The organism is Pseudoalteromonas sp. BZA4 (assembly GCF_040104395.1).
GTDB lineage: Bacteria > Pseudomonadota > Gammaproteobacteria > Enterobacterales > Alteromonadaceae > Pseudoalteromonas.
The window spans coordinates 1-56,493 of the sequence record NZ_JBECOT010000015.1; the positions used below are offsets into that span (position 1 = coordinate 1).

The window sequence follows — 56,493 nt, forward strand, 5'->3', positions numbered from 1 at the left end:
AGAATCGATAAATGATGAAATATTGGCGAAGCTATGACTAAGGGGCATAAAAAAAATCCGATGACCTGTGATCATCGGATTTTGATCCTATTATGCCAAATGTCAATTGCTTAACTGATCGGCATTAGAGCTAATTCGCTCTCCTTTTTTATTGTTCGTCTTGTTTGCTAGCAAGTTGCTGCTCGAGTAATGCAACTTTCTCTTCAAGCTCAGTGAGTTTTTCACGAGTACGAATAAGTACTTGGCTTTGAATATCAAACTCATCACGGCTTACAAAGTCCATCTCAGCAAGTTTGTTTTGAATAGCTTGCTTTGTTTTGCCTTCAACTGTTTCGGCAAGGTTTTTCACGCCTTGCGGCATGTTGTCAGTAATTTGCTTAGCGATTTCTTCAAGTTTTGCTGGGTTGATCATCTTCGTCCCTTGAGTCACGTAAAAAAACAATCTTACCTTATTGGCTAGGCGTAGTGTAGTGATTACGGTAAAATTGCCCGTCCTGTCTTTGGATAATTTCTTTAGGGGCTTATGAAACTCAACCCAAAACAAGATGAAGCGGTAAAGTATATCAGTGGACCGTGTCTGGTATTAGCCGGTGCGGGATCTGGTAAAACGCGTGTTATTACTAATAAAATCGCTTACTTGGTGCAAAAGTGTGAGTATCAAGCGCGCAATATTGCGGCGGTAACCTTTACCAATAAAGCGGCAAAAGAAATGCGCGAGCGTGTAACGCAAACACTGGGTAAACAAGAGTCGAAAGGCTTATGGGTTTCAACGTTTCACACCCTTGGGCTTGAGATCATCAAAAAAGAGTTAACGACGTTAGGTTTTAAACCTGGTTTTTCGTTGTTTGATGATCAAGATACCAACCAGTTACTAGCTGAGCTGACCGAAGAAGAACTTAAAAAAGATAAAGATCTACTCAACCTACTAAAAATGCAAATAGGTAGCTGGAAGAACGAATTGATTCTGCCAGAGCGTGCTGTTCGCGAAGCCCGTGAGCCGCAAAAAGCCTTATTTGCTCAGCTGTATGCGCGTTATCAAAATCAACTACGTGCTTATAATGCCCTTGATTTTGATGATCTGATCATGATCCCTACTTTGTTACTAAGCCAAAATGCCACAGCGCGTGAGCGTTGGCAACAGCGTTTTCGTTACCTGCTGGTGGATGAGTATCAAGATACCAACACCAGTCAGTACCAGCTGGTTAAGCTATTAGTGGGTGAACGAGCTCGTTTTACCGTGGTAGGCGATGATGACCAATCTATTTACTCTTGGCGCGGTGCTAAGCCACAAAACCTTGTGCTATTGAGTAAAGATTTTCCGGGCCTACGTTTAATTAAGCTTGAACAAAACTACCGAAGCGCAGGGCGAATTCTAAAAGCGGCGAATATTTTGATTGCCAATAACCCTCACGAGTTTGATAAAAAGCTATTCAGTGAGCTTGGCTATGGTGAGCCTATCAAAGTGATTGGTTGTCGTGATGAAGAGCATGAATCAGAGCGAGTAGTGGCAGAGATCATTTCTCATAAATTCATGAAGCGCACCAGCTATAAAGATTACGCGATTTTATATCGTGGTAACCACCAAGCGCGCGTGTTTGAAAAAGCACTTATGAGCAACCGTATTCCCTATAAAATCAGCGGCGGCATGTCATTTTTCTCACGTTCAGAAATTAAAGATATCATGGCGTATTTACGCCTATTGGTGAACCAAGATGACGACAATGCCTTTTTACGTATTGTTAATACGCCACGCCGTGAGATTGGTACGGTCACACTTGAAAAGCTCGGCACCCTTGCTAATGAAAAGCATATCAGCTTATTTGCTGCCTGTTTTGAGCCTGAGCTTGCGCACAGATTAAAGGGCCGTGGTTTTAATGCTTTAGCTGGTTTTGCCCGCTGGGTGGTTGAGCTTTCTGATAATGCGGTACGGGGCGATACCCTTGAAGCTGTGAAAGAGTTAGTTAGGCAAATTAACTACGAAGCATACCTTTATGAGTCATCACCGAGTGCAAAAGCCGCTGAAATGCGCATGAAAAACGTTTCAGAGCTTTATCGTTGGATCACCGACATGCTAACAGGTGACGCAGACAACCCGCCGCTGAACCTTGCTGAGGTGGTTAGTAAATTGACCTTGCGCGATATGCTTGAGCGTAACGAAGAAGAAGACGAATCTGACGCGGTACAATTATTGACACTGCATGCTTCAAAAGGTTTGGAGTATCCGTATGTGTTCATGGTTGGCATGGAAGAGGGTTTATTACCACACCAAGTAAGTATCGATGAAGATAACGTTGAAGAAGAACGTCGTCTTGCTTATGTAGGTATTACGCGTGCACAGCAAGAGCTGGTAATGACTTATGCTAAGTTACGTCGTCAATTTGGTGAAACGTCAGATACTGAGCTCAGTCGCTTTGTGCAAGAGTTACCACAAGATGATTTAGCCTTCGAAGCGAAAAAGCCACCCTCTTCACAGGCTGAGCGCATGGAAAAAGGCCAAGCTCGAGTAGCTAATCTAAGAGCAATGCTTAAGAAGTAATAAATTGTGCGCTCGGTGCTTCGTGTTCGAAGGGCGCCAGCGCATGTTGCTTACCAATAAACAATGACAATCCGTGCTTATCGAGTAAGGTGCGGTAGTTAAAAATTGACGGGCCTTTCGCGATTACTTGGATATTTTGCAGCTTAGTAATCGCCAGCACACCTTGCAGTTGTAGGTGATAGTTTTCTTGCTGTAGTACACGTTTACTGAATGTTGAACTTAATAACAAGTAATCGAATTGAAACTCAGTCAGTAAGTTTAATTCACAGCGATCTTTAGCAAATTCATTCAAACCAATCGAAAATCCTTGTGTGACCAAGTTTTTTAAATTTTCAATTTGTACTGCTGATGCATAACGAATTTCTTGTTCATTGAATAATAAACACATTCTATTTGCATCGTGGGCTTTTAATAGCTTACACAGTGCTTGAAAATTAATACGTTCAAGAACTAAACCAGAGCAAGGGAACAGTACTTTTTCTAGATTACTGTCACTTACTAAGCTGAAGGCTTGTTTGAGTAAATTAAGTTCAACCTCAAAGTGCTGAACTCTATCGGTTGCAAACTTCTTAAGTACTTCAAAGCTGGTGCTACCAAGTACTGGGTGTTCACCAAATGCTTCGAGTAAAGACTCTGCACGAGTTTGCTCATCCAAGGTAATGATTTCGGCACTTCTAAAGTGCATAGGCAAATCATCTAAGTGATGCATATTGTCAGCATCATGCTGTACATTGCTGGCATTAAGCAGCGGATGGAAACATTCAAAGCGATTACGGCCTGCATTTTTCGCGTAATACATGGCTGCATCCGCATCACGTATAATTTCATCGGTGTGCTTGTAGCTTGGTTTTGAGTAGGTAATACCAATACTTGCACCACTTTGAATGCACTGACCCTTCATACAGAAAGGTTTTCTCATAATTTCGATAATACGTTTGGCAACATCTTGGGCTTGCTGTTGCTCTGTTAAGTGAGTGAGCAATATCACAAACTCATCACCACCTAAACGTGCAAGCAAATCATGCTCACGAATACAATGCGAGAAAGACTCGGCAACACCAATTAAAAATTGATCGCCTGCTTGGTGACCAAGGTGATCGTTGATGTCTTTAAACTTATCAAGGTCAATAAATAGCACTGCAAACTGCTGCTCTGGGTAGCGCTGGTAGTGCTGCAATGTTTTTTCGAGTTGAGTTAAGAATAAACTGCGATTCGGTAAACTGGTTAGTGAATCATGGTGTGCATCGTGGTACAGCTGTTGTTCTATTTTTTTACGCTCTTCAATTTGCATTTGCAGGTGCATATTGGCTTGGCGAAGTTCTTTGGTTTTTTCAGTGACCCGGTGCTCAAGCTTTTGGTGACTAAGCTTTAACTCTTGGTTTGCTAGGTGAGTTTGAATAACATTAGCAATTTGATGCGATACAAAGGTGATTAGCTCACAATCATCCTGACTAAATTCATGTTTATTGTTATAAGCTTGGCAAACAATGAGGCCTATAACGCCTTGCGAGGTTTTCAGCGGAGCACCTAACCAACTCGTCGCGGTGCGCTCTGGTGGTACATTAACGGGTCTTTCTACTACGCCTAGCTTGATAAGCTCCTTTGCTCTTTCACTGTCTATGACTTGGCACTTTTCAGTGCTGAGCACCAGTTCACTGTAGCCTTTAGCAAATGGCCTTGGTTTACCATTATCGTTAAATTCATCGACGCAGTAAGGAAAACTCAACCAATGTGACTGTTGGTCATACAATGCGATGTATAAGTTATCTGCGTAGGTAATATTTTTTATAATGTTATGAACATGCTGATATACATCGTCGAGGTTTTTACTTTGCGTTGCCAGCTCTGATATTTTAAATAAGATCTGTTGGCGTTCTAGCGCACTTTTACGTTGTTGAATTTCGTCGTTAAGTGCTTGGTTACTTTGTGTCAGTGCACGGGTGCGAATTTTTACTTCAGATTCGAGCAGCTCACGTTTTTTAACTCGCTCAATCGCTGTCGCTAAATACAATGACATCGCTTCGAGCAACTCTATTTGCTGCTCCGAATAGCCTTGCTTATTGTCATAGCTTTGCGCGACCATGACGCCAATAATGACTTTATCGCGATAGACGGGCACCCCAACCCAATGCTCAGCTGGCGTACCAAAGCATTTAAGTAAGCCTTGTTCAACCGCTTGCTCTGTTTGTTGTTTGGTAAAGTAACAGGTTTTACCTTGTTTAAATACGTAACCCGTGAGGCCTTCTTTAAAGTACTGCTCATATTTTAACGGTACTGAAAGACCATCTTTTTCATCGGCAAAATAAGATAGCTCAAGGTTATCGTAAACCGGGTTATGCAACACAACGAAGAAGTTTTTACTTGGGATATAGTCTTGTAGAATGTTGTGGATAGCAGGGTAGAGCAGGGTTAATTCGGCAACAGTACTTGCTTGCTCTGATAATTGTAAAAGAGCATGTTGCAAGTGATGTGATTGCTTATACTTTTGTAAAAGCGATTTTAAGCGAGCATTTTTACGGCCTAGCTTATCAATGTGTGTTGCTGAATCTTCCAATGATTTAGAACCAGATCTTATTGTTGTTTAAATTTCGTCCTTTATAGTTCCACTTTTTTATTAGATCGTCAAGTAACAGGTGTTAACAAAATAGTAATTTATGATGGGGCGTATTTGGCTACAGCATTAGTCTAGCGGCTAAAAGCAGGCACAAAAAAGGGCTTAATAAAATTAAGCCCTTAGTATTAGTTTTAAACTGTTACTTGCTAGTCATGAAATCGATAGCAGCGCTGATCTCTTCATCAGAACAGTCCATACACGTACCTTTAGGAGGCATCGCGTTGAAACCGTTGATTGCATGGTTAAGTAATGTATCCATGCCTTTAGCAATACGAGGAGCCCAATCATCAGCTGATTTAGGTGCACCTAGTGCGCCAGTGCCATGACAAGCAAAACATGCTGCTTGGTAAACTTGTTCACCAGAACGAGGACCTGTAGGTTCAGCAGCGACCGCAGCTTTATCACCTTCTAGATATACAGAACCAATTGGCGCTAGACGCTTTTTAATTGCATCTTCAGTCAAAGAGTTGTCATACGCTTGTGCATATGCCGTTGTTGCTAGCAGTAATAATGCAGCTGATAGTTTTTTCATTTTGCCTTGCTCACTTCGATTTGAACGTGATCAATCACGATATCTGACGGAAATTAGAACGATTATAACGCTAAGCCACAATTTATAAAATGATCTAAAAGGCTTTTTCTTGAGAAAAACCGTCATTTTTTTGCGTTAGCGCAAGAAAAGCCAGCATTAAATACTGGCTCTTAGCTTGATGTTTAAGCAAGCTCTAATACTTTGTTAACCAATTTTTCGATACCCGCATCAGCATCTAAAATGCTTTGGGCCAACATATAGGCTGGGGTTGTGACCACTTTATGCTGAGAATCGACAACGATATCATTAACAGCACAGCTTTGGTGCGCTCCGCCAAGTTGCTCGATAGCGGCAGCGGTGTCTGCATCGTTACCAATGGTTGTTTTTACACCTTTGCCATAAATAAGCGGCAGCATGGCAGGAGCAATACACATATAACCAGCTGCTTTGTTGGCATCGACAAAGGCCTTTGCAGTTGTTAGTACATCACCTTGAACTTGGGCATCTGCGCCTTTTACTGCAAAGTCAGATAGGTTTTTCGCGGCACCAAAACCACCTGGTACGATCAAGGCATCGAATTCATCTACATTTAGCTCAGTGAGCGCTTTAATTTCACCACGGGCAATACGTGCGGCTTCAACTAGCACATTACGATTAGGTGTCATTTCTTCACCGGTTAGGTGATTAATGGTGTGCATTTGTTCGATATCGGGTGCGAAGCATTGATAGCTCGCGCCTGCTTTTGCGATATGTAATAAGGTTAATACGGCTTCATTGATTTCTGCGCCGTCGTAAACACCGCAACCAGCTAAAATTACAGCAACTTTTTTCATTTTTGAACTCTCCTTAATGCGACTAGCTTTAGTTTAACAAGGATACGAGCATGGCGACAAAATAAAAAATTTTCGTCGCTTGATAACTCGCAAAGCGTGATGAATAGCTGTTTATGCCTTTTTATAAATTACTAACGAAAAAAAAAGTATAAAGGATCGCTATGATCTTTGATCCATTATGCTAGAATACTCCTCCGGTTATGAAAAGGGATGTTAATTCGGTATCGAATAAGCAAAAGGTTATCGCTACTAAAACCGTTTTCCACATCGGACAAAAATAATAAAAAAAGAACGCCGTAATATCTTTTTAAATCAAAACATGAACTTATAAGATTTTCCTAAATGTTTTTTTATTTCGGGAGAATTAGCTCTGTCTGTTATCTACAAAGTTATCCACAGCTTGCTCTGTCATAAACCTTTATTGGTTAATAATTCACAGTCGTTTTCTTCATGGCCTTATGGCATGCTTACAAACAATTTAATGTTATTCAATTAGGATCCAATTTCACCATGGCTCAGATCCCTGAAAATCCACTTATTCTTGTAGATGGTTCTTCTTATTTATTCCGTGCATACCATTCGCCACCGCACCTTACTAATTCAAAAGGTGAAGCGACAGGCGCAATCTATGGCGTAGTTAATATGCTTAAGAGTTTGATCAAGCAATATGATCCGTCGCACATGGTGGTGGTATTTGATGCCAAGGGTAAAACCTTCAGAAATGACATGTACAGTGAATACAAAGTGAATCGTCCGCCAATGCCGGATGACTTACGCACACAGATCGCACCACTACATAACATTATTAAAGCAATGGGTTTCCCGCTGATTAGTATTGAAGGTGTTGAGGCTGACGATGTTATTGGTACCTTTGCGCGTATAGCGTCAGAGCAGCAGCGTCATGTACTGATCTCAACTGGCGATAAAGATATGGCGCAGCTTGTTAATGAACATGTCACGCTGATCAATACCATGACAGATAGCATTTCAGATCCAGAAACCGTGGTTGAGAAGTTTGGCGTTGGTCCTGAGTTGATCATTGATTACCTTGCTTTAATGGGTGACAAGGTCGATAACATCCCAGGTGTTGATGGCTGTGGTCCAAAAACAGCAGTGAAATGGTTACAAAAATATGGATCATTGCAAGGTGTCATTGATCATGCAGGTGAAATTAAAGGCAAGATTGGTGAAAAACTTGCTGCTGCACTTGATCATCTGCCACTTAGCTATGAATTAGCAACAATTAAGTGTGATGTTGAGGTTGAGTCAGATCTTGAAACCTTTAAGCTGCAAGAGCCTAATCGTGACGAACTGATTGCACTTTATGGTGAGTGTGAGTTCCGCCGTTGGTTAGCTGAACTACTTGATAACCCTAAAGACGCTGATACGCATTTAGATTTGCCAACTGAAGCTAACGAACTACCAAAAGTTGCTGATGCACACTACGAAACTATTTTAACTGAAGAGCAGCTAGATACCTTAGTGGCGCAGTTAAATGACGCTGAATTGTTTGCTTTTGATACTGAAACAACCAGCCTTGATTATATGCAAGCGCAATTGGTTGGTATGAGCTTTGCGGTTAAAGCCGGTGAAGCGGCTTATCTTCCAGTTGCTCACGATTACCCTGATGCGCCAAAACAATTAAGCTTAGAAACCGTAATGGCAAAAATTGGCCCAATCTTAGCTGACGAAAACAAAGCGAAAGTGGGACAAAACCTTAAGTACGATAAAAGCGTGTTAGCAAATGCGGGCTTCGAGTTAAAGGGTATCAAATACGACACTATGTTGGAGTCGTATGTATTTAATAGTGTAGGTAGCCGTCATGATATGGACTCGTTGGCACTGAAATACCTAGGCCACAAAAATATCAGCTTTGAAGATATTGCCGGTAAAGGTAAAAAGCAGTTAACGTTTAACCAAATTGAGCTAGAAAAAGCGGCGCCTTATGCTGCTGAAGATGCCGATATAACGCTACGTCTTCACCAAGTGTTATGGCCAAAAATTGATGCTGATAGCCAGTTGAAGTCAGTATTCGAAGATATTGAGTTACCACTTGTCACAGTGCTTTCTGATATTGAGCGTACTGGTGTTGCAATTGATAGCAACATGCTGGCAGCTCATAGCCAACGTTTAGGCGAGCGCCTGTTAGAGCTTGAGCAAGAAGCTTATGATATTGCAGGCGAAAAATTTAACTTAGGCTCACCTAAGCAACTGCAAGCTATTTTGTTTGAAAAACTTGAGCTGCCTGTTATCAAGAAAACACCTAAGGGTGCACCTTCGACAGCAGAAGAAGTATTGCAAGAACTTGCTCATGATTATCCATTACCAAAAGTGATTATTGAGCACCGTGGTTTATCTAAACTTAAATCAACCTACACAGATAAGCTTCCGCTAATGGTTGATGAGCGCACTAAGCGAGTGCATACCTCTTACCATCAAGCTGTAACAGCAACAGGGCGTTTAAGCTCAACGGATCCTAACTTACAGAATATTCCAATTCGTTCAGAAGAGGGTCGTCGTATTCGTGAAGCATTTATTGCTGCACCTGGCCATAAAATTGTGGCTGCCGATTACAGCCAAATTGAATTACGTATCATGGCGCATTTATCACAAGATAAAGGCCTACTCACTGCGTTTGCGAATGGTTTAGATGTACACAGTGCTACGGCGGCAGAAGTCTTTGGGGTTAGCCTTGAAGAGGTTACCAGCGATATGCGTCGTAAAGCGAAAGCGGTTAACTTCGGTTTAATTTATGGCATGTCGGCATTTGGTTTATCACGCCAATTAGACGTACCACGTCATGAAGCACAGCATTATATTGATAAATACTTCGAGCGTTTCCCTGGCGTACTTGAGTACATGGAAACAACCCGTGAAAAAGCGGCTGATAAAGGCTATGTAGAAACGATTTTTGGTCGTCGTTTACATTTACCAGAAATCAATGCCCGTAACGGTGCTCGTCGTAAAGCCGCTGAGCGTGCTGCGATCAACGCGCCAATGCAAGGTACTGCTGCTGATATCATCAAAAAAGCGATGCTAAAAGTTCATCAGTGGGTGAACGCGCAAGCTGAAGGTTCAGTGAAGTTGCTAATGCAAGTGCACGATGAATTAGTGTTCGAAATTAAAGAAGAGTGTGTTGACGACTATAAAGCTGAAATTTGTAAGCTAATGTCTGAAGCCGCGACTCTTGATGTGCCTCTGATTGTTGAAGCCGACAGCGGTGACAACTGGCAACAGGCTCACTAATAGTCGCAATAGGTGAGAGCTGTCAGCTATCAGCCGTCAGCTTTCAGACTGAAAGTTAGCGATTTGCTTGACCGTTATACCGTATTTATCTCGAATCTAGCTTCCAATTTAAGGGTCGCGGCATAAAGCCGCTGCTACAAGTAGGCGTGAAACTTGTTTCGCGCGTCTGACCGCTGAAGGCTGAAAGCTGATCGCTTCTATATATAGAACATCGCTTCGTGCGACCCGACTCACCCAAAAATAAATCATTACTCGTTAACTAAAACCCCAACTCCTGCAACCGCTTTACGTGTTCGCGATAAAGCTCAATAGGGTCAACTTCCCGAAAATTGTGCAAACCAATAAACTGATTAATCTCATCTAAGTGGTTCATTTCATAATCATCTTTGATGACATGTCCTAAATGGCTGCTGCAGCGCGATACTAGGCCATCATCTTTACCTAAAATAAGTAACGAGCCAAGCAGCATGGGCAAGTCGGTTGGATCAAGTATATTGGTGAGTGCTGCTGTACCACTCCACGAAAAATAGTACACCCCATTTTCGGCAACTAACTGACCTTGATCGCACTTATTTTCTGGTAAACCTTCAGGGTATTTTTGATTAAATACGTCAGCGCCCTGTGTACTTAAGCTACTTAAAGCACCGAGTGTATCTTGCGGTAATTGGCTGTGGCCTGAGAGCAGTGAAATGACCTCACCAACCCCATCAAATACGAACCGCGCGGTATGTTCTGCTTGAGAATTTGCAGGTAGTTTTTGTCTAATTAAATCAATAATGCCACTGCCATAGTTTGCACCGCCAATACTGGTTACTGAGGCAATTAAATCTGGTCTGATTGAAGCAACGTAGCGCACTGTTTGCGCGCCTTGGCTGTGACCAATCAAGTTTACTTTATTGGCGCCTGTCAGTGCTAAAATTGCTTTTACGTGAGTGAGTAATTGTTCGCCCCTTACTTCAGAGCTATTAATAGCAGAGACCGCTGGCGTGAACACCAAGGTACCATCTTGGTTGAGACTTGCAGCCACATTATAAAAATAATCGAGGCCGAGTAGGTTATCGAACCCCATGAGCCCATGAACTAAAATTACCGGATATTGTGTCGTTGTTTTTTTGGCATGGCAGTAGGGGGTCATTAAAAAAAGTAAGGTAGCAAATAAAATTAAGGGGATTTTTTTCATACCTTTTACTCTTCTACTGCAATTTTTATCACTAACAAGCCTTAAAAAAGCCTGATTTAAGTGTGCTTTTAATTCACCATACCCTAAATTACGGTTCGCTGTAATGTTAGTTTTAAGTAAATAAGAAAAGAAGGTTTTAGTGTTTCGTTATATGTTTATCAATTTGTATTGTTTCTGCCGTTATGCAATTTATTTTTAATCTGGTATTTGCTAAAGTCCGCGCCGTCCTCATCCTGTAGGACATCCTGTTGATGATGCATCTGAAAGGGTGCAACGTATTGATAGCTTCTCCCCAGTTTGCTATAACGGCTCACTCCTTGTTGAGTGAGTCGCTTTTTCTTTCTCTTATCATACAATTCATTGCACAAATTAACGTAAGTGATACCATCAAAGTGATTCTTATTTACTTTCGAAGGAATGCGTTATGTTTAAATCTTTGGCAATTGCTGCCTTTTCATTATCGAGTATTTTAGTTGCCCCTTTAGCCAGCGCAAACTGGCAAGTTAATAATGAGCAAAGCAATGTGAGCTTTGTGTCTATCAAAAAGAATTCAGTTGCAGAAGCGCATCATTTCAAAAAGGTGTCGGGTACACTTAACGAACAAGGTCAATTTAAGTTGATGATCGATCTGACATCGGTTGAAACTCTGATCCCTATCCGTAATGAGCGCATGACCAAGTTGTTATTTGAAACAGCTAAATTTCCTAATGCAGTGTTAACTGCTGATTTAAGCAAAGCGCTGTTAACGCTAAAACCAGGTCAACATGTGCTTAAAGGTTTGAAAGCTGAATTAGACTTTCATGGCAACAAGAAAGAGCTAACGATTGATGTACTTGCTAATATGTCACCGAAAGGCGATGTGACTGTTTCATCGTTTACGCCGGTGATTATTAATGCAAGTGACTTCAAAGTAACAGAAGGTATTAGTGAGTTACAAAAACTTGCGGGTTTACCATCAATTGCAACAGCTGTTCCTGTGACATTTTCTTTGACGCTAGATAAAGAAAAATAATGCAATCACTTGCTGACTTAGAAGCCGCTCTTCAGGCTCCCGATAAACCTTTTGATCAATGGCAGCCACAAAACTGTGGGCAAGTGCCTATATTGATTGATGTGCAAGGGCGGTGGTTTTATGCTGGCAGTGAAATAAAGCGCGAGGCAATGGTTAAACTCTTTGCCTCTGTGCTTTGCAAAGAAGCAGATAGTTATTTTTTAAAAACACCCGTCGAGAAAATGGCCATCACAGTCGAAGATGTGCCTTTTATTATTGTTGATTGGCGTTTCGAAGAGACAGAGCAAGGCCTTGCGCTTTGTTGTGTCGATAATTTACAGCGCGCTTGGTTGGTATCAGCAAAGCAACCACTATTACTGAGAGAATTTGAAGGTGTCAGTGTGCCTTACTTACAATTAGCACATGGCTTGGCTGCGAGGGTATCGAGAAATGTTTATTATCAGTGGGCCGAAATAGCCTGCTCAGACGAGCAGGGCTACTATATAGAATCATTAGCCAAGCGTTATTACTTGGCCTAAGCGATTAAGCTTCTGGTTGTTCGTCAGACTCAGGTGCTTGCGCTTCAATGGGCCCTAAGAACCACTCATCAAGCTTTTTAGCAACTTCAGGTAAGCCTGTGCCTTTTAGTGAAGAGAAGGCATGTACTGTAATATCACCATCTAAGCTACTTAACTCACGACGAACTTGTAAAACTTGAGCTTTACGCGCGCCCTGTTTTAGCTTGTCGGCTTTAGTTAATAGTGCCAGCACTGGAATTTCGCTGCCCACGGCCCAGTCGATTAAGTCACGGTCTAAATCTTTTAACGGGTGGCGAATATCCATCAAAACAACGATACCTTTTAAGCTTTGACGTTTTTGTAAGTATTCACCTAGCGATTTTTGCCATTTCTTCTTCATTTCGATAGGCACTTTAGCAAAACCATAGCCCGGTAAGTCGATAAGGCGTTTATCGGCATCAAGTTCAAAGGTATTGATCAGCTGAGTACGACCGGGTGTTTTAGAAGTACGTGCTAACTTTTGATCTGTTAACGTGTTTAAAGCACTTGATTTACCCGCATTAGAGCGACCAGCAAACGCGACTTCAATCCCCGTATCAGCAGGTAAGCGTGAGATATCAGGTGCGCTGGTAACAAAGGACGCAGTATTATATTTGATACGAGATTTGAGCACAGGCTCTCCTAGTCTTTTATAAAAAATAACAAACAGTGGCTAATTTCCACTTAAGGCACGTATTTTATACTATTAAAGCAGCATTCAAAAGCGTATTTAAGCGTGCTAAATTGGCTTTAAATTAGGAAAATTACTAGGTATAAACTTAATCTAAGTCAAATCCCTATAAATTATGAGCTTAATGTGGGCAGAAAACGTGCCAGAGAATTTATTATCGTGTAGAATATAGAAATCACAACATCCATATTGTAGATGATACAGGGTCGGAAACAGAGAATTCACCATGAAAAAAATAGCACTATCTTTAACTATATTGCTTGGTACGTTGTCAGCAAGCAACGCAACAGCATTTGATGGCGATGTAAACGCAGGTAAAGAGAAATCGGCAACGTGTGCGGCTTGTCACGGCCCAGACGGTAATGCACCGGTTAATATCTACCCTAAAATTGCAGGCCAACACGCAGATTATATCTATAAACAATTACAAGAGTTTAAATTAGGTATGACATCTGGCGGCAAAGAAGGTCGTATGGATCCAGTAATGAGTGGTATGGCTATGCCGCTTAGCGATCAAGACATGAAAGACCTAGCAGCTTACTTCTCTTCTTTAAATATGTCTGAAGGTACAACACCTAAAGATGTAGTAGAAGTTGGTCAGCAGCTTTATAAAGCCGGTGATGCAGAGCGTGGTATTCCAGCATGTGCTGCGTGTCACGGTCCTCGTGGTAACGGTACATCACTAGCTAAATTCCCGAAAGTTTCGTTCCAACATCCAGAATACATCAAGTCACAACTTGAAAAATTCCGTGATGGTACGCGTAATAACGACTTAAACGGTATGATGCAAGACATCGCTAAAAAGCTAACAGACAAAGACATCGAAGTACTTTCAAAATACTTAGGTGGCTTACACTAAAGTCTGATTGCGGGTAGAAATATTCCGCAGTAATATGTGATTAGTGTGAAAAAAGCAGCGCAAGCTGCTTTTTTTGTATTTAAACCATGTCGAAATCTCCCACGCCTTTGTGAGACATTGTCCATATCGAGCTGTAAGCTAAATCTTATTTTTATTTCAATTTTATACATAACTCTTTGTTATTAAATAAGTTGAGCTTGTTGCAATATCTTATCTGTAAGAAAAATTATATAAATCAGTTGTAACAAAATTATTAATGAGTAAATTAACCACTGTCGCTGAGACAGCAAAAACAACATGGACAATGTAATAAGGAAAGTGACTGCGGCAAGTCTTTAGGGGTTGACACTGGTTAGGTGTCCTAAAGGAAATAACAAAAAAGCGTCAGGATTGACCGAGAATAATAAAAGCTCATGGAAGTTTAATAATAAAAACAAAATGGAATGCTACACGGAAGGTTAAAACAATAACAAAATGGATAAACAATAATAATAAAAATAATAAAGACTAAAAAGTCGAAGGGAGAAGTGTCCAGATAATTGGCGCTCAGATTAGTAGGCGGTAGAGATGTTTTCTCTACCGCCTTTTTATTTGTCCTGTTACAATAGCCACCGTTTGTACTAAAAGTATGAAAAGTGCGCAGTTCGTCAAGTTGACCAACCACATCCGCACATCGAATTCTTCTGGTTATGCCAGCATTACAATGCCACAAAGGCGTTGTGCACAACCTCTTAAGTGAGATGATCAAGATATGAGTAGAAAGAAAAAGTCGCGTAAAATTCCATCGAATGGTCCTGTACGTCTAAGCAAAGAAAAGCTTAGAGAGATGCGCGCGTTAAAAGAGCAGCGAGTTAAAAAGACCAAAGGTGCTAAACCTGGGTCTCGAAATGCACCTGATGCACAAAATGCAAAAAACACTGCTGCAAACAATCAACCGAAAGATAAGCGTGTTGGTAGTAAAAAGCCGGTTTCTTTAGTTGCGCCTAAGGCTGAGCCGAAAGTTGAAATGAAACGCAACTTAAAACCTATGGTTGAGCTTAAGAAAGTGGCTGAGCCTGAACTAACACCAGAGCAAGAGTTAGAAGCGCTAGAGAATGACGAGCGTCTACTTAAGCTGGTTGAGCGTCATGAGCGCGGTGAGTTATTAACAGGTAAAGATGCTAAGTACTTCAATAGCCGTATTGCTCGCCACCAAGCACTGTGTGAGTTATTAGGCATTGAAGATGAAGACGAGTACGAAGATGACTTTGAAGATGATTCATTTGATGAAGGTGAATCTGACTTCGATAAGTACTTATCTGATGACTTAGCCAATGAATGGTTTGATGACGAAGATGAGGATGAGCGATGAGCACAACCTTGATTATTGCCATTGTAATTGGTGCGGCAATTATCGCAGGGCTTGCGTTTTATGCAGGGCAACTTCTGTATAAACTAAAAGAGCAAAATAAGCTTATCGCCAAGAAGCAAGCTGAGCATGAGCAAAAGCTTGCGGCATCAAAAGCAAAGCGTAATGCAAAGCTAGCCGATAGCATTCATTTAATTGCCCGTGCAATGAATGAAGAGCAATGTGAGTTCTCAGAAGGCTGCTTGCGTATTTGGGTGCTGATCTCTCAATACAGCTTTGCTGAAGAGTTTGAGCTAAGTGAGCGCTACCCTGGCATATTTAAAATGTACGAAGTCGTAAAAGATATGCCAACGCACGATGCCCGTAAGAAATACTCTAAAAAAGAGATTTTTAAAATGGACACCGCTCGCTGGCGTGCTGAAGAGCAGCATAGCGATGAAATTAAAGCGGATTGTGCACGTATAATTGAAGAGTTTAAAGCCGCTCCAGGCAGCGAAAACGTAGTATTCAATTAAACAAACATGCTGCGATTTAAGCAAAATAAAAGCAGAGCCTAGGCTCTGCTTTTTGTTGGGCTAGATAACTCGTGAGAAACGAGTTTGCTTGATTTGTTGTTGTAGGTGCGCATCAAAGCACATACAAATAATACGAATAAATAAATTACCGCGAGCTGTTACCGTGATCTTATCTTGGCTAACAGACACCAAGCCATCAGCTAGTAATGGGTCGAGTGCCTGTAGTGCCTCGCAGAAGTAGCTGGCAAAGTTAATATTAAACTGTTTTTCGATTGCTGGAATATCCAGCTCAAACTGGCAGATCAATTGTTTGATAACCGCTGCACGTAACGTATCGTCATCAGTTAAAGCAACACCTTTACAGATTGCACTGCCATAGCCTTCTTGCACAGCTTTGTAATAGTGCTTCAACTCTTTTTCGTTTTGTAAAATGGCATTGCCTATTTGCGAAATAGATGACACACCCAAACCTAATAAGTCACATTGGCCATGCGTTGTGTAACCTTGGAAATTACGGTGTAACTGACCTGCGTTTTGTGCAATTGCTAGTTCATTGTCTTTGCGGGCAAAGTGGTCCATACCAATAAACTGATAATCCGCCGCTAACATCTGCTCAAGGGTATTTTTGAACATAGTGAGCTTATCGCCCGCAGACGGTAAGTCAGCGTCTTTAATTTTACGCTGTGCAGCGAATCTATCTGGTAAGTGAGCATAGTTAAATACCGACACGCGATCAGGGTTTAACTCAATCAGCTGTGCAATTGTCTCTTTAAAGCTCTCTGGTGTTTGCAGTGGCAAACCGTAAATCATATCGGCATTAATAGATTTAAAGCCAAGTTCACGAGCCTCACTAATTAAACCCTTTACAGATTGCACGCTTTGCGGACGATTAACTGCCAGTTGCACATCATCATTGAAATCTTGAATACCAAACGAAACACGATTGAAGCCAAGCTCACGTAGGTGTACTAGCATGCCATCAGCTAAAGAACGAGGGTCAATCTCAATACCGCGCTCGGCATCATCAGCAAAATTAAAATGTTGCTCAACCAACGCCATTAAGCGGCTCATTTGCTCTGCCGATAAGAAAGTTGGCGTACCCCCCCCTAAATGCAGTTGCTCAACGTTATAATCGGCAAAAAGCGTTGCTTGTTCAGCAATCTCAAGCGCTAAATTATCTAGGTATAAATCGGCTTTAGATTGATGACGAGTGATCACCTTATTACAACCACAGTAATAACAAAGCTGACTGCAAAAAGGGATATGGATATAAAGGGATAAAGAACGGCTTTTCGAAGCCGCAATCGCGTTAATCATATCTTGTTGGCTATAACCGTCAGCTAAAGACAATGCCGTTGGGTAAGATGTATATCGAGGCCCAGAAATATTGTACTTGTTGATCAGAGATTGATCCCAGCTTGGTAAATTTATCACAGTCAGCACTCCGCAATTGATTGAGCGGCTATTTTAACGAGTTTAGTGATTTAGCTATTTGATCTAGAACAATGTCGGAGGCTAGAAACTAATCGGCATGCTTTAAGGTCGTTGTAAAAACAAAGAGTTTACTATTTGAGCAGTTGATTTAGTGATTGTTAAAATAAAGGGTTTTGCTAGTGACAAGGTTACAAAAACTTTTTATACTGCATCCCGCTTTAGTCAGTTAAATCTGCTAAACACATCAAAAAATTTAGCTTTCGCTAATACAATGGCCCCTTAGCTCAGTTGGTTAGAGCACACGACTCATAATCGTTAGGTCCCCAGTTCAAGTCTGGGAGGGGCCACCATTTTTACAAGCTTCCCAAGTAACCACCTACTAACAGAAATTACCCTGTGCTACCTCTGTGCTACTTTTTATATTAAGTCAAAATCTTAGATATCAAAAATGTTTATACGTGAAAACTGCAAATTATTTATTCAAATTGTTTTAACTGAGTATCTATGTATTTAGAGCTCTAATCCATTAACATACACTGAGATTCAATAATCATCAGGAATGTTTAATGGCAAAGTCAAAATGGACCGACTCTTCTTCTGTTAATGAACTTCTTTCCAGAATAGAGAAATTAAAATTAAAAGATGGCCAGCAGTGTGGAATGATCGTAACTAAAAAAAGTTTTAAATCAGCTTTTAATTCGAGACGGTTTGATAATTACCTAATGCTTCTAAAAGAGTTAGTCCGATTTGATTCTGAAGTTCCTGATGCGGTTAAAGAGCAAATATTACATGATGCTGTTTGGCACGCAGCTGATATGGAACAGTTGCAAAGTGGTTATATCGGAGGTCAAATAAAAAAGTTAGAAGCAGAGTATTTGGCAAAAGAATCAAAAAAATACTATTTGATTACTGCAGTATCTATAACTGGTTTAAAAAGCAAGCGCTTGATTAAAACTCCTAAATCTATAATAACGATTTCGAAATATTTTCCAAAAAAATTTAAAAAAAGTTATGACTTTCAAGAGGTACATACGGTGTACCCTAAAATTAATCAAAAATGTTACTCTTGGGTTGTCATAGAAGTGTGCGCAAGGTGCGAACACGCTGCAGCAGAGGTTGCGCTTGAGCAACTAGACTATTGGCGTGGAATATTTAATATTTTTTTTAATCATAACAATACTAGAACTTCGTTTGGGAAGCCTGCTCCAATCAACAAGATAACCAAATATCCATATCACTCACTTCATATGGAAAATGGCGATAAAGCTTCTCCTTTTTATTGGTTTGACCCAAATTTTAGCTATGAAACTTCATCATTGGATGTCTCTAAAAGTTATGAGAGAGCTAAAGTTTTTTATCATAAGCTATCTAGTGGTATTGAGGATTGCGGGAGTCGAAAGTTTTTTCTTGAAATATTGAATCGCTATTGTGTTTCTCTTGATACTGCTAATATGAATAGTTCATTTTTAGCTATGTGGTCACTATTAGAGTCATTAACATTTACAGGGAAAGAAAATTATGATGTTACAATTGCAAGAACATTAATTTTATTTAAGGATAAATTTCACCTCAGACTTGAGTTAGAGCTTTTGCGAAAGAAACGTAATATGGCAATTCACAATGGGCAACAATTTGAAGAGGCAGAAAAGTACGCTTATTTATTAATGAATATTATTCATGAGTACATATTCTTTTTGGTGGTGGCTATAAGAAAAAGTAAATCTATCGAACAGTTAACGTCCGCACTAGATCTCCCTCCGGATAAGGCTAAACTCTTAAAAGCTCGCCAGCAACTTGATGATGAAATAAAAAAATTAGATTTGCTTGAGAGCCTTATAAGGATCGAAGGTTAAAGAGTTTACCTTAAATAAACCTCAGTTATTTCAGCCCTGAAATGGCCTAGCTCTTGCGATACTGTTTCGAGAGCTATTGCCCTACTTAATCCGAAACTCCTTAGCTCAGCCATTCTCTCTTGTGCGTTACGCCTAAGGCCATGTCCGCCATTAGAAAAGAAGAGTGTATGACTTGATGCTTTAGAGAATGAGCATGACCATTTATGACCGCCACCAATCTCATAACTTTGCAAATAGTTAGTTTCTCTATCACGAACCGTTATAGGCTGTGCTCAGCGCCTTTTTAGAGCTGGGAAAAGCGCTTATAAACATAAAGAAACTCTAAAGAGGCTAATCGCATAGGATTTATTTTGAATTAAAATCACTTGCTAATAGGCACTCTAGGGACATAATAAAAAGATAGGGAAAGGCTTTATATGACACTTGATAAACTAGAACAACATGCCATAGCTTATGCTAAAAAACACAGAACACGTATTGCCCGTGAGTTAACAGACAAAAATCAGTTTCCTCCCGATACAAGACCGGTTTCTGTTTTTATGGCAGGTTCGCCTGGTGCTGGAAAAACGGAAGCTTCAAAAGCTTTTTTAGAAGAAATTGGTGCTGATAATGTACTCAGACTTGATCCTGATGAGTTAAGAGAGCAAATACCTGGTTACACAGGTGATAATTCTTATTTATTTCATCGTGCTGTATCTTTTATTGTTGAGAGGACACTTGACCATGCTTTTAAAAATAAACAGTCATTTTTGTTAGATGGTACCTTGGCAAGTTATGATGTTGCAGAAAAAAATATTGAGCGATCTATTCGTAAAGGTCGAAATGTGCTTATTTTGTTTGTATACCAAAACCCAGAATATGCATGGGAGTTTGTTGAAGCTAGAGAGAAGTTAGAAGGGCGTAGAATTTTACCAAATACTTTTATAGATCAATTTTTTGCATCACAAAAAGTTATAAAGGAACTTAAGGCAAAGTTTGGAAGTCAAATTAAAGTAGATTTATTAGTTAAGAATAATAAGGGTCGAACACGTTTTTATCATGATAATGTTCAGGCAATTGAGCATCATTTAGATGAAAAATTCACTAGAGAAGATCTAGAGAGCCTGATAAAATCATCACCCAGCTCAAAAAACGAGCTTTAGGAGTGCCTATGTTTTCAAATTTAATAAAGCCAAAGCAAGCTCAAAATTCTAAGCTTTCAGACTTTGTACTTGATTCAAGCTCAAGCGAGAAAAAGCGAGTTTATAATCAAGTTATTGAGCGAGCCATTTCCTCTCAAGTACAGGTAGTAAATAAAGCACCTGCTGGCCATAAGTAATTATTAAAAGTCCCTATGCGGGACTTTTTTGCTTAAGAAAGAAACACAATTTCAAATAGATAGTTAAATTAAACACCACTTAGACCCTAAATTCTTTTATTGGCTTTACTAGCTTAATCTCAAAAAATTTATACACCTCTTTTTAATCTTTAAAATTCAACGAATTAAAATTATTTTTAATTTTTTAAAAATATTTTGTCAGGTTTTCTGTGTTTGTCTCGTCTATAGCTGCAAATGACACGAAGTTGTTCTATTTGGTGGTAGCAATAGGCAGTGTCTTATGTATCTATTTTTACGAAAAGGACAAACTCATGACGACTACAACATCAACTGTGAATACGCTAAAACTTGATTCAACGAACGCACCATTTAGTGATGCTGCCGTTTGGTTAAAAGAAGGGTGGGGGCTATTTAAAAAAGCACCGTTTAAACTTTTTTTACTTATGACGCTGTTCGCTATTGTGCCAGGTTTAGTGCAGCTATTACCTGCACCTACAGGTTTAACTTTATCAAAATGGTTAGCGCCTATGTTAATGGCAACGGTGTGGCCATTGTTGTTTAACCTGAATAATCAGCAAGGCTTTTCATTTAAGCACAATGCAACATGGACGAAGTGGGGGCGAGTTGCCGTGTGGTCAGTTGTTGGTATTTTACTGGCGCTGGTGCAATTTGCAGTAGGGAGTGCTTTGATTGGTAGTGAGCAGTTATCGGCTTTATTGTCAGGTCAGTTTGTTGATGTTGAGCGCTGGCGCGTAGGGGTCATGTTTGTATCAATTGTTCCTGTAAATATGTTGCTTATGTTTGTGGTACCTCTGTTACTTTTAAACAATGCTTCGCTTAGTGCAGCTGTTAAAGAAGGCATTACAACGGCACTAAAGGTGATTAAACCATTAAGCATGCTTTGTTTGATTAATATGCTCGTTACCTTTGCTGCCCCTTATAGTCTTTTACCTATGTTGTTGGTAGGGCCGGTATTAGCATGTACCTACTTTTGTGCCTATAATCGTTTGTTCAAATAATAATAAAAACATGGAAGTACAGTGAAAGCTGATGTTCAAATAAACACATTGCTGAATGAATACGCGCCGCTGTTGGCGCGTGTTGCTGCAACCTATGAGATCAATCAAGCGCTACAAGATGAGCTAATTCAAGAGATGTCGTTGGCTGTTTGGCGCGCTTTTGAAAGTAATGACTCATCACCCGATGTTGCCTTTCGTGGCGATGCCAGCATAAAAACCTATATTGCCCGAATAGCTCACAATAAAGCGGTTGATCATGTGATAAAAGAGCAAAACCGCAAAGAGGTGGCAAGCTCTGAAAGTATTGATTACACCCAAGCCTTAAGTGCTCATAAGTCACCAGACGACAGTTTAGATTTAATGGCTGCCCTTCGTAAATTAACGCTGAAATATCGGCAGGTGCTTGCTTTACAGCTTGAAGGGTTTAATCAAAGTGAGATAGCTCAAACGCTGGGACTGTCTGAAGATGCTGTTGCTAAACGTGCAAGTAGAGCAAGACAGCAAATTGCGAGCCTAATGGAGTAAATAAAGTGGATAAATTCGAAGCAGATGATCAATTAGCCAAGTGGCAGCAGGCATTTGTGCAAGCAACGCCGAAAGTGGATAGTGCAGCGTTAATAGCACAAACGCAAAAGTCGCGAACTAAGTTAAAGCTAAAAGGGTTAATCGACTCATTTTTAGGTGTTGTGGTAACCGTATTTTGTATTTACGCCATGTTGTTTGAGGCAAAAAATACCTATGAAACCATTCTGTTTGCGCTATTAGTACCTATTCCTTTAGGTTTTGGAATTTGGTCATACCGTTTAAGACGAAAGCTTTGGCGAGCAGAAACGTTAGACGTTAATGCAATGCTTAATTTTAAAGAAAGCCAGCTGAAGCATCAAATTCATTACTGGCATGTGAGTTTTATTGGCTGCGTTGTGCTTTGGTGCGCTTTGTTAATCGTTGCCTTGTTTAATATGGTTATGTTCAAAACATACAGCCTATGGCTTATCCAGCTTGGTATTAATGGCATTATCGTGCTGGCTGTTTATATACGCTATAAAAAATTAAAAACACAGCTAGCTGTAGCGCTTGAGAGCATTCAAGCGATGCGCTGATGTGCGACTTGACGAGCTGTTCCTAAAACTTATATAACTTACTATTCAAATAATAATGAAGGATATAGATATGGAAGTTTTATACAGTATTTTGTTTTGGGGATCGCCTGTCGGCTTAGGGTTATTCTTTTTCTTATCGTGCACGGGGGCAGGAATACTTTTCTGGGGTATTGCGCAGCTTAAGAAAGCCTCATCAAATTAAAAAGCCGATGTGTGAACATCGGCCTTTTAATGACTTTGACTATTTGTAACCGTTCGGGTTATTGCTTTGCCAGCGCCATGTATCTTGCATCATCTCATCGATACCCCGCTCTGCTTGCCAGCCAAGCTCTTTTAACGCTTTTTCTGGAGCTGCGTAGCAAGCTGCAATATCGCCCGCTCGACGCGGCGAAATTTGGTAAGGTACGGCTTGACCGCTGGCTTTCTCAAAAGCGGTAACCATCTGCAGTACTGAATAACCATTACCTGTGCCTAGGTTAAATACGTGCGCACCTGTATCACTTGCAATTCGGTTCAGTGCTTTTAAGTGACCTAATGCTAAATCGACAACGTGGATATAGTCACGAACACCTGTACCATCTACAGTATCGTAATCATCCCCAAATACACCTAGCTTTTCTAGCTTACCCACAGCAACTTGCGAGATATAAGGTAATAAGTTGTTAGGAATACCATTTGGGTCTTCACCAATAAGGCCAGATTCATGTGCGCCGACAGGGTTAAAGTAACGTAAGATAACAAAGGCAAAACGTTCATCTGATTTCGCGATATCTTGCAGCATCATTTCAACCATAAGCTTTGATGTGCCATAAGGGTTAGTTGTACCGCCAACTGGGAAGTCTTCGCGAATTGGCAGGCTTGCTGGGTCACCGTATACCGTTGCTGATGAGCTAAATACTAATTTAAACACGCCAGCATCACGCATAGCATCAACCAGAGTCAGTGTACCTTGTACGTTGTTTTGATAATACTCGATAGGTTTTACAACCGATTCACCAACCGCTTTTAAACCTGCGAAGTGAATAACACTATCAATAGTATGTTCACTGAAGATTTTGTCTAAGCAGGCTCTATCTAAAATATCACCTTGATAAAACGTGACGTCTTTGCCTGTTATTTTTTTTACGCGAGCCAATGACTCATTTGATGAATTGCTTAAGTTATCGAGTACAACAACGTCAGTGCCTTGTTGTAATAACTCTAATACGGTGTGAGAACCGATGTATCCGGCTCCGCCGGTGACTAAAATGGTCATAAAATATCCATGAACTATACCTGGTTGAATTAGCCTTATTTCATCACATTTCGGCCTAAATTACATGAATAAATTGTGATTTATGGCGATAAAGCAAAAACATGAATCGCTTGTTTTTGATTACATTTTGCACCATATTGGTTACACCTAAGTGTTTAGATATTAAGCTATAGTTAATTGTCAGCAGCTAAAATTTAATCATTAGCTATACCTGTTAAGTGGAGAAACAGATGAATACAGTAAAAAAAGTTGTCTTAGCAATGATCATTGCACTACCTGCTTTTGCTCACGCAGGAGAAGCAAAAGTTAAATGGCATGACTTTAACGATTACCGCGATGTTCGCCCCGGAAACAACTCACCAAAAGGTGCGTTTCATAAGAACGTGGCGAAGAGTTTTGAAAAACACTTTAACAAACTTGCTGAAAAGTTACCTGAAGGCTACACCTTTAACGTTGAAGTGACTGAGCTCGACCTAGCGGGTGATGTGCGTTTTGGTACCATGAATGAATTGCGTATCATCAAACCAATTTATTTCCCACGTATCGACCTAAATTATTCAGTTACGGATAAAGACGGTAAAGTGATAAGCGAAGCAAACGATGTAAAGCTTAAAGACATGGGCTTCATGGATCGCATGAAAATGGGGCGCGATGAAGCCTATTATTACGACAAGCGCTTAATCACTGATTGGTTTGAAGATGAGTTATTGCCGTCGTTAAATCTGGGTGAATGATAACTGTCAGCCGTCCGTTTTAAGTTGAGCTGTGTTGTTTGTGGGTCTTGTAAAAGACCTGCAACGTGGGAGGCGTTTTAACGCCGAAAAACAATACTCGGCTAAAGCTGCTCCCACATGTAGGCGTGAAATTTATTTCGTGCGATAGCCTCTATTTACAATAAATAAAATAGAGGCTTCTACGTTACTTAAACGTCGCTAACAGTTGTAGTAACTGTTGCAGTTTAATAACGGTTTTTTTCAGTTTTTCTTCATCCATACCGTCGTTGCTTAAGCTTTCTACATCAGCTGCAACATCGAGAACGTAAGGTTTAAAGCGTTTCGCTTCAAAATCAAAGCCAGCATCTTTTGCAAATAAGGCTTTGAATTTGCCATGGCCTTGCTGCTGTAAATCATCTAATTTTTTATCAGCATCAAGTGCCTGACGATAAACGATTTTTAGGTTAGCATTGAGTTGTTCAATAATTGAATCCATTTTTTTCCTAAAGCTTTAGACTGCAATGCCGATATAGTACGTGGATTGTCATAAAAAGTCAGGTAATGAACTATGAATATATCAGGATCAAGCTTACCAGCGATGAGTGGCGGTGGTGAAAGCGCAGAAGTTTACAGCGCATCGCTTGCTAAAAAACAGCAAAAGGCTGATGGTGCTGCGGCACTTGCACTTATCGAAGGCGCAGCAATGAACACCAGTGCTGCACAAACACCTGCTAAGTCGGTAACTGCGACACTAGGTAACAACGTAAACGTATACGTTTAACTTAGATTGAGATCGATAGGCGTTTTACTTTTTTCGCCGCCGATCTCGCGCACCAACTTTGGAACCAAGAACCCCGGCAATGCTGCTAGCATAGCCGTCACTATTTCCCGTGCCTGACTCTCAGCTATATCAAAGTGGCTGGCACCTTCAACTTTATCAAGTAGATGTAAGTAGTAAGGTAAAATGTCTGCTTCGAATAGCGCTTCACTAAGTGCAACTTGTGACTCGACAGAATCGTTCACATCTTTTAGTAACACCGCTTGATTTAATAACGTCACTCCCGCAGCCTTTAATTTTTGCATAGCGGCTTTAAAGTCATCATCAATTTCGTTAGCGTGATTGATATGATTTATAAACACCACCTTTAAGGGCGATGCAGCAAAGCGTGCACATAGCTCATCGGTAATTCTTGCTGGGATCACAACAGGTAAGCGGCTGTGAATACGCATGCGTTTAATTTGCGGAAGCTGCTCTAACTCATCCATAAACCAACTAACAGCATCGTCTTTGGCCATCAATGGATCGCCACCACTTAAAATGACTTCGTTGATGTTGCTGTCTGCTTTTATGTAAGCCAGTGCATCAATCAAGCTGCGTTTGTTTAATTGGTTTTCTTGATAAGGAAAATGGCGTCTAAAACAATAACGGCAATTTACAGCACAGCCGGTTTTAAACATCACTAAAACCCGAGAGCGATACTTGTGTAACAAACCAGGTTGGTTGTTATCTTGCTCTTTTAGAGGATCTTTGTCGTAACCTGTTTTTGCTAAAAACTCTTGGTGTCTTGGCATCACTTGCAGCAAAAGAGGGTCGTTTATGTCGCCATAACGCATTTTTTTGATAAAAGGCAGTGGCACGCGGACAGGAAAAAGACTGCGTGCTTTAAGGTCTTTTTCGTCTACTTTGCTTGATAATCCTAGCATTTCTAGCAAGCGTTCAGGACAAGTGACAACATTTGCCAATTCTTTTTGCCAGTTTTTATGCAAATTTACTTCATTTCTTTGTATCATTGACACGTAGATTACTCGAAATTATTTAGACAGAGGAAACGATGGCGAATTATAGCACCAATGAGTTCAAGGGCGGCCTAAAAATTATGTTAGATGGCGAACCTTGCAGCATCTTAGAAAATGAAATGGTAAAACCAGGTAAAGGCCAGGCGTTTAACCGTGTTCGTATTCGTAAACTTATCACAGGTAAAGTACTAGAAAAAACATTCAAGTCAGGTGAGTCAGTTGAAGGTGCAGACGTAATGGATACAGATTTAGCGTATCTATACACTGACGGTGAGTTCTGGCACTTCATGAACAACGAAACATTTGAGCAAATCGCTGCTGACGAAAAAGCGCTTGGCGACAATGCAAAATGGTTAGTTGAAAATGACGTTTGTACAATCACGCTTTGGAACGGTAGCCCAATCGCTGTGACTCCACCAAACTTCGTTGAATTAGAAATCACTGAAACAGATCCAGGTCTAAAAGGTGATACAGCGGGTACTGGCGGTAAACCAGCAACATTAAGCACAGGTGCTGTTGTTCGTGTTCCTCTATTCGTACAAATCGGCGAAGTGATCAAAGTTGATACACGTAGCGGTGAATACGTGAGCCGTGTTAAGTAATAGGCTAAATTAAGCAATTTATTATAAAATCCCAGCTTCTGCTGGGATTTTTTTTGGGAAACACTTTATGTCTAATGTCCTTTGGCAACCAAGCGCCGATATTGAAACTTTACGCCACCGTGCCGCTATCATCCGCCGTATTCGCGAGTTCTTTTATGCACGGGATGTAATGGAGGTTGAAACGCCAAGCTTAAGTGCGGCCAGTGTAACCGATGTGCATTTAGCGACATTTAGTACCGAGTTTGTTGGCCCAGGTCATGCTGGTGGCTTACCACTTTATTTGCAAACGTCACCTGAGTTTGCCATGAAGCGTTTACTTGCTGCAGGCTCTGGGGCTATTTTCCAGCTATGCAAAGCCTTTCGTAATGAAGAGGCGGGTAGTCATCATAATCCTGAATTTACAATGCTTGAGTGGTATCGTCCGGGTTTTGATGAATTTGCGCTTATGGATGAAATGGATGAGCTTATGCAATTAGTGCTTGGCGTAGAAAGCGCAGAGCGACTCACTTATCAGCAAGCCTTTATGAACGCCTTAGGTGTTGATCCTTTAACTGCTGATATCAGCACATTGCAGCAACTAGCAACAGAGCAGGGCTTTGCCGATATTGCTGCGAATGAAACGCACCGCGATACCTTGTTACAGCTATTATTTTGTATGAAGGTAGAGCCAACGATTGGCCAAGAAAAGCCTTGTTTTGTTTATCATTTTCCAGCATCGCAAGCAGCTCTTGCGCAAATTTGTCAGCACGATGAGCGAGTAGCAGGGCGCTTTGAGCTATATTTTAAAAATATGGAACTGGCAAACGGCTTTAATGAGCTGACCAATGGCAAAGAGCAAGCAGCTCGTTTTAGTGAAGATAATCAGTACCGAGAAGCAAATGGATTAAAGCAAGTGCCAATGGATGAGCGTTTAATAGCTGCACTAGAGCATGGTTTGCCACAATGTGCGGGTGTCGCGCTGGGTATAGATCGACTCATTATGCTGGCAACGAATAAACAAAAGATTAAAGACGTACTCGCCTTTGACGTTGAAAGGGCTTAACTTATTTGGCTCTAGGCTCTAGGCTCTAGGCTCTAGGTGCTAGGTAAAAAACCTAGCACCCAATTGCTTATAGCTCGTAAATAAATGTCACACCGGCAACCATAGGTTCGCCAAGCTGTGTGTATGTATGAGTGGTGTAACCGTCTAATGGATCGTTACCAAACTCAAAACCACGAGTTGGTACGTCTTCGTCAAATAAGTTACGTGCCCATGCATTAATGCTCCAATTATCACTTTCATAACCAAATGAAGCATTCACTAAATTAGTGCTTGGTGCTTGTGAGTTATGGCTATCAGAGAAGTAGTAATCGTCTTTGCCTTCTACACCAATTGATGCATAAAGTGCTGGCGTAAAGTTATAACGCGCAGTGAATGCGTATTGGTATTTAGGTGCTTGTGCTTGATCTCGACCATCTTGATCTAGGCCTGATTGCGCAACAAAGTCGTTGATTTCTGTATGTAGATAACCTGCACTACCTGTTAGTAGCAAATTGTCAGTAGCTTGGAAGCTGCCTTCAATTTCTAAACCGTAGTTTTCTCCAGAGCTGGCATTATCGATATAGCCTGTGAATTTTTGACCTTCAACCTGCCACGATTTTAGCTGCATATCTTCACGGTACATGTAGAAAGCAGCAAGACGTAACACAAACTTATCGTCTAGTGAGCTGCCTTTCACACCAAACTCACCGCTCCATAGATATTCAGGGGCAAATGATGTGTGATTAGCAAAGAAGTCAGCATCTAGATTTAAGCCTTCGTCTTTTGCTTTTGCTAACGCTTCAGAGTTAATACCGCCAGCTTTATAGCCACGAGTAATGCTGGTGTAGATCATGGTGCGATCTATCACTTGGTATTCAAGTGCAAGCTTACCGCCCACCATGACATCATCGGTTTCTTCAATAAAACCGTTGTTGTCGGTGTAGTCGCCCTGATACTGCTCAACACGCAAACCTGTGATTAAAGTTGTTTTTGGGCCGATAGGTGTTGCTAGTTGGCCATAAGCTGCAATATTGCTGGTTTCATAATTTGATGCAAATGGTTGCGCAAGCCAAGTGTATTGACGCTCTAAGTCGACTTCGCGGCCTTGATAATAAATGCCTGCGACCCACTCACCAGATTTACCACTAAATTGCAGCTCTGCCGCTTGATCTTGGCGATCGCGAAAGTAAGTATCTGTTGAGCTATAACCCCACTCATGCAAGCCTGCAGCACATAACTCCGGCTGGGCTTCATCATTACACACCCAGTCTTCGTCGAAGCTATATAACAGCTCACTGTCGATACCTGATAGGTTTAGGCTAACATCAAAAAAGTCAAAGCCGGTGTATATGTTTGCTAAACCAACCGCAATGCTTTCTTGGTTGTCTTGTCCAGGTTCATCAGCAACACTGTAACGACTGTTATCCAGTGTGAAGGCGTCATAGCCGTTATTTATATCGATGTAATGTACATTCAGTTCAGTACGCAGATGATCGGTAAATTGGCTGTGTAACTTAAAGCGAGAAACAAGCTCATCTTGTTGCTGTGTATCTTCACCTAAATAACGGTTTTCTACATAACCATCAGACTCACGTTGATAAATGCTAGCGCGTACTGCTGTGTCGTCAGTAATACCCGTACCTGCGGCAATACCTGCTTCATAGCTGTTGTAGTTGCCCGCACCTAATTGTATTTTCACACTTGGGTCAAGAGTGGGTGTTGCAGATTCCATTTGAATCATACCAGCTAAGGCATCAGCACCAAAGCGAGTCCCTTGTGGGCCGCGATAAATTTCAACTTGGTCGATATCAAATAACAGTGAACTGCCACCTAAACCAGAGTAGTTAATACCGTCGATCACTAAGCCAACCGAAGGGTTAATAGGGTCAACAAACTGTGAGCGTAAACCAACACCACGAATTTGCACGAAACGACCACGAGATGCACCAGAGGTAAAGTTTACATTCGCTGCACTAGCAAGCATCTCATCTAAAAACTTTGCACCGCGTTGATTGATTTCATGGTCTGAAAACAAGCTTGCGCTGGCACTAAGGGTTTGAATGCTTTCTCTTTTGAAATCACCGGTAACTTCAATCGTTTCTAGATCACCGTCTTCAGCGTAAGCAATCGAAGATGCTGCAAATAAAGGCAGGATGGCAGCAGATAATAATGATAAACGTCGTTTCATGCGGATTCTTAACTCCATTTTCGGGACTGCTATTCTAGCAACCTAGCTAGCCAAATGGCTATAAAATCAATTTTTATGGTATAAACGCAGGCAATTATACGTAAATTGATTAGGAATACGACTATGACCTTTAAAGTAGACTTTAAAGTGCGTGATTATGAGTGTGATTTACAAGGCATTGTTAATAACAGTGTTTATTTTAATTACTTAGAGCATGCTCGCCATGAGTTTTTACATGCTCAAGGTATCGACTTTGCAAAGCTAGCAAGAGAAAAAGTAAACCTTGTCGTGCTGCGTAGCGAAATGGATTACAAGGCATCATTAGTGCCGGGCGATGAGTTTTACGTTGCAGTTGAGCCTGAGCGTATCAGCCGTTTAAAGTTTGCTTTTAGGCAAACGGTGTATCGTAAACATGATGATAAAGTGATGCTGCAAGCTTTGGTGATTGGCACGTCGGTAAATGAAAAAGGTCGTCCTTTTTTACCAGAAGAAGTCGATAACTTATTCAAATAGTCTGCGTTGTTCTTTTAAAAGCTAACTTAGAACAATTTTTTACAGATAAAACATGTTTTTTTAACGATCAAACACGTTAAATATTGTTATGATGACAATATTGAAACTTGAGCCATAAAAAATATGAAGTTAGTAGCCTTACCCCTTCTCTTTGCACTTTTTTGTGTGGGCTGTACAACAACAGGAACGGTCACCAGCGAGCAATTAAAATATACTCAGTGGCAGTTATCAAAAGTAAATGGCTTAGCCATTCCTGTTTCCCAAACTGCCTCTATACGCTTTATCGAAGCGATGCAGGTTAACGGTTTTGCTGGCTGTAATAAGTTTTTTGGCGAAGGCGCGCTAAGCGAAGATACGCTTACAGTAAATAAATTAGGTATGACACGTAAATCATGTGGTGAGCAAGTTGATGTGCTTGAGCAGCAATTACTTTCAACTTTGAAAGAAGGCGCGGTAATTGACTTAGAAGGTGAACAGTTAACCTTGCAAGGTGAACACCATTTTACTTTCATAGCAAAAAACTAAAGTGGCTGAGCTTGCAGCAATTTTTTAACTGACGTACACTCAGGGCGTTTTAAAAGAAACGAATTTATACTTGTCGGAGTGCCTTAAATAAGGCTGAGATCGCGAAAGCGGGATCCGTGAACCTGATCAGGCTAACACCTGCGTAGGGAACAAGCTGCCTCACTGGGCGCTTGTGCGCCAAATTTTTGGGGCATAAGCGGCACAGGCTGCACTAGTAAGCACTTAGCTTATTAACGATCCAATGGCGTTTGCCACTCTCTATTGCACTTGCAATATCTGACAAGACAACCCTTAAAGCAATGAGGTAAGTCATGTCAAACACAACAACTAAACCATCTCGCCGTGAAGTTCGTGCGGCAGCATCAGATTATATTTATAACTTAACGGGGCAACCGTTTCCTAATTCTCATAAAGTTTATGTAGAAGGTACACAAGACAATGTACGAGTAGGGATGCGTGAAATCACCCTCAGCGATACCTTTATCGGTGGCACTGAAGAGAACCCTGTATTTGAGCCTAACGCGCCAATTCGTGTTTACGATACATCAGGTCCATATACTGACCCAGATTTTCAACTTGATGTGCGCAAGGGCCTTGAGAAATATCGTGAAAAGTGGATTGAAAGCCGTGGCGACACTGAAATTTTAGACTCAGTGACTTCGCAGTTTTCTCAACAGCGAATGGCAGATGAAGGGTTAGATCATATCCGCTTTGAACACCTACCAAAGATCCGACGTGCAAAAGCCGGTAAAAACGTGACCCAAATGCATTATGCGCGACAAGGCATTGTGACGCCTGAAATGGAATATGTGGCGATCCGTGAAAACATGGGACGCGCTAAAATTCGTGAAGAGTTACTTGCAGCCCAGCACAAAGGCGAATCGTTTGGCGCTAGTATTCCTGATTTTATTACCCCTGAATTTGTGCGTGATGAAATTGCCCGTGGCCGCGCCGTGCTTCCTAACAACATCAACCATCCAGAAACTGAGCCGATGATCATCGGCCGAAACTTCTTAGTTAAGGTGAACGCGAATATTGGTAATTCGTCGGTCACATCATCAATCGAAGAAGAAGTAGAAAAAATGGTGTGGTCGACTCGTTGGGGCGCCGACACGGTGATGGACTTATCAACGGGTCGCTATATTCACGAAACCCGTGAATGGGTGGTACGTAATTCGCCAGTGCCAATTGGTACCGTACCAATTTACCAAGCGCTTGAAAAAGTAAATGGTGTGGCTGAAGACCTAACGTGGGAGATTTTCCGCGATACCTTGATTGAACAAGCAGAACAAGGTGTTGATTACTTTACTATTCACGCTGGAGTATTGTTGCGTTACGTGCCGATGACAGCAAAGCGTGTTACCGGTATTGTTTCCCGTGGTGGCTCAATCATGGCGAAATGGTGTTTAGCACACCATAAAGAAAACTTCTTATACACGCACTTTGAAGAAATCTGTGAAATTTTAAAACAGTACGATGTGTGTTTTTCATTAGGTGATGGTCTGCGTCCGGGCTCTATCGCCGATGCAAATGACGAAGCCCAGTTCAGCGAATTACGTACTTTAGGTGAGTTGACAAAACTTGCTTGGAAACATGATGTACAAGTGTTCATCGAAGGCCCTGGCCATGTGCCAATGCATATGATCAAAGAGAACATGGAAGAGCAGCTAAAACACTGTGAAGAAGCACCGTTTTATACTCTTGGTCCATTAACCACGGATATTGCACCGGGGTACGATCATTTCACATCAGGTATTGGCGCTGCGCAAATTGCTTGGTACGGCTGCGCTATGCTTTGTTATGTAACCCCTAAAGAGCATTTAGGCTTACCTAACAAAGAAGACGTTAAAGAAGGTTTAATCACTTACAAAATTGCTGCTCATGCTGCCGATTTGGCAAAAGGCCACCCGGGTGCGCAAGAGCGTGACAACGCTTTATCAAAAGCGCGCTTTGAGTTCCGTTGGCACGACCAATTTAACCTAGGTTTAGACCCTGAACGCGCCCGCGAATATCACGACGAAACATTGCCACAAGAATCAGGCAAGATTGCACATTTCTGCTCTATGTGTGGCCCTAAGTTCTGCTCGATGAAGATCACTCAAGAAGTACGTGATTATGCCAAAGATCTTGAATCAAGAGGCATTGATCCGAATAACGTAGGTGATGCTATCGAAATCAAAATGGTCGATGTTGAAGCCGAAATGAAAGCGAAATCAGACGAGTTCAAAAAAACAGGCTCTGAGATTTACCATAAAGCAGTTTAATTGATGGAGCTAGGCATCAGCGATAGGCTCTGGGTTTTACCTAGGGCCTAGAGCTTAGGCCTAGAAAGTTTATGTCATTAAAGATAGCGATACTGGGTTTTGGTTTAACTGGCCGTTTAACTGCATTAGCACTTGCTAAAGAGCATCAGCTAAGTGTGTTTGAGCAAGATAATGAACATGCTAGCAACAGTGCCGGCAGCGTTGCCGCAGCGATGTTAGCCCCCCTTGCTGAATCGGTCTTGTGTGAACAGGATCTAGCCCTAGAAGGGCTTAATAGCATCACTCGTTGGCAGCAAATTTTAAGTGAGCTCGATGACGCTGTGTATTTTCAACAAACAGGCAGCTTAGTGGTTGCTCATCAGCAAGATAAGGGCGATTTACAAAGTTTTGTGAGCCGCTTAAAACCGCTTGAAAGCTATCAGGCACAGGCATTGGTTGGCACTCAAATAGCAGACCTTGAGCCAGAACTAGCTGGGCGTTTCCACCAAGGTGTGTATTTACCTTGTGAAGGGCAGCTCGATAATCAAGCATTTTATAGTGCTAGTTTTAAAAAGCTAACCTCGCAAGGAGTGCAATTTAACTTTGGCTGTAAAGTTGAATTGAACGCCCATCAAGTGAATGGCCAAAGCTATGATTATGTATTTGATTGTCGCGGCTTAGGTGCTAAAAAGGCTGAACCCTTACTGCGTGGAGTAAGAGGGGAGGTGGCGCGTTTATATGCACCAGAGGTGAACCTGACCAGGCCGATACGACTGATGCATCCCCGTTACCCAATTTATATTGCTCCTAAGCCAAACCATCAATTTGTGATTGGTGCGACTGAAATCGAATCGCAAGACCGCGGTAAAGTCACCGTGCGCTCGGCGCTGGAGTTATTGTCTGCTGCTTATACCGTGCATAGCGGCTTTGCTGAAGGGCGTATCGAGAGCTTGCAATCAGGGCTTCGTCCTGCGTTTGCAGACAACCGCCCGAAAGTCACAAAACAAGGTCGAGTGATCAGTATTAATGGCTTATACCGTCATGGCTATCTACTCGCGCCTAAAGTGGTTGATGATGCAGTGAGCTTAATTGCTTAAGGATAAAAATGAATATTTTAATTAATGGTCAGTCAGTTACAGTGAACGACAATACATCGCTCACTCAGGCGTTGAGCCAGTTTGGCGCAAGACCTCCATTTGCCGTTGCCGTTAATGGTGACTTTGTACCGCGCAGCCAATGCGATGCTAAAACCCTCAACGAAGGCGACAGCATTGAGTTATTGTCGCCAATTCAAGGAGGCTAAGATGATGGATTGTTTTTCGGTTTATGGTGAGCAGTTTACAAGTCGGTTACTGATAGGCTCAGCATTGTATCCTTCACCAAGTGTTATGACCGAGTCGATAGTGGCCTCACAGGCTGAGATTGTCACGGTTTCATTAAGACGCCAGCAAAGCGCTGCTGCGGGTGATGATTTTTGGCAATTGATAAAAAACACTGGGTTAAAGGTGCTGCCGAATACGGCGGGTTGTCATAGCGTAAAAGAGGCGGTGACCTTGGCGCAAATGTGCCGCGAAGTATTTGCCACTGACTGGATCAAGTTAGAACTAATTGGTGATGAATATAATTTACAGCCCGATCCAATCGCATTGCTTGAAGCCACTAAAATTTTATTGGCCGATGGCTTTAAAGTTTTACCTTATTGCACAGATGATTTAGTGCTGTGTCAGCGCCTCGCTGATTTAGGCTGCGAAGTACTAATGCCTTGGGGCGCACCGATTGGCACGGGTAAAGGCTTGCTGAATCCTTATAATCTAAAAATGATCCGTGAGCGCTTGCCAAACCATACTTTAATTGTTGATGCGGGCTTAGGTTTACCATCTCATGCCTGCCAAGCGCTTGAATTAGGGTATGATGCCGTATTATTAAATTCGGCAATTGCAGGTGCAGGTTGCCCAGTAACGATGAGTAAAGCGTTTAAGAGTGCGGTTGAAGCGGGGCGATATAGCTATTTGGCTAAAGCGATGCCAGAGAAAGACGTAGCAAGCCCATCAACGCCGACGCTCGGTATGCCATTTTGGCATCAAGAATAAAATGTGAGGAATAACATGAATCAGGTTGTATGGACCATAGCTGGCTCAGATTCGGGCGGCGGTGCAGGAATTCAAGCCGACATCAAGGCAATGCAAAGTTTTAACGTACATGGCTGCACAGTTATTACTGCTTTAACGGCACAAAATAGTTTAGGTGTAGAAGCGCTGAACCCGATATCAACAGAAGTGATTGAGTCGCAACTATTAGCCTTAGCCAGTGATATGCCTGCCAGCGTGATCAAAATTGGCATGCTTGCTAATGTGCAGCAAATACAGCTTGTTAGTGAGCATTTAAAACATTACAAAACAACTTGGGCAGAGCCGCCTTTAGTTGTTTATGATCCGGTTGCTATTGCCTCAAGTGGTGATTTATTAACAGAAGAAGATACTGTTAGTGCCATCAAAGAGTGTTTATTACCATTAGTCGATGTTGTAACACCGAACACCCACGAAACGCAGCTATTAACCGGTGTTTACTTGATTGGCCCAAGTGCAGTGAAAGAAGCCGCCGAGAAGTTAACAGGCTATGGTGCAAAAGCGGTGATCATCAAAGGGGGGCACTGGGATTACCCAAGTGGCTATTGCATTGATTACTGCGTGCAAGGTGAGCAGGCATATTGGCTTGGTAACGAAAAAATTCAAACTCCGCATAGTCATGGCACAGGATGTAGTATGGCTTCTGTGATTGCCGCGTGTTTAGCCAAACAGTATCCACTCAAAGATGCCTTTATTTTAGCGAAAGCCTATATCAACCAAGGATTAAAAGCAGCCGTTCGTTATGGTGAAGGGATTGGCCCCGTTGCGCACACTTGCTTTCCAACAAATTTAGCAGATTACCCACAAGTCATCGAAGCGGGAAGTTGGCTAGGTGATGAGCTCGACTTTGATTGCCCGGTTGATTTTACCATGGCAGCAGGTTTTGCCGAGTGCGACTCTAAACAGCTTGGTCTATATGCCGTTGTAGATACGGTTGATTGGTTAGAGAAGTGTTTAGCCGAAGGGGTTAAAACAGTTCAATTAAGAATGAAAAATGCAGACGATGCAGCACTTGAAGAGTCGATTGCAAGTGCGGTTTTGCTGGGGCAGAAGTACGATGCGCAGGTATATATCAATGATTATTGGCAGTTGGCGATTAAGCACGGTGCTTATGGTGTGCATTTAGGGCAAGAAGACTTACAAACCGCTAATTTAATTGCCATAAAAGAGGCAGGGTTACGCTTAGGTGTATCGACTCATGGCTTTTATGAGATGCTGCGTGCACATAATTACAGACCAAGTTATATGGCGTTTGGTGCTATTTATCCAACCACCACTAAAGACATGACAGGGCAAATTCAAGGTTTAGAAAAGCTCGAAAAATTTGTGCCGTTGATGGCCGATTATCCAACGGTCGCGATTGGTGGAATTGACTTATCTCGTGCTGAGCAAGTTGCGAGCACGGGTGTTGGCAGTGTTGCCGTAGTACGTGCGATTACTGAAGCCGAAGACTACCAAGCAGCCATTGCCAAGTTAAAACAGCTGGTCGAAGGTCAGTCATAATATGAGCGCGTTAAGCGACAAAGAGCAAATTCGTTATAGCCGCCACTTGCTATTAAAAGAGGTGGGGCATGCGGGGCAGCAAAAGTTAAAGACTGCACATATTGTGGTTGTCGGAGCTGGTGGGCTTGGCTCACCAGCACTGTTTTATTTAGCGGCAGCAGGAATAGGAACGCTCACTTTGATTGACGACGATAAAGTTGAGCTTTCAAATCTACAGCGACAAATACTCTATAAAGTAAACCACATGGGGCAGGCAAAAACACAGGCGGCTGCCAAGGTGTTAAGCAGTTTAAATAATCAAATTACTGTTAAGCCTCTATGCCAAAAGCTTGATGAAAGTAACTGTGCTGAGCTACTTGAAGGTGCTGACATCATCCTCGATTGCAGTGATAACTTTGCTACCCGCTATTTGGTTAATCGCTATTGTTTAGCTAAGTCTATTCCGCTTGTATCAGCTGCGGCTATTACAACGCAAGGGCAGGTGATGAGTTTTGATTTTCGTCATGAACAGAGCCCTTGCTATGGTTGTGTATTCCCGCAAACGGAGGAGCAAACAGTACTTAATTGTGACAATGCTGGGGTATTGAGCCCGTTACTGGGTGTTATGGGAAGCATGCAAAGTTTATTGGCTATCAATATATTGCTTGGCCATAAAACGGGTAGTGAGTTTATTCAATTTGATGGGCTAACACTATTGCAGCAGCGCTTTAATATTCAAAAAGATAGTGAGTGCTCAGAGTGTAATCGTGGGATGTAGGCGCGGTTTATAATGAATTTTAAGCAAACCACTTTTGCTCAAGTGGTTTGCTTAATTGAACTTATTAGTCGTTAATTTTCGCAAATGGTGTGCCCATGCGCGTCACTGTTTCTGGGTGTTGATCTGATAAGAACTCAGCTTGATTTGCTCCCCAGGCTAAAATAACGGTAGAGCCTAACTTAAAGCGACCCATTTCTTCACCCTTCTTCAGAGTAATCGCGTTGTCACCTGTAGTTGGGTAATTCCAACTAAATACATCTTTACCTGCTGGTGGCGTGACTGTGCCTGCCCAAATAGTCTCGATGCTAGCAACAATTGTCGCACCGACAAGTACCATGGCAAGCGGGCCAATTTCGGTTTCGAAGATAGCTACAACACGCTCGTTACGAGCAAATAGGTTAGGTACATTTTGTGCTGTTAACGGGTTTACCGAAAATAAATCACCCGGTACGTAGATCATTTTGCTCAGCGTACCATCAACAGGCATGTGAATACGGTGGTAATCTTTTGGTGCTAAATAAATCGTTGCAAACTTACCGCCTAAAAACGGTGCAGTGTCTTCTTCTTTGCCACCAAGGAGTGCTTGTAAGCTGTAGTCATGGCCTTTTGCTTGGATGATTTGACCGTCGACTACATCGCCTAATTGGCTAATTGCACCATCAACTGGGTGAGCGATAATGTCGCTTTCTTCAGCAAGTGGACGAATACCTTCTTTTAATGGGCGAGTGAAAAACTCATTAAAAGTTTTGTAATGAGCTGGATCTGGGTATTTAGCCTCACTCATATCAATTTTGTATTGTTTGATAAACAATTTAATTAAGGCCGTTGTTAAGCCACCCGCTTTTGCTGCTGCTAACTTGCCAACCATGCGCGAAATGAAATGTTTTGGCATGGCATATTGCATAGCAATTTTGAATTTATCTAAACTCACTTGTTATTTCCTAAATAGTTATACGCGAGGAGCGCGTGCACCAGCACGGCCGTCGGCCATAGTTTCTAAAATTCGGTGGTAACTGTCAAAACGAAGTTCTGAAATTTCACCATCATCAACAGCTTGGCGAATTATACAGCCAGGATCGTTTAAATGTTTACAATCGCGAAAACGACAGCCACCAATAAAATCACGGAACTCTTTAAAGCACCATGTAACGCGCTCAACATCTAAATGCCATAAGCCAAACTCACGAATTCCCGGTGAGTCGATTAGGTTACCACCACTCGGTAAATGGTGTAATCGCGATACGGTTGTTGTGTGTTGACCAAGGCCGCTGTTCTCAGATACTTCTTGGGTTAAGATGTCAGCATCAGGCAGTACAGTGTTCACTAAGGTTGATTTACCCACACCACTTTGACCAACAAAAATGCTGTTTTTATCGACCAGTTTTTGTTTAAGCTCATCAATGCCTTGACCGGTTTTATGACTGACTAATAGTACTTGATAACCTAGCTCACGATAGATATCGAGAATTTCATCAATAAAAGCAAGGCCTTCATTGTCAATTAAATCTATTTTATTAAGCACTAAAATAGGCTCAATCCCCATGTCTTCACAGGCAACTAAATAGCGGTCGATTATGTTTGGCGTAAACTCAGGCAATACAGCAGAGACCATTAAAATTTGGTCAATATTGGCAGCGACGACTTTCACCCCGTCATAAAAATCAGGGCGAGTTAGTTGTGAGCGACGCTCATGAGTTGCTTCAATAACGCCTGCTAAGTCGCCTTCGCTAACTTTTGCACGGCGAAAAATAACTTCATCACCACATACAAGGCTCGATACTGTTCTGCGTATATTACAGCGCAATACTTCGCCTGATTCGGTTTCGATATCGGCATGTTGGCCAAATCGACTGATCACAACCGCATTTTCGGCAGGGCCTAAATTGTCATTTTGCCATTGCACAGTTGCCCCTTTCTGTTGCTTTTTGTCTGCATTAGAGAGGCGTTTTTGATGATTGGCCTTAATTCGACGCGATTGGCCTTTACTTAATTTCTTTTGTTTTGCCACTTTTGGCCTATAACTTGAGTAAATGTCGGGCTTTTTGAAAAAAAAGCTTTAGGTCGACTGATGATACTAATATGATATATCTAAATGCGTTGGATCTAAAGGAAAGCACCGCTAAGGTAACTATGTCTTTTCATAAATCAAATCTTATCTGGCTCGACCTGGAAATGACAGGCCTCGAACCAGCAACAGATAAAATACTCGAAATTGCCACTGTTGTCACCGACAGTGATTTAAACATCTTGGCTGAAGGCCCTGTTATTGCTATTCATCAAAGCGATGAACTGCTTGATGGCATGGACGAGTGGTGCACGACTCAGCACGGTCAATCTGGTTTAACAGCTCGTTGTAAAGCAAGCACATTCACTGAACAAGATGCTATTGATCAAACATTGGCATTTCTAAAGCAATGGGTACCTGCGGGTGCTTCACCTATGTGTGGTAATTCTATCGGCCAAGACCGCCGTTTTATGAATAAGTACATGCCTGAATTGGAAGACTACTTTCACTACCGTAACCTTGATGTGAGTACAGTTAAAGAGCTTGCACGTCGTTGGAAACCTGACGTATTAGCGCAAGTGAACAAAAAAGGTTCACATCTAGCCCTCGACGATATCAAAGATTCGATCATGGAATTAAAGGTTTACCAAGAAAAATTCTTTAATTTGTAAAAAACATTTGCAAACACATCGGATTATTGTAGAATCCTGCCCCGCTTAAGACGTTAACCCCCGCGGGGTTAGTGTGTCTTTAGCTAAACTTTTATAGTTGTATAGTTGAAAGTTATAATTTGCGGCACTAGCTCAGTTGCCAGAACGTTTTACCGCAACCTTCAGGTTGTGCGACAACGGACAAATTACTGACTACTTTTGAATGCGGCACTAGCTCAGTTGGTAGAGCGCAACCTTGCCAAGGTTGAGGTCACGAGTTCGAGCCTCGTGTGCCGCTCCAATTTCTCACCAAAAGAAGTTGGCTTAAGTTTCAAGGGGAAAGTAACTAACTTGAAGCTTGTAACTTAAAACTAGTAACTTATTGTGCGGCACTAGCTCAGTTGCCAGAACGTTTCACCGCAACCTTCAGGTTGTGCTACAACGGACAAATTACTGACTACTTTAAAGCGGCACTAGCTCAGTTGGTAGAGCGCAACCTTCAGGTTGTGCTACAACGGACAAATTACTGACTACTTTAAAGCGGCACTAGCTCAGTTGGTAGAGCGCAACCTTGCCAAGGTTGAGGTCACGAGTTCGAGCCTCGTGTGCCGCTCCAATTTCTTCACCAAAAGAAATTGGCTTAAGTTTCAAGGGGAAAGTAACTAACTTGAAGCTTGTAACTTAAAACTAGTAACTTATTGTGCGGCACTAGCTCAGTTGGTAGAGCGCAACCTTGCCAAGGTTGAGGTCACGAGTTCGAGCCTCGTGTGCCGCTCCAATTTCTCACCAAAAGAAATTGATATAAGTTTCAAGGGGAAAGTTGAAAGCTCCAAGCTATTCAAACTTGTAACTTGAATCTTGTAACTAGAAATTATTTGATGCGGCACTAGCTCAGTTGGTAGAGCGCAACCTTGCCAAGGTTGAGGTCACGAGTTCGAGCCTCGTGTGCCGCTCCAATCTCTAAAAAATCCCAAAAACACTTTCTTAAATAATTTAGTTAATACCAAGGTTTGCATACAGCTTACAGCTTACAGCTAGTTTAGATCTGACCTTGAACCGTCGCGACAATACGTCTAGCGCCACCATGATCTCGGTGTTCACCTAAATAGATACCTTGCCAAGTACCTAGCATTAAACGGCCTTGGTTAATTGGAATAGTGAGCTCAGCACCTAATGTACTGCTTTTTATGTGGGCTGGCATGTCGTCATCACCTTCATAATCATGGCGGTAATAACTTTGTCGTTCTGGCACAAAATGATTGAAGTGACTTTCCATATCCATTCTTACTGTAGGATCTGCATTTTCGTTAATAGTTAAGCTTGCAGAAGTGTGTTGAATGAATAGGTGTAATAAGCCGACTTTGTATTGTGCTATCTCTGGAAGTTGACGAAGTAGCTCGTCATCAATGATGTGAAAGCCTCGTGAGCGAGGCTTCAATTGAATGGTTTTTTGCTGCCAGCTCATAGTTTATCAAAGCTAACTTCAATATTGGCGTTACCATCAGCAGACGTGAATGGAATTAACACTTTAGCGCCTTCACATTTATGTGCAATTGTATGTCCCTTACCAGACACTACAACTGGCGTCGCCATATCAAACTCATAGCCTTTTTCGCCAAGTAGGTTTTTAGCGCCACCTGTTACCATGTTAGTAATTTCACCTACCATGTCGGTTACTTCTTCGTTCACCGCATCAGGGCGTTCACCTAGCATTCTTTCCATAATCGTCAGTGCTAGATTTTCATCAAAGGTGATTGAAAGTGAACCTTTAGTTTGTGGGCCAACCATACCAATCAAACCTGATACATCGCCACGGGCTAGTTCGTCTTTCTTTAAACTAGGTTTACCCGGCTTTAATTCTGTTTGAGCCATAGTGCTCAATACATTTAATAATGATGATAAAAAAGGGTTGATGAACTCCACATTCATTATTTATTTTCCCTTAGGTTTCGAAATGCCGTTAATCATACTTTAAGTGTAGTGGTTGTTTCAAACACCGCACTTATTCTTTGCATTTTTCGCATTTACCGTGCGCTTCGATTGTTTGTCCTGAGACAATAAATCCACTTTCTGCAGCTAAGTTATTAAGTTCATGAGAAATTACTGTTGAATGTAATTCTTTTACATAACCACAGCTGTCACAAATTAATAACTGTACAGGGTGAATGTGATCAAAATGATGGCACAACATAAATGAGTTGGTGCTTTCAATTTTATGAATAAAGCCAAGTTCCGATAAGAAATCGAGCGCTCGATAAATAGTGGCAGGTTTTGCGCCTGACTCAGTTAATTTGAGTTGTTCTAATAAGTCATAAGCACCCACACCACCTTGCGCACTAGCTAACAGGCGGAATACTTTTTCACGGATAGGTGTGAAACGTGCACCACGATTATCGCATACTTGTTTTGCTTTACTGACGAGTGATTCTATATTCATCTTCTCTTATCCTTACGCTACCGTGATATACTAACATACTGTATTGTAGTTGCAGTGTTTTTATTCGCTAACACGTTTTCAGGGAGTTTTCTTAATGAGTGAATTGCTAGCTGCATTCATTTTCTTTTTTGCCGTCATTGACCCTATCGGGACCGTGCCTGTTTTTATTGCTGTTACACGCTGGGATGACGCCAAATTTAAGCGCAAAGTTGCATTAAAAGCGGTTGGCGTTTCGGCACTGGTGCTATTATTTTTTGTTGTTGCGGGCGAATTACTTTTAAACGCGATCAATATTCCACTTTCGGCATTTCAGATTGCCGGAGGTATCGTATTATTACTGTTTGCTTTGTCGATGATCTTCGGTGAAAGTAAACCAGAAACAGAAATCAAAAGTGTTCGAGATAGCACCGAAACCGCTATTTTTCCGTTGGCGATTCCTTCTATCGCCAGCCCCGGTGCCATGCTTGGTGCAGTACTGATGACTCGAAATACCGAATACACTTGGTATGAGCAACTTATAACCTCATCAATTATGCTTTCAGTACTAGTAATCGTATTGGTTTTATTACTGCTTGCCACGCATGTACATAAGTTAATTGGCGACAGTGGCGCAAGTATTATTAGTCGGGTGATGGGCTTAATTTTATCGTCAGTGGCGGTTACCAATATCTTAGGCGGTATCGCTCACTACTTCGGTTTGAGTGTTGTCGGCTAGTTTTAATTTAAAGTGCATTTTCAGTGATTTAAACTTTGAATAATTGCCTTCTTTTATCTAACTTTAAAGAAGGCAATATAAAATTTAAGGAACAAAGAATGCTAATCAAAAATGTCGTCTTATCTGCTTTTCTGATTTTTAGTTTAGGTGCTTGCATGGAGCCGACCTATGATAGTGGTAAGCTAAAAGTCATTGAAGTAACAGATCATGATTTTAAAATTAATGGTGAAAGCGCAGTAACCGTAATTGTTGGTCATGCCAATGTGGCGGAATACAGCTTTTCACTTCGTAAAAGTGATTTAAAGAAAGGCACGCTCCTGCAGTCTGTGTCTGACAGTAATCCAAATGTACGTGCAGATGGTACCTTCTTTAGTGAATATTATGTGCAATCAAAAGATCATGATACGCGTGCATCAATTGAAATTGTCGAAATGGACCCCGTTGAGAAAGTAGCGCGAATTGCAGTGGGTGCTAAGTTAGTTAACCTGAAAAACGAGGACTACAAAGAGCTTGAAATTACGATTTTGGAGCTTACGGGCCAAAACCTTGAACATCTCCTAAGTAAAGTAAAAATGTAGACTTAGCATTTTACCTTATTCATCAAAGAAGTGAGATTGCAGTACACTTCTTCGCCTCTTTTCATCATCTGATCTTCGATTAAGCCATGCCGCGAGCCAGCTTCGGTGGTATAATGGTCGCAATTTTTCATTTCGGTGCATACCTAAAGGGTATGTGTCATCGCTATATTAAGCGTTAATCGTATTAGGTAATTTAAGTTGCAAGTAAATGCATTGATCTTTAAAGGGGCCATGTTATGAGCACAACGACATTAAACCGCCGTTTTTCCGTGGCACCCATGCTGGATTGGACTGATCGTCACTGTCGAACCTTTCACCGCAAAATGACTAAGCATGCTGTGCTTTACACTGAGATGGTGACAACCGGCGCTATTTTATTTGGTAAAGGCGATTACTTACACTTTAATGAGCATGAAGGGCCAGTGGCATTGCAACTTGGTGGCTCAGATCCTGAAGCGTTGGCTAAGTGTGCAAAGTTAGCGGCGGAGCGCGGCTATCATGAAGTAAATTTAAATGTCGGCTGTCCGTCTGATCGTGTACAAAATGGTCGTTTTGGTGCTTGTTTAATGGCTGAGCCTAAACTGGTTGCTGACTGCGTTGCTGCAATGAAGGCCGAAGTGACTATTCCTGTTACTGTTAAAACTCGCATTGGTATTGATGAGCAAGACTCGTATGAGTTTTTATGTGCTTTAATCGAAGCGAGTCATGATGTTGGCTGTGATGACTTTATTATTCATGCGCGTAAAGCGTGGTTAAATGGCTTAAGCCCAAAAGAGAATCGTGAGATCCCACCTCTTGATTACCCGCGGGTTTACCAGTTGAAAAAAGATTATCCGCAACTTCACTTAAGCTTAAATGGTGGCGTGAAAACAATTGCTGATAGCGTAGCTCACCTTGAGTATGTTGATGGCATTATGATTGGTCGTGAGGCGTATAGTAATCCGTTTATTTTGTCTGAGGTTGACGAAAACATTTATGGTGATGAAGCCTTTACGCTAAGTCGTCATCAGGTTGTACGCTCGATGTACGACTATATTGAAGACGAAATGAGTAAAGGCGCTAACTTTTGGCATATAGCTCGCCATATGTTGGGAATTTTTCAAGGCCAACCTGGTGCGCGTGGTTTTAGACGCCACCTTTCAGAAAAAGGCCATGGTAAAGCGGCCGATTTATCTGTTATGGATAAAGCCTTAAGTTTTGTCCCAGAAGCCTAATCATTTACCCTATTAAAAAGCCACATTTTGTGGCTTTTTTTGATCCTAAAATTTAGTGAAAAAGTTAATTTTTTAGTCAAATTAGTTATTTTTTATTCAGTCACTAGTCAGCCTAAATCTAAATTTAATTGACTCAACTTATTGTATCTAAATAACAAATTTAATTTATTCGTTAGTTGGCACAAGAATTGGAATCTCCTAGCTGTATTAACCCAATAATCAACAGGAGAGTCACATGGGTGTATTAAATCGCGTAAATGACATTATTCAGGCAAACCTTTCTGCAGCATTAGACAAAGCTGAAGATCCTGAAAAGTTACTTAATCTACTCGTGCAAGAAATGCAGGATGCACTGACTGAATGCCGTGCAACTGCTGCGACATTCTTAACGCAAGAAAAGCAAATGAAGCGTGAAATTGCAGCGAAACAAGCAAAAGTAGCTGATTGGCAAGCGAAAGCAGAAAAAGCGTTGAGTAAAGATCGTGATGATCTTGCCAAAGCAGCATTAGTTGAAAAGCAGCGTTTAACGACAGAAATCGAAGCGCAACAAGCTGAAATGGATAAAGTGGCAGAGTCACTCGCTAAATTGACAGAAGATTGTCAGCGTTTACAAAACAAGCTTGCAGATGCAAAAGCCAAACAGCTGACTTACATGCAAAAAGAACGCGTTGTTACAGCACGCTTAAAAGTAAAAGAGCAGCTGCATAGCAGTAAAGTTGAAGATGCATTAGCGCGTTTTGACTACTTAGAGCAGCGCGTTGAAAACATTGAGTCGCAAGTTGAAGCGTATGAGCTGACACAAAGTGATGCTGCAAATTCAACAGCAGCACAATTCGCTGCCCTTGAGAAAGATGAAGCAATCGATAAAGAGCTTGCTGACTTGAAAGCAACGATGAAGCAGTCGGCTTAGGAGGTTAATAATGAATACTTATCACACATCGACACGTTGGTACCGTGATCTGAGTAATAAAAAGATCTCGGGTGTGTGTAGCGGACTCGCTGCGCGCTTGGGCTTTCCTGTATGGTCAACACGTTTGGTCATGATCATATTACTTATTCAAATGCCGCTGTTAATAGGCGTGGGTTATTTAGTGGCTCATTGCACTTTACCCGTGAAAGGTTACTAGGAGTAGGACATGAAAACGTTAGCTATCATCATTTTGGCAATGTTATTACTATGCACTGATGCGGTTTCATTTGTATCGTTTGACTCATGGCAATTACCTTTATCAATTGCTGATATGAGTTGGGCTGGGCTTGAGGTCATCGGTGCAATAGTGGCAGTCATTGCCGTCGTTGCAGGTGTGGCGTTATTTACTATTGGCCTACTTGGCGCAGGTGTTGTTGCTTTGATTGGTGTTGTGCTTGCGTTTTTATTTGGCTCAGTCATGATTGCATGGCCACTTTTACTCATCGCGGCATTATGCTGGTTGATTGCCGATAACAAAAAATCGCCAGCTTAAGGTACTAATAAACTGCCTTAATACATAAAATATGCTAAATTTAGCGGGTAAGTTAATGTCTTAACAAGGATTAAAACATAATGAAACTGTGGCCCGCACTCTCTTTTCTTACCGCAAGTTTATTTTTTAGTACTTTTTTATCTGCCCATAGTGGCCATGATCATAGCGATGTTGCCGAAGTAACCGTAAGCAATGCGCAGGTACGTGAATTTTTACCAGCCAGTAAAGCCAGCGTGGCTTATTTAACTATTACTAACCCAAGTGAGCATGCAACGGTATTAACTAAAGCTGAGCTTGATGGTTTAGGACGTGTTGAAATTCATCAGCATACTCATGTTGATGGCATGATGAAAATGGAACAGGTTTTATCATTAAAGATTGATGGTCACAGCAGTGTTGAGTTTAAACCGGGTGGTTATCACTTAATGGTGTTTGAACCTGAAGATCAACTAAAAGCAGGGCAAGAACGAAAACTCACGCTATATTTTAATGATGGCAATCGAGTTTTTACTCAAGCCAAGGTTGTGTCTTTACAAGAAATGTCTGAGCAGGCATCAAAAAAAAGTAAAGAGCACTCACATCACTAGGAGGTATTATGTCTGAGCATAAAGGAAAAATAGCCAGTGCATTACTTATTATACTAATTATTTTTTACGCGATTGCTGTTTACTGGAGTAGTGAACCGGCTCGTATGGATGTTGTTAGCAAGGCAAAACAGGAAGCGCAAATGCGCGGTGAAAAGTTTGTCACCGGCTACACAACAACGACTACGTTGATCAATGTGGCAAGTACATTATTAAATAAGCCTGGCGGCTACTTATCTAACGATATGATGCCACCGAGTGTGATGATGGATAACATGCCAGCGTGGGAATATGGCGCGCTTGAGATGACCCGAGATTTGGTGTTGTCGATGCGTAAAGACTTCAGTCGTTCACAGTCTCAATCAACTGAGCACGAAGCACTTAAAAAAGCACAGCCGCAATTTAATATTAGCTCGGTAGCATGGGCGTGGCCAAGCGCTGAAACTGAATATCAAAAGGGTATCGATTTACTCATTGTATACCGTACCCAAATTGCGGATAAGAACGATCGAGATAGCCAGTTTTATGCCCGTGCCGATAACTTACGTGGCTGGTTAAAAGAAGCTGAAAAGCGTTTAGGTAGTTTAAGCCAGCGTTTAAGTGCAAGTGTTGGTCAAGATCGTTTGAATACTGATTTAGCTGGCGATACTGCGGCTCATCAAGCAACATACACCCCTTTGCAAAGCCAAGTAAAAACATCTTGGTGGCAAATTGATGATGTATTTTATGAATCGCGTGGTGCAACGTGGGCATTACTGCACTTTTTACAAGCGGTTGAATATGATTTTGCTGATGTCTTAGAAAAGAAAAATGCTCGTGTTAGTCTGCAACAAATTATTCGTGAATTAGAGGCCACGCAAGAAACTGTGTGGAGCCCAATGATCTTAAATGGCAGTGGTTTTGGTTTTGTTGCTAACCACTCACTGGTCATGGCGAATTATATTTCTCGAGCCAATGCGGCTCTAATTGAACTTAGCGAACTTTTAGCGCAAGGATAAAATGATGAAAAAGTACTGTTTAGCAGCTGCCCTTTCAATGGCCTGTTTAGCTCCAACAGCGCAAGCTGATACATTATTAGGTTTATACCTAGGTGTTGATGGCTGGCAATCAGATAACAGCGGTAGTTTTGCTCAAGACGGAAATCTACAAAGCTTTAAATTTGATGATGAAACGTTTACGAGCTACTACGCAGCACTTGAGCACCCAGTGCCGTTGGTACCAAACCTTAAACTAAAATACACTGAACTTGAGTTAAATGGTGATACTACACTCGATGAAACATTTAGTTTCGGTGGTTCTGATTACGTTGTAGGCACACAAGTAGGCACAGTGAGTGATTTATCACATGTTGACTACATCCTATATTACGAAATCTTTGATAATGATTTGGTTTCAATTGATTTAGGTGTAAACGCTAAACAATTTGACGGTGAAATTATGGTAACGGGTACTTCGCAAGAAGGTGGTCCAAGTACAACTGAGCGCGTTGATTTTTCTGGTTTCGTACCTTTAGTGTATGGCCGTGCTGAAGTTGGCTTGCCGTTAACAGGTTTAAGCGTATTCTTTGAAGGTAGCTTACTGGCTATTGACGATAGCAAAATTCAAGACTATCAAGCGGGTGTTGCATACGCTTTACTTGATAACTTAGCAATTGATATGGACATTAAAGCGGGTTACCGCTCAATGACTTTAGAGCTTGATGATATTGATGATATCTACACAGATTTAGATGCATCAGGCCCATTTGCGGGTATTCAAATCCACTTCTAATCGAGTTTTTCGGTTTATATTTAGCTGGCAGCTTTATTTTAAAGCTTGCCAGTTAACTTCAAATTCATCTTCTAATGATGTTGAAAGTATCTGCTTATAAGCCTTATTTATTGGCGATGCGATTAGCTTTCTTAACTCGTCGCCCGTTTGTGTAAATTTATAATAACTGAGTACTAAGTCATTACTTTTTGCTTTTAAAACCAAGCGTTGATTCATAAAGCTCAGCACCAGTTCTTGGCCAGCTTTTAAAACAGCTGATTCGATTTCTTTTCGATACAGCAAGTTAATATCCATCAGGGTAAGAATGTCAGGAAAGCTAACAGGGGTTTTCCCTAAATTAAATGACACCTTGTTACCTTTTCTAAGTAAATCAAACAGCGAAGGCTTCTTGTAAAAGCCAAGTAAAATTAAGTGGCTGTTATCTTTTTCATTGAAGCCACACAGTGATGTACAGCGCTGAAGGGCATCTGCTTCGCGCTGTGTCATGTGTTTAAGTGTTTGTAAGCTTTTAATCGAAAAGGTGCCCGGTGACACGGTCTCACCTGCGAGTATTTTTGCCCATAGCTTTTGCATTGAAGAATTAGCTGTGTCTTCACATAAACTAATAAAGCGCTCTATCCAATCAAAATCGGGTTGTTGTTGGCCCGTGACATCGGGGCAAAACGCCATAGCCATCGCCATAATGGTTTCGATATTTTCTTGGCGCTTAATGAATTGAATTTCTTGGCGAGTTTGGGCGCGCTCTAAAAGGCTTGCTTGCGCTTTAATTTGATAAGCTAACTGCTGTTGACCTTGTGCTGAGTAGCTGTCATCACCAGCATGGTTGATCCTAGCCGATGATGCCTTATGAATAGGGTAGCCAAGCTGGTTTTCTATGATATTAGCAAGATTAACTCTCGCCTGAGCTGCTTTCACTGTCATCGGTCACACTGTCCTTGCCTGTTGTTGCTAACTGCGCATGAGTTTTGATGTTATTGAGCGCCAGTTTTACTGTGTTATTGAGAATATACTGGCTTAGTAAAGCAAGGTAGCCACCAATAATAGGGGTGTTGACCTCACCTTTTAATGAACACTCAATGTTAACGTTATCACCCTCAGGTAAATAGCGGATTGTGCCTTGGGCAATGTGTTCTTTATTAAATAAGATATTAAATGAAAGCTGGCTGTTGTCGAGGTGGGTGATGGTCATTTCACCTTCGCCAAAGCGACTTTGCCAAAATTGATGTGCACCTACACCTTGGCTAGGCTCTGCAATGGTAAATTCAATACTCGGGTCGACAGCCTGCCATGGTTGCCATTTAGGCCATTGATTAAAGTCACCAACAAGGCTCGCAACTTCAGCACTGCTCGCATTCACTTTAATTGATTTGTGAACAGTATATTGCGGTGAAAGCATGAGCCCAATCACAAGTGAGATCAGAATGCTGATAAAAATCGCTTTTAGGGTAAAAATGAGTATTTTAATAATCTCACCTCAGGCAATTGTTTTATAACTTTCATAACATTATACGTAACATAGACTATAATCTGTTTGATACTATATAAGCTATCACTAATGTATCATAGTTAAATAAGTGATAGAATTTTGAGCATCGCTGTAAAATGGAGTGGCACCATAGTTACAGTATTACGGGGATCACTTTAAGGAATTATTAATGGCATCAGAGAGTAACGACTTTTTGTTTAGTGACCAAGATGACGAACAGTTAGTGGATGAAACTGTCTCTGATTTTTGGGACGTATTAATTGTCGATGATGATCCAGAAATACATTCAGTTACTAAGCTTGCTCTTTCAGGCGTCGAGTTTTGGGATAAAGGGCTGCGATTCCACCATGCCTACTCAGGTGCAGAAGCGCTCGAATTACTTAAAAATGACCATTCGATTTCGGTAATACTCCTTGATGTGGTTATGGAGTCAGATGATGCTGGCTTGCAAGTTGTAAAGCAGGTTAGAGAGTGCCTCAATAATCACAATGTGCGCATTATTTTACGTACCGGACAACCAGGCTATGCACCTGAAGAAAAAGTGATCCGCGAATACGATATCAACGACTACAAAACAAAAACAGAACTTACACGTAGTAAACTTATCACCGCCCTGGTTACTGCTATTCGCTCTTATGAGCAAGTATGTCAGCTCGAATTTCAAAGCCGCGCGTTAAATAATATTTTGTATGCATCTAAGGCTATTCTTGGTTTTACTGATATCAAAGCCTTTTCAATGGCAGTGATTAAGCAGCTCTCAATTATTTTAGATTGCGAACCGCAAGGTTTACTGTGTGGTTCTATTGAAGATGACAATCAGGTTTATGTTTTAGGTGGTTGTGCTGAATATAATGAGTTTATTGGCCAGGGTATTGAGCAGCTTGATGATGGCCGTATTATCATGCAAGTTAACAACTGCCTAGCCGAAGGTGAGCATCAGCACACCGATGTAGATAGTACGTACTTATTAAAAAGCAAAAACCGCCAAGCAGCTATTTACTTAGAAACCGAGCACACACCAAGTCCTTCGCAACTACAATTTGCAGAGATATTTTTAACCAATGTCAGTGTTGGTCTTGATAATGTTAGGTTGTTCAACCGTTTACGTGATGCAGCTTATAAAGATGTTTTAACTGGCTTATCGAATCGTAACGATTTCATGAATAAAGTGGAGCGTTACTACCAGCCGGGTAAAAGTGACTATGTCTTTTTATTAATTGATGTTGCGCAATTCTCTGATATTAACAATGGCTTAGGCCAAGAGATTGGTAACTTATTACTAAATGCCATTGTTGATAGGCTACATCAAGAATACCCAAATGCAAAGCTGCTCTCGCGTATTGGTGCAGATGTGTTTGGCTTACTGTTACCCGTTGGTGAATGTGATGTTGAGCTACTACGCGAGCATTTAAGTTTGCCGTTTAATGCAGGTGAACACATTTTACCAATCAACTTTAATATTGGCCTTTGTTATCAAGGTGACTTCCTGCAAGCAGGGATCGAGACCTTAAAGCTGGGCTACATTGCGCTTAATCAGGCTAAAAAACAATCTTCTGAAATGGTGGTGACGTATACCCCAGACATGGAAGAGAAAATGGCTTGGCGTTTAGGGATCATCAGACAACTTCGTCAAGATTTTGAGCAGCGTAAATTAGAGGTTTGGTTTCAGCCACAACTTGATTTAAACACCCTTGAAATCATTGGCTGTGAAGCGCTACTGCGTTGGCCGTCAGGTAATGGTCAGTATATTTCGCCAGCGATTTTCGTTCCAATGGCTGAAGATGCCGGTTTAATTGTCGATATAGGGCAGTGGGTGCTAGAGCAAGCATGTATGCAGCAAAAGCGCCTCGAAGCAATGGGCTTTGCAATTAGCATTGCTGTGAATGTTTCAGTGCCGCAGTTTAAAGTTAAAGGCTATGCTCAACAAGTAAAAGACACGCTTATTAAATACGATGTAAAACCGCAGTTTATTGAACTCGAAGTGACCGAAAGCGTGGTTATGGATGAGCTAGCTAATGTGATCACCACACTAAAAGAACTTAAAGAGTTTGGTATCGAGATTGCGATTGACGACTTTGGTACAGGGTTCTCATCGTTAAGTTACTTGCAAAAACTGCCACTAGACAGACTCAAAATTGATCGCGATTTTATTAAAGACTTACCAGGTCAAGATTGTCAGGCGATTGCTGCGTTAATTATTTCTCTTGGTGCAAGGTTAGGCTTAAAAACCATAGCAGAAGGGGTCGAGACACAAGCGCAAGCAGATTATTTAGCCCAGCTTGGCTGTGATGAAGTGCAAGGCTTCATGTATGCTAAGCCTATGCCAGAAAAAGAGTTAATTACCTACCTGCAAGCTAAACAATAGAAAGTTTCAACAAAAGCATATTAATTAAACAGCGCCCTCCCATGTGAAGGGCGTTTTGTTTTCTATAATAATCTATAAGACTGAGGTATAATTCGCCCCTTTTGTTAGCAGAGTACACTTTATGAGCGCATTAAAAGCCGAGCGAGGCCTGTTTTCTTACCCTAAGTATTGGGCTGAATGCTATGGCACGGCGCCATTTTTACCAACCACTCGTGCAGAAATGGACGCGTTAGGCTGGGATAGCTGTGACGTGATCATTGTCAGTGGTGATGCGTATGTAGATCACCCAAGTTTCGGTATGGCTGTGATAGGGCGTATGCTTGAGTCACAGGGTTTTCGTGTGGGTATAATTGCACAGCCTGATTGGAACTCAAAAGATGCCTTTATGGCGTTAGGTAAGCCTAATTTATTCTTTGGTGTTACAGCGGGTAATATGGACTCGATGATCAACCGTTATACTGCTGAAAAGCGTATGCGTCATGATGATGCTTATACGCCGGGTAACATAGGCGGTAAACGTCCTGACCGTGCGGTAGTTGTTTACAGCCAACGCTGTCGCGAAGCTTATAAAGATGTGCCGCTGATCATTGGTGGTATTGAGGCGAGTTTACGCCGTATTGCTCATTATGATTATTGGCAAGAAAAAGTACGCCGTAGCGTATTGTTTGATGCCAAAGCTGACATTCTAATTTACGGTAATGCTGAGCGCCCACTTGTTGAAGTTGCCCACCGTATTGCCGCAGGTGAGTCGGTTGAGACAATTCAAGATATTCGTGGTACTGCGGTTATTCGTAAAGAACCATTACTGGGTTGGCGTGGTAGTGACTCAACTGCAATAGATAAAATAGGTAAGATTGATCCAATTCCAAACCCGTATGGCGCAGATGATGTGGGTTGTAGTAAATCTGAATTTAAAAAAGCAGGTATTGATTTAAGTGCCGAGGCGGCTAAGCCAATCACTATTCAGCCTGCTCGCCCTAAGCCTTGGGAAAAGACCTACGTTAAGCTGCCAGCGTATGAGCAAGTAAGTGTAAATAAACCGCTTTATGCCCATGCCTCGCGTATTTTGCACCAAGAAACAAACCCAGGTTGCGCCCGTGCGTTATTTCAACGCCATGGCGATCGTTCTATTTGGGTTAACCCGCCAGCATTCCCACTTGAAACTGAAGAAATGGATGGCGTATTTGGTTTGCCTTATCAGCGTATTCCACACCCAAGCTACGGCGATGAAAAAATCCCAGCCTATGAAATGATTAAAACCTCGGTGAACATCATGCGTGGTTGCTTTGGTGGTTGTTCTTTCTGTTCGATTACAGAACACGAAGGACGCATTATTCAAAGCCGTTCTGAGCAATCAATTATTGATGAAATTGAGCAAATTCGTGACAAGGTGCCGGGATTTACAGGTGTTATCTCTGACTTAGGCGGACCGACAGCGAATATGTATAAGTTACGCTGTAAGAGCAAAAAGGCAGAGAGCACGTGTCGTCGTTTATCATGTGTTTATCCTGATATCTGTAAGCATATGGACACGGATCACACCCCAACCATTGAGCTTTATAAAAAAGCCCGTGATATAAAAGGTGTCAAGAAAATCTTAATTGCGTCTGGCGTACGTTATGACTTAGCCGTTGAAGATCCGCGCTACGTAAAAGAGTTAGTTACCCATCACGTAGGCGGGTACTTAAAAATTGCCCCTGAGCATACTGAAGATGGTCCATTGTCTAAGATGATGAAGCCGGGCATGGGTGCTTACGATAAGTTTAAAGAGTTATTTGATAAATACTCAAAAGAAGCGGGTAAAAAGCAGTATTTGATCCCGTATTTTATTTCTGCTCACCCAGGAACGAAAGACGAAGACATGGTGAACATGGCGTTGTGGTTAAAGTCTCATGACTTTAAGCTTGATCAAGTGCAAAACTTTTATCCATCGCCGATGGCCAATGCAACCACGATTTATCACACAGAGATGAACTCGCTGCGCAATATTAAGAACAATACTGAGCAAGTGCCTGTTCCAAAAGGCGCACGCCAGCGTCGCTTACACAAAGCGATTTTACGTTACCACGATCCCGCTGGTTGGCCGATGATTCGTGAAGCTCTAAGAAAAATGGGCAAAGCGAATCTAATCGGTAAAGGACCGAACTGTTTGGTACCTGAAGAAGGTCGTAACGAGAAAGCTGCTAGAGGAAAAGGCGGTAAAGGCCGTGCGGCACTGACTCGTCACACCGGTTTTAGCCAGTTTAAAAAGGCCAATACCAAACCTCGAGTAGGTAAAAATAAGCAGCGCGCAAAGTAAAAGATATAAATACGGCCCTTAAAGGGCCGTTTTATATTAGATCAATAACCAAGTCGCGGTGCCTAAAAAGGCAAAGATACCAACAATATCAGTGACGGTTGTCAGCACTACGCTCCCTGCAAGGGCTGGGTCAATTTTCATTTTCTTAAGAATTAATGGAATGCTCGCGCCCGCAATACCAGCGGCAACAAGATTCATAAACATTGCAAAGGCCAGCACTGCGCCGAGCTTAAAGTCCCACTGCCATAGGGCAACCACACCAGCAATTAATATCGACCAAATAATGCCATTCAGTGCGCCAATCGCTAACTCCTTAAGTAATAAGAAGCGTTGGTTGGTTTGGTTGATATGACCAACCGCTATACCACGAATAACCAGAGTTAGGGTTTGGCTACCCGCAACACCCCCCATTGAAGGGACGATACCATTGAGTACCGCTAAAATAGGCAAGATTGCTAAGGTGTTTTCGAAAAAGCTTGCCACAATTGCTGCTAACAATGCGGTTAATAAGTTAACCCCAAGCCAAATAGAGCGACGCTGCGAACTTTTTAGCACTGGCGCAAAGGTATCTTCTTCGTCGTCAAGACCCGCGAGGCTTAGCATGCTGTGCTCTGCATCTTCACGGATTACGTCAACGATATCATCGATGGTAATACGACCAAGCAAGTGAGCGTTATCATCCACAACAGGGGCTGAAATCCAGTTGTGACGCTCGAACAGTTGCGCTACATCACTTTCATCCATAGAGATTAGGATTGACTCACAGTCTTCATCCATTAAATCACGAACAATTTTATCTGAAGGACTGGTCAGCAATGTAGTTAATGAAAGCGCGCCTAAAAAGCAGTTATGCTTATCAACTACATATAAGTCATCGGTACCCTCTGGTAGCTCACCTCGTAAGCGTAAATAGCGCAGTACAACATCGAGGGTAACGTCAGGACGAATGGTGACCGTATCGCTGTTCATCAAGGCACCGGCTGAACGCTCTTGATAAGAAAGTGCTTGAGTTGCTCTTTCTCTATCTTGTGAGTCCATGGCACTGACTACGTCTTGAT

General features: G+C 41.7%; 56 protein-coding genes, 5 tRNA genes, 1 pseudogene and 1 riboswitch (1 of these 63 only partly in view). Of the genes and pseudogenes, 42 read left to right on the forward strand and 20 right to left on the reverse strand.

What is annotated here, in order from left to right:
* Positions 1 to 148: 148 nt before the first annotated feature.
* Positions 149 to 412, reverse strand: coding sequence for an accessory factor UbiK family protein (locus ABMY41_RS08375; protein ID WP_054561163.1), 264 nt, complete (start codon positions 410 to 412; stop codon positions 149 to 151).
* A 111-nt stretch (positions 413 to 523) separates the two neighbouring features.
* Here ABMY41_RS08375 and rep point away from each other — a divergent pair, with 111 nt between their 5' ends.
* Positions 524 to 2,536, forward strand: coding sequence for a DNA helicase Rep (rep, locus tag ABMY41_RS08380; RefSeq protein WP_287242476.1), 2,013 nt, complete (start codon positions 524 to 526; stop codon positions 2,534 to 2,536).
* Here rep and ABMY41_RS08385 read toward each other — a convergent pair.
* The 3 genes from ABMY41_RS08385 to elbB form a co-directional block, all read right to left on the reverse strand.
* On the reverse strand, positions 2,526 to 5,090 hold the full coding sequence (locus ABMY41_RS08385; RefSeq protein WP_349274491.1) for a diguanylate cyclase: 2,565 nt from the start codon (positions 5,088 to 5,090) through the stop codon (positions 2,526 to 2,528). The two genes, rep and ABMY41_RS08385, sit on opposite strands and share 11 nt — an antisense overlap.
* Positions 5,091 to 5,289: 199 nt before the next feature.
* Complete coding sequence (locus ABMY41_RS08390) at positions 5,290 to 5,682, reverse strand: cytochrome c5 family protein (protein WP_054561160.1); 393 nt, start codon at positions 5,680 to 5,682, stop codon at positions 5,290 to 5,292.
* Positions 5,683 to 5,864: 182 nt separating this feature from the next.
* Positions 5,865 to 6,515 carry an isoprenoid biosynthesis glyoxalase ElbB gene (gene elbB, locus ABMY41_RS08395; RefSeq protein ID WP_287242469.1) on the reverse strand — a complete coding sequence of 217 codons (651 nt, stop codon included), beginning with the start codon at positions 6,513 to 6,515 and terminating at the stop codon, positions 5,865 to 5,867.
* 510 nt (positions 6,516 to 7,025) lie between these two features.
* Between elbB and polA the strand changes: the two genes are divergently transcribed.
* Positions 7,026 to 9,761, forward strand: coding sequence for a DNA polymerase I (polA, locus tag ABMY41_RS08400; RefSeq protein ID WP_349274492.1), 2,736 nt, complete (start codon positions 7,026 to 7,028; stop codon positions 9,759 to 9,761).
* A gap of 259 nt (positions 9,762 to 10,020) precedes the next feature.
* Here the strand turns inward: polA and ABMY41_RS08405 are convergent, their stop codons facing one another.
* Positions 10,021 to 10,941 carry a triacylglycerol lipase gene (locus ABMY41_RS08405; protein WP_287242463.1) on the reverse strand — a complete coding sequence of 307 codons (921 nt, stop codon included), beginning with the start codon at positions 10,939 to 10,941 and terminating at the stop codon, positions 10,021 to 10,023.
* A gap of 424 nt (positions 10,942 to 11,365) precedes the next feature.
* Between ABMY41_RS08405 and ABMY41_RS08410 the strand changes: the two genes are divergently transcribed.
* Both ABMY41_RS08410 and ABMY41_RS08415 read left to right on the forward strand, forming a co-directional pair.
* Positions 11,366 to 11,953 carry a YceI family protein gene (locus ABMY41_RS08410; protein WP_239963789.1) on the forward strand — a complete coding sequence of 196 codons (588 nt, stop codon included), beginning with the start codon at positions 11,366 to 11,368 and terminating at the stop codon, positions 11,951 to 11,953.
* Positions 11,953 to 12,471, forward strand: a complete 519-nt coding sequence (locus tag ABMY41_RS08415) for a DUF1285 domain-containing protein (RefSeq protein WP_287242459.1) — start codon at positions 11,953 to 11,955, stop codon at positions 12,469 to 12,471. Before ABMY41_RS08410 ends, ABMY41_RS08415 begins: the two co-directional genes overlap by 1 nt.
* Before the next feature lie 4 nt (positions 12,472 to 12,475).
* Here the strand turns inward: ABMY41_RS08415 and yihA are convergent, their stop codons facing one another.
* Positions 12,476 to 13,123 (reverse strand): ribosome biogenesis GTP-binding protein YihA/YsxC, encoded by a 648-nt coding sequence (gene yihA, locus ABMY41_RS08420; protein ID WP_054561154.1) that lies wholly within the window; start codon positions 13,121 to 13,123, stop codon positions 12,476 to 12,478.
* Between the two features lie 283 nt (positions 13,124 to 13,406).
* Here yihA and ABMY41_RS08425 point away from each other — a divergent pair, with 283 nt between their 5' ends.
* The 3 genes from ABMY41_RS08425 (at position 13,407) to ABMY41_RS08435 (ending at position 15,902) form a co-directional block, all read left to right on the forward strand.
* On the forward strand, positions 13,407 to 14,039 hold the full coding sequence (locus ABMY41_RS08425; protein WP_054561153.1) for a c-type cytochrome: 633 nt from the start codon (positions 13,407 to 13,409) through the stop codon (positions 14,037 to 14,039).
* Positions 14,040 to 14,790: 751 nt separating this feature from the next.
* A complete protein-coding gene (gene yihI / locus ABMY41_RS08430) occupies positions 14,791 to 15,390 on the forward strand; it encodes a Der GTPase-activating protein YihI (RefSeq protein WP_175083379.1) in 600 nt (199 codons plus the stop codon).
* Positions 15,387 to 15,902, forward strand: a complete 516-nt coding sequence (locus ABMY41_RS08435; protein ID WP_054561152.1) for a DUF2489 domain-containing protein — start codon at positions 15,387 to 15,389, stop codon at positions 15,900 to 15,902. Before yihI ends, ABMY41_RS08435 begins: the two co-directional genes overlap by 4 nt.
* A gap of 60 nt (positions 15,903 to 15,962) precedes the next feature.
* On the opposite strand, the gene hemN is transcribed toward ABMY41_RS08435, so the two are convergent.
* Positions 15,963 to 17,336, reverse strand: a complete 1,374-nt coding sequence (gene hemN, locus ABMY41_RS08440; protein WP_349274493.1) for an oxygen-independent coproporphyrinogen III oxidase — start codon at positions 17,334 to 17,336, stop codon at positions 15,963 to 15,965.
* A gap of 273 nt (positions 17,337 to 17,609) precedes the next feature.
* Between hemN and ABMY41_RS08445 the strand changes: the two genes are divergently transcribed.
* Together ABMY41_RS08445 and ABMY41_RS08450 are read left to right on the forward strand one after the other, a co-directional pair.
* Positions 17,610 to 17,686 (forward strand) — tRNA-Ile (locus tag ABMY41_RS08445).
* A gap of 216 nt (positions 17,687 to 17,902) precedes the next feature.
* Positions 17,903 to 19,189: a hypothetical protein gene (locus ABMY41_RS08450; RefSeq protein WP_349274494.1), complete on the forward strand. Its 1,287-nt coding sequence runs from the start codon at positions 17,903 to 17,905 to the stop codon at positions 19,187 to 19,189.
* A gap of 5 nt (positions 19,190 to 19,194) precedes the next feature.
* Here the strand turns inward: ABMY41_RS08450 and ABMY41_RS08455 are convergent.
* A pseudogene (locus tag ABMY41_RS08455) lies at positions 19,195 to 19,473 on the reverse strand (site-specific integrase); the annotation flags it as partial.
* 132 nt (positions 19,474 to 19,605) lie between these two features.
* Here ABMY41_RS08455 and ABMY41_RS08460 point away from each other — a divergent pair.
* The 5 genes from ABMY41_RS08460 (at position 19,606) to ABMY41_RS08480 (ending at position 22,626) form a co-directional block, all read left to right on the forward strand.
* Positions 19,606 to 20,331: a zeta toxin family protein gene (locus ABMY41_RS08460; RefSeq protein ID WP_252949401.1), complete on the forward strand. Its 726-nt coding sequence runs from the start codon at positions 19,606 to 19,608 to the stop codon at positions 20,329 to 20,331.
* A gap of 8 nt (positions 20,332 to 20,339) precedes the next feature.
* Positions 20,340 to 20,507: a hypothetical protein gene (locus ABMY41_RS08465; RefSeq protein ID WP_166338703.1), complete on the forward strand. Its 168-nt coding sequence runs from the start codon at positions 20,340 to 20,342 to the stop codon at positions 20,505 to 20,507.
* Between the two features lie 311 nt (positions 20,508 to 20,818).
* Positions 20,819 to 21,526, forward strand: coding sequence for a hypothetical protein (locus ABMY41_RS08470; RefSeq protein WP_349274495.1), 708 nt, complete (start codon positions 20,819 to 20,821; stop codon positions 21,524 to 21,526).
* A gap of 21 nt (positions 21,527 to 21,547) precedes the next feature.
* Positions 21,548 to 22,051, forward strand: coding sequence for an RNA polymerase sigma factor (locus tag ABMY41_RS08475; RefSeq protein ID WP_054552830.1), 504 nt, complete (start codon positions 21,548 to 21,550; stop codon positions 22,049 to 22,051).
* Positions 22,052 to 22,056: 5 nt separating this feature from the next.
* Positions 22,057 to 22,626 carry a hypothetical protein gene (locus ABMY41_RS08480; RefSeq protein WP_287242443.1) on the forward strand — a complete coding sequence of 190 codons (570 nt, stop codon included), beginning with the start codon at positions 22,057 to 22,059 and terminating at the stop codon, positions 22,624 to 22,626.
* A gap of 241 nt (positions 22,627 to 22,867) precedes the next feature.
* Here ABMY41_RS08480 and galE read toward each other — a convergent pair whose 3' ends face one another.
* Entirely contained in the window at positions 22,868 to 23,881 is a 1,014-nt protein-coding gene (galE, locus tag ABMY41_RS08485; protein ID WP_062566551.1) for a UDP-glucose 4-epimerase GalE, read from the reverse strand.
* A gap of 230 nt (positions 23,882 to 24,111) precedes the next feature.
* Between galE and ABMY41_RS08490 the strand changes: the two genes are divergently transcribed.
* Entirely contained in the window at positions 24,112 to 24,615 is a 504-nt protein-coding gene (locus tag ABMY41_RS08490) for a DUF3016 domain-containing protein (protein WP_289098119.1), read from the forward strand.
* 184 nt (positions 24,616 to 24,799) lie between these two features.
* Here the strand turns inward: ABMY41_RS08490 and ABMY41_RS08495 are convergent, their stop codons facing one another.
* Positions 24,800 to 25,090, reverse strand: a complete 291-nt coding sequence (locus ABMY41_RS08495; RefSeq protein WP_054554123.1) for a hypothetical protein — start codon at positions 25,088 to 25,090, stop codon at positions 24,800 to 24,802.
* Positions 25,091 to 25,162: 72 nt separating this feature from the next.
* Here ABMY41_RS08495 and ABMY41_RS08500 point away from each other — a divergent pair, with 72 nt between their 5' ends.
* Entirely contained in the window at positions 25,163 to 25,375 is a 213-nt protein-coding gene (locus tag ABMY41_RS08500) for a hypothetical protein (RefSeq protein ID WP_054554124.1), read from the forward strand.
* Here the strand turns inward: ABMY41_RS08500 and epmB are convergent.
* Positions 25,372 to 26,385, reverse strand: coding sequence for an EF-P beta-lysylation protein EpmB (epmB, locus tag ABMY41_RS08505; RefSeq protein ID WP_199530000.1), 1,014 nt, complete (start codon positions 26,383 to 26,385; stop codon positions 25,372 to 25,374). The two genes, ABMY41_RS08500 and epmB, sit on opposite strands and share 4 nt — an antisense overlap.
* A 41-nt stretch (positions 26,386 to 26,426) precedes the next feature.
* Here epmB and efp point away from each other — a divergent pair, with 41 nt between their 5' ends.
* Positions 26,427 to 26,993 (forward strand): elongation factor P, encoded by a 567-nt coding sequence (gene efp, locus ABMY41_RS08510; RefSeq protein ID WP_054554126.1) that lies wholly within the window; start codon positions 26,427 to 26,429, stop codon positions 26,991 to 26,993.
* Between the two features lie 67 nt (positions 26,994 to 27,060).
* Positions 27,061 to 28,035 carry an elongation factor P--(R)-beta-lysine ligase gene (epmA, locus tag ABMY41_RS08515; RefSeq protein ID WP_287241814.1) on the forward strand — a complete coding sequence of 325 codons (975 nt, stop codon included), beginning with the start codon at positions 27,061 to 27,063 and terminating at the stop codon, positions 28,033 to 28,035.
* A gap of 67 nt (positions 28,036 to 28,102) precedes the next feature.
* Here the strand turns inward: epmA and ABMY41_RS08520 are convergent, their stop codons facing one another.
* Entirely contained in the window at positions 28,103 to 30,202 is a 2,100-nt protein-coding gene (locus tag ABMY41_RS08520; protein ID WP_287241817.1) for a TonB-dependent receptor, read from the reverse strand.
* A 123-nt stretch (positions 30,203 to 30,325) separates the two neighbouring features.
* Between ABMY41_RS08520 and ABMY41_RS08525 the strand changes: the two genes are divergently transcribed.
* The 8 genes from ABMY41_RS08525 to ABMY41_RS08560 all read left to right on the forward strand — a co-directional run bounded on the left by ABMY41_RS08525 (position 30,326) and on the right by ABMY41_RS08560 (position 37,869).
* Positions 30,326 to 30,715 (forward strand): acyl-CoA thioesterase, encoded by a 390-nt coding sequence (locus tag ABMY41_RS08525; protein WP_054561129.1) that lies wholly within the window; start codon positions 30,326 to 30,328, stop codon positions 30,713 to 30,715.
* Positions 30,716 to 30,838: 123 nt separating this feature from the next.
* The gene (locus tag ABMY41_RS08530; RefSeq protein ID WP_349274496.1) at positions 30,839 to 31,240 is read left to right on the forward strand and encodes an META domain-containing protein; all 402 of its coding nucleotides are present in this window, start codon (positions 30,839 to 30,841) and stop codon (positions 31,238 to 31,240) included.
* 64 nt (positions 31,241 to 31,304) lie between these two features.
* A riboswitch (TPP riboswitch) is annotated at positions 31,305 to 31,406 on the forward strand.
* Between the two features lie 145 nt (positions 31,407 to 31,551).
* Positions 31,552 to 33,504, forward strand: coding sequence for a phosphomethylpyrimidine synthase ThiC (gene thiC, locus ABMY41_RS08535; RefSeq protein ID WP_349274497.1), 1,953 nt, complete (start codon positions 31,552 to 31,554; stop codon positions 33,502 to 33,504).
* A 71-nt stretch (positions 33,505 to 33,575) separates the two neighbouring features.
* Positions 33,576 to 34,580 carry an FAD-dependent oxidoreductase gene (locus tag ABMY41_RS08540; RefSeq protein WP_289098110.1) on the forward strand — a complete coding sequence of 335 codons (1,005 nt, stop codon included), beginning with the start codon at positions 33,576 to 33,578 and terminating at the stop codon, positions 34,578 to 34,580.
* A gap of 8 nt (positions 34,581 to 34,588) precedes the next feature.
* Positions 34,589 to 34,786, forward strand: coding sequence for a sulfur carrier protein ThiS (gene thiS, locus ABMY41_RS08545; protein WP_171041525.1), 198 nt, complete (start codon positions 34,589 to 34,591; stop codon positions 34,784 to 34,786).
* Between the two features lies 1 nt (position 34,787).
* Entirely contained in the window at positions 34,788 to 35,573 is a 786-nt protein-coding gene (locus ABMY41_RS08550; protein ID WP_349274498.1) for a thiazole synthase, read from the forward strand.
* 15 nt (positions 35,574 to 35,588) lie between these two features.
* A complete protein-coding gene (gene thiE / locus ABMY41_RS08555) occupies positions 35,589 to 37,112 on the forward strand; it encodes a thiamine phosphate synthase (protein ID WP_349274499.1) in 1,524 nt (507 codons plus the stop codon).
* Position 37,113: 1 nt separating this feature from the next.
* Complete coding sequence (locus tag ABMY41_RS08560; protein WP_349274500.1) at positions 37,114 to 37,869, forward strand: HesA/MoeB/ThiF family protein; 756 nt, start codon at positions 37,114 to 37,116, stop codon at positions 37,867 to 37,869.
* A gap of 64 nt (positions 37,870 to 37,933) precedes the next feature.
* Here the strand turns inward: ABMY41_RS08560 and asd are convergent, their stop codons facing one another.
* The gene (asd, locus tag ABMY41_RS08565) at positions 37,934 to 38,800 is read right to left on the reverse strand and encodes an archaetidylserine decarboxylase (protein WP_175083551.1); all 867 of its coding nucleotides are present in this window, start codon (positions 38,798 to 38,800) and stop codon (positions 37,934 to 37,936) included.
* An 18-nt stretch (positions 38,801 to 38,818) separates the two neighbouring features.
* Positions 38,819 to 39,877, reverse strand: coding sequence for a small ribosomal subunit biogenesis GTPase RsgA (rsgA, locus tag ABMY41_RS08570; protein ID WP_349274501.1), 1,059 nt, complete (start codon positions 39,875 to 39,877; stop codon positions 38,819 to 38,821).
* A 122-nt stretch (positions 39,878 to 39,999) separates the two neighbouring features.
* Between rsgA and orn the strand changes: the two genes are divergently transcribed.
* From orn to ABMY41_RS08595, 5 genes are all read left to right on the forward strand, one after another.
* Positions 40,000 to 40,545 (forward strand): oligoribonuclease, encoded by a 546-nt coding sequence (gene orn / locus ABMY41_RS08575; protein ID WP_054554138.1) that lies wholly within the window; start codon positions 40,000 to 40,002, stop codon positions 40,543 to 40,545.
* 204 nt (positions 40,546 to 40,749) lie between these two features.
* A tRNA-Gly gene (locus tag ABMY41_RS08580) sits at positions 40,750 to 40,825 on the forward strand.
* Positions 40,826 to 41,064: 239 nt separating this feature from the next.
* Positions 41,065 to 41,140, forward strand: a tRNA-Gly gene (locus ABMY41_RS08585).
* An 86-nt stretch (positions 41,141 to 41,226) separates the two neighbouring features.
* Positions 41,227 to 41,302, forward strand: a tRNA-Gly gene (locus ABMY41_RS08590).
* Positions 41,303 to 41,404: 102 nt separating this feature from the next.
* Positions 41,405 to 41,480, forward strand: a tRNA-Gly gene (locus ABMY41_RS08595).
* An 83-nt stretch (positions 41,481 to 41,563) separates the two neighbouring features.
* On the opposite strand, the gene ABMY41_RS08600 is transcribed toward ABMY41_RS08595, so the two are convergent.
* The 3 genes from ABMY41_RS08600 to ABMY41_RS08610 all read right to left on the reverse strand — a co-directional run bounded on the left by ABMY41_RS08600 (position 41,564) and on the right by ABMY41_RS08610 (position 42,961).
* The gene (locus tag ABMY41_RS08600; protein ID WP_217875662.1) at positions 41,564 to 41,989 is read right to left on the reverse strand and encodes a secondary thiamine-phosphate synthase enzyme YjbQ; all 426 of its coding nucleotides are present in this window, start codon (positions 41,987 to 41,989) and stop codon (positions 41,564 to 41,566) included.
* A complete protein-coding gene (locus tag ABMY41_RS08605) occupies positions 41,986 to 42,453 on the reverse strand; it encodes a chemotaxis protein CheX (protein WP_175083479.1) in 468 nt (155 codons plus the stop codon). Before ABMY41_RS08605 ends, ABMY41_RS08600 begins: the two co-directional genes overlap by 4 nt.
* A gap of 73 nt (positions 42,454 to 42,526) precedes the next feature.
* The gene (locus ABMY41_RS08610) at positions 42,527 to 42,961 is read right to left on the reverse strand and encodes a transcriptional repressor (RefSeq protein ID WP_054554141.1); all 435 of its coding nucleotides are present in this window, start codon (positions 42,959 to 42,961) and stop codon (positions 42,527 to 42,529) included.
* Between the two features lie 94 nt (positions 42,962 to 43,055).
* Between ABMY41_RS08610 and ABMY41_RS08615 the strand changes: the two genes are divergently transcribed.
* The 9 genes from ABMY41_RS08615 (at position 43,056) to ABMY41_RS08655 (ending at position 49,285) form a co-directional block, all read left to right on the forward strand.
* Complete coding sequence (locus ABMY41_RS08615; protein ID WP_055020798.1) at positions 43,056 to 43,676, forward strand: MarC family protein; 621 nt, start codon at positions 43,056 to 43,058, stop codon at positions 43,674 to 43,676.
* A 98-nt stretch (positions 43,677 to 43,774) separates the two neighbouring features.
* Positions 43,775 to 44,254 carry a hypothetical protein gene (locus tag ABMY41_RS08620; protein ID WP_349274502.1) on the forward strand — a complete coding sequence of 160 codons (480 nt, stop codon included), beginning with the start codon at positions 43,775 to 43,777 and terminating at the stop codon, positions 44,252 to 44,254.
* 236 nt (positions 44,255 to 44,490) lie between these two features.
* Positions 44,491 to 45,468, forward strand: coding sequence for a tRNA dihydrouridine(20/20a) synthase DusA (gene dusA, locus ABMY41_RS08625; RefSeq protein WP_082422939.1), 978 nt, complete (start codon positions 44,491 to 44,493; stop codon positions 45,466 to 45,468).
* A gap of 235 nt (positions 45,469 to 45,703) precedes the next feature.
* Positions 45,704 to 46,378 carry a PspA/IM30 family protein gene (locus tag ABMY41_RS08630; protein ID WP_054561117.1) on the forward strand — a complete coding sequence of 225 codons (675 nt, stop codon included), beginning with the start codon at positions 45,704 to 45,706 and terminating at the stop codon, positions 46,376 to 46,378.
* Between the two features lie 10 nt (positions 46,379 to 46,388).
* The gene (locus ABMY41_RS08635) at positions 46,389 to 46,595 is read left to right on the forward strand and encodes a PspC domain-containing protein (protein WP_054554145.1); all 207 of its coding nucleotides are present in this window, start codon (positions 46,389 to 46,391) and stop codon (positions 46,593 to 46,595) included.
* Positions 46,596 to 46,604: 9 nt separating this feature from the next.
* Positions 46,605 to 46,931, forward strand: a complete 327-nt coding sequence (locus ABMY41_RS08640) for a hypothetical protein (RefSeq protein ID WP_054554146.1) — start codon at positions 46,605 to 46,607, stop codon at positions 46,929 to 46,931.
* An 80-nt stretch (positions 46,932 to 47,011) separates the two neighbouring features.
* Positions 47,012 to 47,518, forward strand: a complete 507-nt coding sequence (locus ABMY41_RS08645; RefSeq protein WP_130166184.1) for a copper chaperone PCu(A)C — start codon at positions 47,012 to 47,014, stop codon at positions 47,516 to 47,518.
* Between the two features lie 8 nt (positions 47,519 to 47,526).
* The gene (locus ABMY41_RS08650) at positions 47,527 to 48,513 is read left to right on the forward strand and encodes a DUF2333 family protein (protein WP_349274503.1); all 987 of its coding nucleotides are present in this window, start codon (positions 47,527 to 47,529) and stop codon (positions 48,511 to 48,513) included.
* Between the two features lie 4 nt (positions 48,514 to 48,517).
* Positions 48,518 to 49,285, forward strand: a complete 768-nt coding sequence (locus tag ABMY41_RS08655; protein WP_349274508.1) for a TIGR04219 family outer membrane beta-barrel protein — start codon at positions 48,518 to 48,520, stop codon at positions 49,283 to 49,285.
* 33 nt (positions 49,286 to 49,318) lie between these two features.
* On the opposite strand, the gene ABMY41_RS08660 is transcribed toward ABMY41_RS08655, so the two are convergent.
* Together ABMY41_RS08660 and ABMY41_RS08665 are read right to left on the reverse strand one after the other, a co-directional pair.
* Complete coding sequence (locus ABMY41_RS08660; RefSeq protein WP_349274504.1) at positions 49,319 to 50,206, reverse strand: TIGR03899 family protein; 888 nt, start codon at positions 50,204 to 50,206, stop codon at positions 49,319 to 49,321.
* The gene (locus ABMY41_RS08665) at positions 50,175 to 50,681 is read right to left on the reverse strand and encodes an SRPBCC family protein (RefSeq protein ID WP_287244229.1); all 507 of its coding nucleotides are present in this window, start codon (positions 50,679 to 50,681) and stop codon (positions 50,175 to 50,177) included. Before ABMY41_RS08665 ends, ABMY41_RS08660 begins: the two co-directional genes overlap by 32 nt.
* Positions 50,682 to 50,940: 259 nt before the next feature.
* Here ABMY41_RS08665 and ABMY41_RS08670 point away from each other — a divergent pair, with 259 nt between their 5' ends.
* Both ABMY41_RS08670 and ABMY41_RS08675 read left to right on the forward strand, forming a co-directional pair.
* On the forward strand, positions 50,941 to 53,136 hold the full coding sequence (locus tag ABMY41_RS08670) for an EAL domain-containing protein (protein ID WP_287244231.1): 2,196 nt from the start codon (positions 50,941 to 50,943) through the stop codon (positions 53,134 to 53,136).
* A 121-nt stretch (positions 53,137 to 53,257) separates the two neighbouring features.
* Positions 53,258 to 55,435, forward strand: a complete 2,178-nt coding sequence (locus ABMY41_RS08675; RefSeq protein ID WP_349274505.1) for a YgiQ family radical SAM protein — start codon at positions 53,258 to 53,260, stop codon at positions 55,433 to 55,435.
* 36 nt (positions 55,436 to 55,471) lie between these two features.
* Here the strand turns inward: ABMY41_RS08675 and mgtE are convergent, their stop codons facing one another.
* Positions 55,472 to 56,493: the 3' portion of a magnesium transporter gene (gene mgtE / locus ABMY41_RS08680; RefSeq protein WP_054561109.1), read on the reverse strand. 337 nt of this gene lie beyond the right edge of the window; only the last 1,022 of its 1,359 coding nucleotides appear in the window; its start codon lies off the right edge, out of view — the gene reads right to left on this strand; its stop codon occupies positions 55,472 to 55,474.

What these genes read in the sequence shown, in the direction of transcription:
- ABMY41_RS08375 (WP_054561163.1), bottom strand. Translation starts at nt 412, where the DNA reads ATGATCAACCCAGCAAAACTTGAAGAAATCGCTAAGCAAATTACTGAC.
- rep (WP_287242476.1), top strand. Translation starts at nt 524, where the DNA reads ATGAAACTCAACCCAAAACAAGATGAAGCGGTAAAGTATATCAGTGGA.
- ABMY41_RS08390 (WP_054561160.1), bottom strand. Translation starts at nt 5,682, where the DNA reads ATGAAAAAACTATCAGCTGCATTATTACTGCTAGCAACAACGGCATAT.
- elbB (WP_287242469.1), bottom strand. Translation starts at nt 6,515, where the DNA reads ATGAAAAAAGTTGCTGTAATTTTAGCTGGTTGCGGTGTTTACGACGGC.
- polA (WP_349274492.1), top strand. Translation starts at nt 7,026, where the DNA reads ATGGCTCAGATCCCTGAAAATCCACTTATTCTTGTAGATGGTTCTTCT.
- ABMY41_RS08405 (WP_287242463.1), bottom strand. Translation starts at nt 10,941, where the DNA reads ATGAAAAAAATCCCCTTAATTTTATTTGCTACCTTACTTTTTTTAATG.
- ABMY41_RS08410 (WP_239963789.1), top strand. Translation starts at nt 11,366, where the DNA reads ATGTTTAAATCTTTGGCAATTGCTGCCTTTTCATTATCGAGTATTTTA.
- ABMY41_RS08415 (WP_287242459.1), top strand. Translation starts at nt 11,953, where the DNA reads ATGCAATCACTTGCTGACTTAGAAGCCGCTCTTCAGGCTCCCGATAAA.
- ABMY41_RS08425 (WP_054561153.1), top strand. Translation starts at nt 13,407, where the DNA reads ATGAAAAAAATAGCACTATCTTTAACTATATTGCTTGGTACGTTGTCA.
- yihI (WP_175083379.1), top strand. Translation starts at nt 14,791, where the DNA reads ATGAGTAGAAAGAAAAAGTCGCGTAAAATTCCATCGAATGGTCCTGTA.
- ABMY41_RS08435 (WP_054561152.1), top strand. Translation starts at nt 15,387, where the DNA reads ATGAGCACAACCTTGATTATTGCCATTGTAATTGGTGCGGCAATTATC.
- ABMY41_RS08450 (WP_349274494.1), top strand. Translation starts at nt 17,903, where the DNA reads ATGGCAAAGTCAAAATGGACCGACTCTTCTTCTGTTAATGAACTTCTT.
- ABMY41_RS08460 (WP_252949401.1), top strand. Translation starts at nt 19,606, where the DNA reads ATGACACTTGATAAACTAGAACAACATGCCATAGCTTATGCTAAAAAA.
- ABMY41_RS08465 (WP_166338703.1), top strand. Translation starts at nt 20,340, where the DNA reads ATGTTTTCAAATTTAATAAAGCCAAAGCAAGCTCAAAATTCTAAGCTT.
- ABMY41_RS08470 (WP_349274495.1), top strand. Translation starts at nt 20,819, where the DNA reads ATGACGACTACAACATCAACTGTGAATACGCTAAAACTTGATTCAACG.
- galE (WP_062566551.1), bottom strand. Translation starts at nt 23,881, where the DNA reads ATGACCATTTTAGTCACCGGCGGAGCCGGATACATCGGTTCTCACACC.
- ABMY41_RS08490 (WP_289098119.1), top strand. Translation starts at nt 24,112, where the DNA reads ATGAATACAGTAAAAAAAGTTGTCTTAGCAATGATCATTGCACTACCT.
- ABMY41_RS08495 (WP_054554123.1), bottom strand. Translation starts at nt 25,090, where the DNA reads ATGGATTCAATTATTGAACAACTCAATGCTAACCTAAAAATCGTTTAT.
- ABMY41_RS08500 (WP_054554124.1), top strand. Translation starts at nt 25,163, where the DNA reads ATGAATATATCAGGATCAAGCTTACCAGCGATGAGTGGCGGTGGTGAA.
- epmB (WP_199530000.1), bottom strand. Translation starts at nt 26,385, where the DNA reads ATGATACAAAGAAATGAAGTAAATTTGCATAAAAACTGGCAAAAAGAA.
- efp (WP_054554126.1), top strand. Translation starts at nt 26,427, where the DNA reads ATGGCGAATTATAGCACCAATGAGTTCAAGGGCGGCCTAAAAATTATG.
- epmA (WP_287241814.1), top strand. Translation starts at nt 27,061, where the DNA reads ATGTCTAATGTCCTTTGGCAACCAAGCGCCGATATTGAAACTTTACGC.
- ABMY41_RS08520 (WP_287241817.1), bottom strand. Translation starts at nt 30,202, where the DNA reads ATGAAACGACGTTTATCATTATTATCTGCTGCCATCCTGCCTTTATTT.
- ABMY41_RS08525 (WP_054561129.1), top strand. Translation starts at nt 30,326, where the DNA reads ATGACCTTTAAAGTAGACTTTAAAGTGCGTGATTATGAGTGTGATTTA.
- ABMY41_RS08530 (WP_349274496.1), top strand. Translation starts at nt 30,839, where the DNA reads ATGAAGTTAGTAGCCTTACCCCTTCTCTTTGCACTTTTTTGTGTGGGC.
- thiC (WP_349274497.1), top strand. Translation starts at nt 31,552, where the DNA reads ATGTCAAACACAACAACTAAACCATCTCGCCGTGAAGTTCGTGCGGCA.
- ABMY41_RS08540 (WP_289098110.1), top strand. Translation starts at nt 33,576, where the DNA reads ATGTCATTAAAGATAGCGATACTGGGTTTTGGTTTAACTGGCCGTTTA.
- thiS (WP_171041525.1), top strand. Translation starts at nt 34,589, where the DNA reads ATGAATATTTTAATTAATGGTCAGTCAGTTACAGTGAACGACAATACA.
- ABMY41_RS08550 (WP_349274498.1), top strand. Translation starts at nt 34,788, where the DNA reads ATGATGGATTGTTTTTCGGTTTATGGTGAGCAGTTTACAAGTCGGTTA.
- thiE (WP_349274499.1), top strand. Translation starts at nt 35,589, where the DNA reads ATGAATCAGGTTGTATGGACCATAGCTGGCTCAGATTCGGGCGGCGGT.
- ABMY41_RS08560 (WP_349274500.1), top strand. Translation starts at nt 37,114, where the DNA reads ATGAGCGCGTTAAGCGACAAAGAGCAAATTCGTTATAGCCGCCACTTG.
- orn (WP_054554138.1), top strand. Translation starts at nt 40,000, where the DNA reads ATGTCTTTTCATAAATCAAATCTTATCTGGCTCGACCTGGAAATGACA.
- ABMY41_RS08600 (WP_217875662.1), bottom strand. Translation starts at nt 41,989, where the DNA reads ATGAGCTGGCAGCAAAAAACCATTCAATTGAAGCCTCGCTCACGAGGC.
- ABMY41_RS08605 (WP_175083479.1), bottom strand. Translation starts at nt 42,453, where the DNA reads ATGAATGTGGAGTTCATCAACCCTTTTTTATCATCATTATTAAATGTA.
- ABMY41_RS08610 (WP_054554141.1), bottom strand. Translation starts at nt 42,961, where the DNA reads ATGAATATAGAATCACTCGTCAGTAAAGCAAAACAAGTATGCGATAAT.
- ABMY41_RS08615 (WP_055020798.1), top strand. Translation starts at nt 43,056, where the DNA reads ATGAGTGAATTGCTAGCTGCATTCATTTTCTTTTTTGCCGTCATTGAC.
- ABMY41_RS08620 (WP_349274502.1), top strand. Translation starts at nt 43,775, where the DNA reads ATGCTAATCAAAAATGTCGTCTTATCTGCTTTTCTGATTTTTAGTTTA.
- dusA (WP_082422939.1), top strand. Translation starts at nt 44,491, where the DNA reads ATGAGCACAACGACATTAAACCGCCGTTTTTCCGTGGCACCCATGCTG.
- ABMY41_RS08630 (WP_054561117.1), top strand. Translation starts at nt 45,704, where the DNA reads ATGGGTGTATTAAATCGCGTAAATGACATTATTCAGGCAAACCTTTCT.
- ABMY41_RS08635 (WP_054554145.1), top strand. Translation starts at nt 46,389, where the DNA reads ATGAATACTTATCACACATCGACACGTTGGTACCGTGATCTGAGTAAT.
- ABMY41_RS08640 (WP_054554146.1), top strand. Translation starts at nt 46,605, where the DNA reads ATGAAAACGTTAGCTATCATCATTTTGGCAATGTTATTACTATGCACT.
- ABMY41_RS08645 (WP_130166184.1), top strand. Translation starts at nt 47,012, where the DNA reads ATGAAACTGTGGCCCGCACTCTCTTTTCTTACCGCAAGTTTATTTTTT.
- ABMY41_RS08650 (WP_349274503.1), top strand. Translation starts at nt 47,527, where the DNA reads ATGTCTGAGCATAAAGGAAAAATAGCCAGTGCATTACTTATTATACTA.
- ABMY41_RS08655 (WP_349274508.1), top strand. Translation starts at nt 48,518, where the DNA reads ATGAAAAAGTACTGTTTAGCAGCTGCCCTTTCAATGGCCTGTTTAGCT.
- ABMY41_RS08660 (WP_349274504.1), bottom strand. Translation starts at nt 50,206, where the DNA reads ATGACAGTGAAAGCAGCTCAGGCGAGAGTTAATCTTGCTAATATCATA.
- ABMY41_RS08665 (WP_287244229.1), bottom strand. Translation starts at nt 50,681, where the DNA reads ATGCTTTCACCGCAATATACTGTTCACAAATCAATTAAAGTGAATGCG.
- ABMY41_RS08670 (WP_287244231.1), top strand. Translation starts at nt 50,941, where the DNA reads ATGGCATCAGAGAGTAACGACTTTTTGTTTAGTGACCAAGATGACGAA.
- ABMY41_RS08675 (WP_349274505.1), top strand. Translation starts at nt 53,258, where the DNA reads ATGAGCGCATTAAAAGCCGAGCGAGGCCTGTTTTCTTACCCTAAGTAT.